This is a genomic window from Paracoccus sp. MC1862, from assembly GCF_016617715.1.
Classification (GTDB): Bacteria; Pseudomonadota; Alphaproteobacteria; order Rhodobacterales; family Rhodobacteraceae; genus Paracoccus.
In genome coordinates this window covers 1-56402 of record NZ_CP067227.1, presented here as the reverse complement: position 1 = coordinate 56402, position 56402 = coordinate 1, and the positions used below count along the sequence as shown (strand labels likewise).

Here is a 56402-nt window from a genome sequence, read left to right as displayed (position 1 = left end):
TTCCGCGTGCTTGAATCCGACAAGGCCTTTTACGAGAACGACACCTTCGGGGGCACCAGCGGCTCGCCGGTCTACACCGGCGAGGATTACCGGATCACCTGCGTCCACACCAACGGGCTGCACGGGTCGGGCAACTGGTCGCGATTCAACGCCTGCACCCGCATCACCCCCCCGCGCCTTGCGACCATCGCGGGCTGGCTTGAGGAGCCGCAGCCATGAAACCCCTGACCATCGCCGCGCTGGCGCTGCTGTTGCCCGCCCCCGCGCAGGCGGACGCGCTGGACCCCACCATCGTCCATGTCGAATGTTCCGAACCCGGCGGCAATGCGCGCCGGGGAACGGGCGTCGTCATCTCGCCGGACGGCATGGTGCTGACGGCGAAGCATGTCGTGCTGGGAACCGCGGCGGGCCTGAGCGATGCCACCACCTGCGCGGGCAGCCTCGGCCATGCGCTGACCCCCAAGAGTCAGATGACCGTCCAAAGCCTCAGCGGCGCCTATGACGCGGCATTGCTGAAATATCCGGGGCTTGCCGGGGCCGAGCATGTGCAGTTCTGCCCGGTCGAGCCGCGCCACAAGCGCGCCCAGGTGATCGCCGCGGGCTTTCCCCTGCGCAGCGCCACCGGCCAGCCCTCCGAGCGCATGGGCATCCTCGCCACCATCGAGCCGGACCCCAAGGGCCTGCTGGAAAGCGACGCCGTCACCACCAGCGGGATGAGCGGCGGCCGCGTCACCCTGGCCGAGAACGGCCGGCTGGTCGGCATCGTCTCGGGCGCCCTGCCCGAGCCGGCGACGGGCTATCCCAGCGCCTATGCCGTCCTTGCGGCCAGCCGCCTCGCGCCCGAGTTCGGGCAGTTCGGCCTGTCCTCGGACCCCGCGCTCTGCGGCCCGCGGGAACGGGTCCTGCCCCCGGCGGGCAACCCCGCCGCGCCATGGGTCGCGGGCGACGCGCCCCTGCCGCTGGGGATGAAGGAAGGCGAGGGCTTCTGCTACCTCGTCCGGGTCTGGGGCAGTTTCGACGACATCGCCGACGCGGTCGAAATCGAGCTGCAGAACGGGGAATACGTGCTGCACGGCAGCGACGCCTCGGACCCCAGCAGCCACGGCGCCGTTGCCCGGTGCGTCCGCTTCTGAGCGGCCGGGCGAGGGGCCTCACCTGCCGGGGGGAAGGCGACGGCGCAGCAGCGGCGAGCCGGAGGGGCGCGCCGACCCGCAGCAGCAGGCCGCGTCACTGCGCCACCTCGACGCGCAGGGCGGTTTCGCCCGCCGCGATGGTGATTCGGCCGCCGCCCGGACCCACGGTGAAGGATATCTCCTCGCCCCGGTCGCCCTTGTCGATCTGCGCCCCGCAGGCGGGGTGAAGCGGCAGGCCGAGGCAGGCTTCCTCCTCCTCTCCTTCGCAGGTCTCGTCGGCGGGGGTCGGGCGGCAGGCGAAGGTCACGCGCGCCGCGCCGCCGTCGCGGTGGCGCAGGGTCAGCAGGCGCAGGTCCTTGCCCGGCGCGGCGGGCACCTCGGCCTCATGGACGGCGCCGGCGGCAAGGGCGAAGGCGGTCTGGCCGCCGAGGCTGCGGACCCGCGGCGCGAAGCCGCCCAGCAGCCGGCCAAGCCCTTCGGTCCAGCGCGGCGGCGCGTCCCCGCCCTGCGGGCGCGGCGCGAAGACCATCAGCGCCACGAACAGCAACCCGAACAGCGCCAGCGTGATCAGGCCCTTGCGCATGATCCGCCATCCCGTGGGGGGCGGTCCGCGGCGGTCACTGCGGCAGCCTTTGCATGATGACGCCGTCCATGAACTTGGGCGCCACCACCATGTCCTGCAGGAAAAGACAGCGCCTGCCGATGCAGGGCTCGCTGCGGTAGAAGACCTGGACGATGCTGCCCGCGGGAAGCTCGGTCGGACCCTCCGGTGCGGTGCGGTGGACCCGCCCGTCCTCGGGACCATCGGTGACCGAGGTCAGGTTCATCCCCAGCCCCAGATCGGCCAGTTGCTGCCGCGCCTGATCCACCGTCAACCCCGCCAGGCGGGGCATCCGCACCACCGGGACGGGGGGCGCGGCGTTCCTGATCTCCTCGATCCGCGCGGCATCCACCCGGACCTCGCCCTGGGCGACCGTCAGGGCCGGCGCGTATTTCACGTCGAATCCCAAGGGGGCCAGCGCCTTCACGGTCGCGGAGGGAAAGCGGGCGTCGGGAAAGCGGCAGATCAGCGAATCGCAGGGACCGTCGGGAATGCGCACCGTCAGCGCCACGAACTCGTCCTCGTCCACGCCGGAACCGGCCGCGGGGCGGGTCGAGATCACCGTCAGGGGCTCGCCCGTGCCCTCGCGCGACAGGGCGAAGGTAACGCCGCGGTCGATGGCCTCGACCACCGCCGAGGCGGCGTTCTCGGCGCGCTGGCCGACAAGGCCCTCGGGGACCGGGGTGGCGGGGGCGCGCATGAACATGAAGGCCCCGACGCCCGCCAGCAGCACCACCATCGCGGCGGCGGCGGCGAAGATCCACCAGGGGATCTTCTTCTTCGGCGCGGGCGCGGCGGGCGGCGCGGCCAGGGTGAAGGCGACCGCAGGTCCCTGCACGAAATCGGCGTCGGGGTCGCTTTCGGCGGCGACCCGCAGGCGGAAGCCGTGGTTGCCCGCGGGCGCGTTCGGGGGCGGGCGCACCGTCACCTCGATGCTCTGGTTGCCGCCGTAGACGAAGTCGCGCTCGATCTTGCCGGGCGAGGTGGCGGGGGCGCCCGCGATCTCGAACCATTCGGGGCGGGCGCCGTCCAGCGGCTCGACGGTGATGCGGCCCACCTGCGCCGATGGCGCCATGTTGCGGACCAGAAACGTGGCCTTGGCGGGCGGCGTCACCCCGCTTGCATCGGGTGCCCCCATCTCAAGGCGCGAAGGCGCTTCGGTGATCTGGAAGGAAGGCATCGGTCAACTCCCTTGGTGCGGGCCGGCGTCGGGGATCGGCGCCAATTCAAAGGTGGTGAAGGCGGGTTTCTCGAACGCGATGATGCGCCGCACGAGGTCCAGCCGGGGCAGGGCGGCGGCCGGGATGCTGACGCGGAAATGGAACGGGCGTCCGGCGCTTTCCTCGATGCCGAAGCCCTGCACGCCGGTCGCGGTTTCAAGGAACCGGCGCAGGGTCGCGGCCGAGCCGCCGCGGCGGCCGAGCGCGGCGGCGGCGGCGGTCAGTTCGCGCAGGTCGCCGGCGGCGGGGCGGTCCTCGCCGGGGTCCGTCTGCAGGTAACGGCCAAGGCCCACCCATGCCGCCAGCACCGGCACCAGCCGGTCGGGCGCGCGGCGGGGATCGGCCAGCAGCGCCGGATCGGCGATCGCCGTTTCCAACGAGCCGTGCAGCGCCGCCATGACATTGAGCAGCCCGTCGAGGACCGAGCCATCTGTCAGCCCGCGGCGGTAGATCTCGGGCAGCAGCAGGGCGATCTCAGCCGGTTGCATCGTCGCCTCCGGGGGGTTCGGCGCCGAACTGCAGCCGGTGGGCGCCCGCGCAGGGCAGCCAGCCGGGCGGCAGCGGCAGGCGGTCGGTGAAGCGGCGGCCCTCGATGCGGGTGAAGGTCAGATCCTCGGGATCGCCCCGCGACAGCCCCTGCGCGGTGCCGGCCAGCAGGGTCCGCCCGCCCGGCCGCAGCGCCACCGCCGCCACCGGCAGAAGCCGCGCCCGGTCGTTGTCGATGGGCAGGCCCGAGGTCAGCCGGGACGCCCGCCACGCGGGCTTGGCGCCGCCCGCATCCAGCATCAGCACGCCCGCGTCGCGCGTGCCCGCCGCGACGCGGCCCCCCGCCACGTCGAAGGCCATGCACGATCCGCCCTTCCAGCCCTCGGGGAAACGCTGCCAGCCCTGCGGGTCCAGCCCGTCCGCGCGCACCGCGATCCGCATCGGCCCGGTCCCGGTCTGCCCGGCCTCGGCCCAGACCGCGGCCCAGAGCCAGAGCTGCCCGCCGTCGCGCGCAAACGCCAGCGCCCGGATGTCGAGGTTCTGCGAGCCGGGAAGCTGCTGGAAGCTGCCGCCCGCGCCGCAGCGGGACGACAGCCACACCCCCCCGCCCGAGCGCGCGGCCAGCGCCACGAAGCCGGTGCCGGCGGCGCTGGTCGCGCTGGCGGCGGCGTAGAATCCGGTGCCGCCCGGCCCGACCTCGACAGCCTGCAGGCCGGGGGTGGCGAGGTCGCGCTGCAGGCAGCCCTCGGCCCCGGCGATCACCAGCCAGCGCCGGCCTTCCCGCGTGGTGACGGCAAGGCCGTGGACGGGTTTCGGCAGAACCTCGAGCTCGGTCCATTCCTCGCCGCAACTGGGCGAACTGCGCAGCTCGGTCTGGCCGTCGGGGCGTTCCAGTGCCAGCGCGAGGAAGCCCGGCAGGTCCGGGTCGGTCGCCAGCGCCCGGGGCCGCAGCCCTTCGCCGCCCGCCACCCGTTCCCAGGCCTGCGCGTCGTCAAGCGAGCGGTAAAGCCCGTCACCCATCAGCGCGTAAAGCGTGCGCGGCTGGTTGGGGTCGGCGACCAGCGCGCCGACCGGGCCTTCCGGCCTGTCGGTGGTCGAAAGGCTGACCCCTTCGGCATAGCGCACGCCCGGCTCGGCCAGGATCGCCTCATAGACTTCCGAAATCCGCAGCGCCTTGCCGGCGGGCCAGCCGCCCAAGGGCGACAGCAGCGCGTTCAGCCGCCGCGTCACCCGCCGTTCCAGCGCCGGGATGTCCTCGGACGGCGAGGCGGCGATCCGGGCCTCGACCGCCACGGGGCGGCACCGGGTCCAGCGCACGGCGACGCGGACCCCGATCGGCCGATGGGCGTCCAGCAGCTTTTCGACCCGCTCGCGCAAAGGTTCCTGCCGGTGGGCGGCCAGCATCTCCTCGGTCACGGCGCCGGTCTCGGGGTCGGGGGACACCTGCGGGACGATGCGGACCTCGACCACGCCGGGGCGGCCGAAGGACCACAGCGCCAGTTCCGCCTCAGCCCCGGCGCGGGCAACGCCGCCCGCGGCCAGCGCGACACGTTCGAAATCGCTGGCGGTGATGGCGGAATCGGGCATCCGCACCGCGTCCGAGCCCCGCGCCACGAAGGCGGCGGGGGTTTCGGCATCCTCGCCGCCCGTGGCCCGCGCGGGGTTGGTGATCGACAGTCCCGGCACCGGCTGGCGAAGCTGGGTCAGGGTGCCGGGCGGCACGTTGCCCGCGCGCCCGCCGCCGACCAGATACCAGGCCCGGATCTCGGCCCCGCGCGGGGGGATGGCGAAGCCGCCGCCGTCGCCCGCGCGGATCACCCCCGACAGCGGCGCGAAGGTGATCCGCCCCGTCGTGCGGTCGGCGACAAAGGCGCGCGGCGGCTGGCCGGGACGGAAGCCGGGCACCTCGTCCCACAGCACGAAGACCCGGCCTTCCAGGCTGATGGTCCGGGCCTCGGGCGGGACCTCGTCGCCGCCCGGCCATTCGACGCCCACCCGCAGGGTCTCGGCCACCGGCAGCGGGCGGGGCACCGGGCCGCGGCGCAGGGTGAAGCTGCGCCCGGCCTCGCCGGTGCCAAGGCCCAGAAGCTCGCCCTCGACCGGCTCGGCCTGGACGGCGGGCACCTCGGCGGCGGTCTCGCCTTCCACGAAGCGCAGGGGGGCGCAGGTGGAAAAGATCACCTTGCCCTCGGGGTCCGAGACCCGCAGCCCTTCGGGCCATTCGGCGGCGGGCAGGTCGTCGCCCGCGCGGGTGGCCTGCAGCCGCGTTTCGGCCGCCGCCGCCGGCAGCGGCAGGACGCCCAGCAGCTTCAGCAGTTCCAGATGCAGCCGCCCCGGCAGGCGGTTCAGCCGGTAAAGCATCGTCTCGGTCAGCCAGGCATAGACCTCGACCAGGGTGATCCCCGGATCGCCGGGGGAATGGTCGGTCCAGTCGGGGCAGCGGGCGCGGATGATCGCCAGCGCCTCCTCCACGAGGTCGGCAAAGCGGCGGCGGTCGATCAGGTCCTCGTCACGCATGAGGTCCCCCCAGATCGAGCGTGAAGCCGAGGCTGCCGTGCTGCACCGTCCGGCGGATGCGGTATTCCAGCCAGATCCGCAGCGCCTCGGGCGCGCCCTGCGGGTCGGGGCCGGCATCCAGCCGCAGGATATCGACCCGCGGCTCCCACCGGCGCAGGGCCTGGCGGACGTAGTGGATCGCAAGCCCGGCGGTGGTGGCGTCGTTCGGGGCGAAGACCAGCCGGTCCAGCGGGCAGCCGTAATCGGGCCGCATCACCCGTTCGCCAGGCACCGTGCCCAGCAGGATCATCAGCGACTGGCTGATGAGGGCCGGGCCGCCGACCATAGCCACGGCCCCGTCCGCGGCAAGGGCCGGGCCGCCCAATGGGTCGAAAAGCCATCCCTGCAAGCCTGCCATCGCGCCCCCTCCCTTCATTCCCGCAGGGTGACGAAATCCTGCCCCGCTGCGCCGGCCGAAAAGGGCACGACGCCGAGCTTGCTCCAGTCCGTCTTTCCGGTGGCGGAAAGCTTCGCCATCGGCTGGCCGTCGATGAAGACGAAGGCGGAATAGGACGCGGCCTCGTCCACCGAGACCGTCTTGAAGCACGGCGGGTTGGCGGGCGTCGCATGGGGGCAGGCCGTGATCGGGCGGTTCATCAGGTCGGGGCGGACCAGCACCGGCACGCCCCCGATCCGCACGAGGTCCTGCGAGGCTTCCAGCCCCACCCGGCCGCCGTGGGCGCAGCGCAGTTCGGCCTTTTCGGTCAGCACCTTCAGCATCGCCTCATTCCCGTTCGAACCGGATTTCCGCCGCCCGGATGGTGATGGTCCGGCGCGGCGCCTCGATCACCAGATCGGCGGCGGCGGCAAGCCGCACGCCCTCCGGTTCCATTTCCAGAAAGCTTCCTCCCGATGTCGCAATCTTCAGCGCGGCCCCGCCGCCGGCGAGGTCGAGGACCTGCCCGCCCCCGGTCCGCAGCACGATCCCGTGCGGCTGGCGCCGCGCCTCGGTGGGCAGCGCCTGCGCACCGAACAGCCCGCCCAGCAGGATGCCGCGGGCCGGGTCGCCTTCGGGAAACAGCACCAGCAGGTCGTCGCCCTTCTGCGGCAGCGCCACCATGCCGCGCCGCCGCCCCGCCCCCGGCGCGAGGCAGGCCATCCAGCCCGCGTCGAGGCCGCCGAAATCCGGCAGCTCGATCCGGCAGCGGCCCATCTTCTCGGGGTCGCTGTCGTCGGTGACCCGGCCCACCGCCACCAGCGGGGTGCGGGCGGGCGCGGGCAGGCGCGGGGCTTCGGTCGAGAACTCGGTGACATAGCCTTCGGTCGCCGACAGCCGGTGCAGGGCGCGGGTGACGACATGGCCGCCCGCAAGCGGGGGCAGCACGCCCTCGATGGTCACGGCGCGGCCAGGCATCAGGCCGGGATCGCCCTCGGCCAAGCCTTGGGCCACTGCGGTTTCGGCGGCGGCGCGGTCCAGCGTGGCCTGCAGCATCGCCTCGGCCTCGGCATCGGTGCCGCCAAGGCGGTTCAGCAGCATCCGCTCGCCCCCGGGCGGGTCGTCGCCCGGATCGTGCAGGTCGATCACCCGGTCCTGCCGTGCCAGCGAGGCGCGGTTGGTGCGCGGCTTCAGCGACAAGGGGTCGCGGCTGTGGATGGTGCCGCCCGGAAGCCACCTGTCGGCGGCCAGCGCCACCTCGCAGGACAGAAGCGACTGCCCCAGCGTCAGGGTCAGCGCCGCCTCGCCGTCGCCCGCCAGCGACAGAAGCAGCAGCATCCCGTCGCGCAGGACCGGGTAAAGGCCGGACCGGGCGGCAAGATCGGCCAGGAAATCAAGATCGGTCTGTTCATGCTGCAGCACCAGCGTCCGTTTCGGCGTGGTTTCCAGACTGCGGCTGCCAAGGCCGAGGTCGGCGGCAAGCTGCGCGGCCACGTCCTCGGCCGAGACATCGGCCAGCGCCCGCAGCGTCTGGCGCCGGGCCAGCCGGATCAGCGGATCGCGCGCCACCACCCGCAGCACGCGCCCCGAGGCCGAGGCTTCCTCGCACAGCCCGGTGATGGCGCCGGCGAAGACGGGGCGGCCGTCGATCGCCGCCGCAAGCGGGCTGCCGGGGCGCAGGCTGTCGGTCCAGTCCGGGTCGGCAAAGACCATTTCCAGCGCCGCGGGCGCGCCGAGCGACTGGCGCAGCAGCGCCTCGGACAGCCGCGCCGCCAGCGCCGCGTCGATCCCGGTCCCCCCCAGGGTCAGTTGCAGGCGCGGGCGGGGGGTGAGCGGGCGGTTCATGGCGCGGGTCCGGCGGGCGGGCCTGCGGTCAGGACGGTGCCCGCATCGATCCGCAGCGGGTCCTCGATCCCGCTGGCCTCGGCGACCTGCGGCCAGTTTTCGGGGTCGCCGGTCAGCCACAGGGCGGCAAGGTAAAGCGGCGTCGCCGGCTGGCCGTCGGGGTCGGCGACCGCCGGGATGGCGTCGGGGAGGGTGTCGGGCGCCCCATCGGGCGGGGCCGCGCCCGCGGGGGGCGGGGGGCCGATGGGGGCGGTCTCGGCCTCGGGGACCTGCCGCAGCTTGAGGCTCATCCACGAGCGGCCGGGCACGCCCCCCGCGCCGAAGCGTTCCAGCCGTTCGGCCAGCGCCAGCACCACCACCGGCAGGTTCCAGGCCGTGCCCCAGATGAAGCGGCAGACCGGCGGGCCGCGCCCGTCCCCCGCCGCCCGGCCGGGTTCCGCCAGCGCCAGCAAGGGCCGGGTCAGGTCGCGCACGTCGGGTTCGGTCAGCCGCGGCGGCTCGGCGCCTTCGGGCGCGGCGGCCGGGCGGGGGTCGAGGCTCTGGGCCAGTTCGGTGTCGAACAGCAACTGCAGGTCCAGTTCCGTGACGCCCCCGCCGGTCGCGATCAGGGGATCGTGGCTGCCGCCCGCGCCGGTCAGGGCGCCGCCCCGACCCGTGCGCTCGCGCAGGCCCGCGCGGCGGGTCAGGGTCAGGCTTTCGGGATTGAGCAGGCAGGACACGCGCTCGCCCGTGTCCTCGATGAGAAAGGTCACGCGCTCCATCCGCGTTTCTCCTGATCGGGCAGCGGCTCGGCCCAGCGGCGCGGCGCCGGGGCCGCGGGCAGGGCGGGGGACGCAGGAAGGGCGGGCCACGGGTGCGGCGCCTCGGGCGCGGGTTCATTGGCGGGTGCGGGGCGGGATGCGGCGGGCGGCAGCGGTAGCGGAGCGGCAGGCCGGGGCTGCGGTTGCGGGAAGGCCGCTTCTGCCGGGGACGCGGCGGGCGGCAGGGGCGGGAAACCTGCCGCCGCCACCGGGGTCAGCGGTGGGAACGGCCAGACGGTTGGGCAGGCGGCTTTCCGTTCGGGCAGAACGAAGGACCGGGGATCGGCCGGATGTTCTCGGTTTGGCGCGGGGATCGGAAAACCGGCCTTTCCGGCGGCCGCGTTGACAAGGGCGAGGCCGGGGTCCTGGCGCTGCAGCGGGTCAGGAGGGCGGGAGCGGTCGGTGGCCGCGTCCCGATGGAACTCGACGCGCGACCACGACGACTTGCGCTCGGGAGGGGGGAGAGACGCGGGCGCCGCGGGGCGGGCAGGCGGTGGATGGGCCAAAGCGGCGTGCGCGGGCCGCGCCGGATGCGGGCCGTGGAACGCGGCCGGTTCCGGCGCAGGCGGCGCGGCATGGTCCCAGATCAGGCGGGGGGGCGGCCGTTTCGCCGGGGGTGGCGCGGCCTGCGGCATGGAAGGTGGCGGCCGGGCGAAGGACAGGCCGCCCCGGAGATCGCGCCCTGCGGGAGTGCTGCGGGGGTCGCTGTGCCAGAGGGAAGGCGGGACCGGGGCGGGACGCCGCGGGGGCGGGGACAGCCGCGCGCCCTGCATCGGGCCGGAGAGTTCCCCGCAGGCCGCCACGGCCGCGATCCAGGCCTCGGGGGCGTCGGGAAAGCGCCCGCGCAGCCGGGCGGCCCGCGCCTCGGCCCCGGTTTCCCGCCGGTCCAGCGCCTGCGCCACCCGCCGCAGAAGCCGCGACAGCCGACGGCGCAGCGGAAGGCGGGGGCGCATGGCTCAGACCCGCTCAAGCTGGTCGAAGGACAGGCGCAGCAGTTCCACCGCGACATCCCGCCCCAGCGCGTCCAGGGGCGCCCCCTGCCATTCGCAGGGCCAGGCGTTGAACAGGTTCCAGCGCAGCGCCTCGGTGGTGCCGTCGCTGTCCAGCATCATCACCGACACGTTGCGCCGCTCGACCCGGCCCTGGATGGTGGCCTGCATCCAGGTCCACAGCTCGGCGTCCCGGATCAGGCCGTAGCGCAGCGTCACCTCGGCGTAATCGACCGGCCCCGGCATGGTCCGCACGATCTGGCCGATGCCGCCCTCGCGGTAGCGGATCGGGTGGACCCGGACGCCGAGGCCGCTGACCTCGGTGAAATGCCCCCGCGCCACGCCCGGAATCTCAAGCCGGAACTGGAAGTTCCGCATCGGATCGGGGCTTTGCGGTCCTTGGGTGGTGTCCATCTCTGGCATGGCGGGTTCCTTCGCGGGTCAGGGCATCTCGGCGCTGGTCTGGCCGATGCGGAAGATCACGAATTCGGCGGGGCGCACCGGGGCCAGTCCGACCTCGATCACCACGCGCCCGGCGGCGATCTCGTCGGGGGTGTTGGTTTCGGCGTCGCACTTGACGAAGAAGGCCTGTTCCGGCGTCGCCCCCTGCAGGGCGCCGTTCCGCCACAAGAGCGTCAGGAACGCCCCCACGTCGCGGCGGATGCTTTTCCACAGCCGCTCGTCATTCGGCTCGAACACCACCCACTGGGTGCCGCGGCGGATGCTTTCCTCGACCATGATGAACAGGCGGCGCACCGGGACATAGCGCCATTCGCTGGCCGAGGGCGCGAGGGTGCGCGCCCCCCAGAGCACGATCCCCCGCCCGGTGAACATGCGGATGACGTTGACCCCGGCCGGGTTCAGCACCGCCTGCTCGGCATCGGTCAGCCGCTGCGACAGCCCCAGCGCCCCGCGCACGACCATGTTCGCCGGCGCCTTGAAGACGCCGCGGCGGGTGTCGTTCAGCGCGAACATCCCCGCGACATGGCCCGAGGGCGCCACCGTGACCAGCTTGCTGGAATCGAAGGGGTCGCGCACCACCAGATGCGGGAAATAAAGCCCGCCATGGCCGCGCTCGCTTTCGCGGGCGCGCTGGCCGCCCGGCTCGCCGTCCGCGTCGCCCGCCGGAAGGCTGGCCACGCGGATCAGCCGCGACAGGTCGGCGGCCTCGGCCGGGCCGTCGAGGATGGCAAAGCAGGTGCCCAGCAGCTCGCAATGGGTCAGCAGCAGGTCCTGGATGGCGGGGTCGGTCTCGCCGGGGGCGGCGACCATCGCGATCTCGTCCACGGCGGACAGCGCCCGCAGCCCCTCCTCGAAGCCGCGGCCGGGACCGGTGTTCACCACCCAGGCCCGCCGCCCGCCGTTGAGGAAGAACCCCGAGACGGCATGCGACAGCGGGGTGGAAACCCCCGCCTGCCCCCCGTAGATCCGCAGGAAGTCGCGCCAGTTGTTGACGGCCAGGGCCTCGCCCGGCCGGGCGCCCGCGTCGGGCGCAAGCCCGAGGAACGCGGCGGTGGTGGTGCCCACCTCCTCGATCGGCCGCGCCCCGGTCGAGACCTCCTCGACGTAGACGCCTGGTGTCAGATATTCGGGCATCTCGGCGATCCTCCCTTGCCCGCTGCGTTACCCGTCCCGGCCCGCGGCGCGCCGCGGCACCTTCTGGCTGCTTCTGAGAATGCGCTCCGTCACCGGCAGCGCGGGGGTGGCGTCCCGCTGCCGCTCGACCGTCAGGACGAGATGCAGGCAGGGTCCGGGCGCGGGACCGTGGCGGGCCTGCGCCTCGGCCGGGGCCAGCAGGCGCAGCGGGCGGTGCCCGGTGCCATCCATGCCCGGAAGCCCGGGCGCCTCCAGCGCGGCAAAGGCCAAGGCGCAGAGCAGCGCGTCGCCCGCGCCCGCATCGGCCATCTGCACGGTCAGCCGGTAGATCAGTTCGATCCTGAGCGTGCCCGCGCCGAAGGCGGCGGCGGGGTCGATGGCGACCAGCGCGAGGCTGACCCCTTCGGGCGGCTTCTCCCCCGTCCCGCGCAGATGGACCTCGGCGCTGCCGGCATGTTGCCGCACCCAGTCGATCAGCGCGTCAACGGGCATCGCGGCGACTCCTCCCCGAAACCGAAGCTCAATGTAAGTTTACCAGATTTCGGCGGTTTTCACACGCCCGGATTGCAGGGAGCGGGCGATTTCCTCAGCCCGCGGTGCTGCGGATCGCCCGCAGGATCGAGCCGAGCGCGCCCACCAGCAGCACCAGCATCCAGACCGTCCCCGCCACCGCCGAGATCAGCGCCGCCAGCACATCGGCGATGGCCGCGACCACGCCGGGAACGAAGCCGATCAGCAGCCCGGTCAGGAAGGTCAGCCCGACCGACAGCCCCAGCAGCACCAGCAGCCCCTTGTTCTTCAGCAGCGCCGGAGTGGCCACCATCAAAAGCGCGATGCCGACCAGCTTGAAGATCATCAGCAGCGCCAGCACCGCCCGCGCCGCGCCCGCCGGAAAGGCGCCCCATGCGGCCAGGTAGACGGCGGTGCCGAAGGGAAAGGCCAGAAGCAGCGAGACCATCAGGACCAGCAGCGTCAGCGCGGCGAAGATCAGCAGCAGCCCGGCAAGGATGCCGAAGACCGACAGGACAAGGGTGACGAAGCCCTGCAGTTTTGCAAGCTGGCCCATGGGCCGGATGATCTCGACCGCCATCAGCGCCAGCGTCCAGCCAAGCGCGAGGTCGATCAGCCCCAGCATGCGGATGCCCCATCCGGGGGCGCTGTCCGTTCCCGCCGGGGCCATGCCGCCCAGCACCGAGCCAAGCGCAAGCTCGCCCAGGATCGCCATCGCGAAGGCGAAAAGCCCCAGGCAGAAGATGCCGATCCTTGTCGCGTCCATCCGGCTGGTCCGACCACAGGCGACCCTTGTGCAAGAATAGACCCGCATGACCCTTCTGCCAAGCGGCTGCCGCGCAGCCTTCGGGGGATGCCTTCCGGCCCGCGGGACCTGCGCGAATTGCGGCAATGCGTTGCGGAAAGGATTCCGTAACAATTCGCGGTTTCCGCAGAAGGCGGCCTTCGGGGAAAGGGGAATGGAAGCAAGCGCAATCGGGCCAGCCCGGCAGCGGTGAATTGCAGAAACCACTGCCCGAAAGGTCCTGTCCATGACCATCTCGGAAGCAGCGTCCGATCCGAGGCAGAGAGTTTCCGGAAGAATCACGCAAGTCCTCCTTGTCGCCTCAAGATTGAACGGCATCGGTCGAATGGACTGCCGGTTGTGCAGGCTGCGTTCCTGCTGCGCCCGGATGTTCCGACCAGACGACAAGCAGTGCAGCGCGCAGCTTCCAGAGGAATCTGGAGATCAAATATTCGTGATAATTGGAACTAAACTGCTATAATCTGCAAGAAAATACAGCCTGAGGCTGTGATCTCAAAATCCTGTGAGCATCCCGTGTCCTTCCCTTGGAAATGCAAGAAAAATCCCTATCCGGATATTCGAGATGCAGGCATTTTACTAGACATAAGTATCTTCAAGGTTGTCCAACCTGCTAACGCGCACGGTTGCATGGTTAATACCGCGCTCGCCTTATGCGAAAGATGACGGCGGGCAGGCCCTGAAAACGCATGTTGCAAAAAAACGGGCATGAATGCTGATGCGCAGATCATATTCGCTGTTTAACCCCGGGGGAGGGGAAAATGGTCTCGCTCGTCAAACACGATCTCGACTTCATCCTGAAGCAGATCAAGATCGCCGAAGCCCATGCCGGCGGCACGCCGCTGAACGAAATCCGCGTGAATGCAAGCGGCAACGTCGTGCAAAGCGGCGGCACCCTGGCGATCAGCCAGCCGCTGTCGCCCTACGGTCTGCGGACGGTGAACGGCAGCTTCAACAACCTGACCGAAAACCGCGACCAGTGGGGCGCGGCCGACCAGCCCTTCACCCGCGTGACCCTGCCCTACTGGCGCGACGAGCAGGACGACCAGATGCCTTTCCCGGGCTACGTCCCCGGAGACAACAACAACTACGGCCAGCCCGGCAACATCGGCGTCGTCGATGCCGACCCGCGCATCATCTCGAACCTCATCGTCGACCAGACGCTGGGCAACCCCGCGGCGATCTATGCCGGGCTGATGCATGCCGGGCTTTCGGGCACCGCGCTCAGGAATGCGCATGACGCGATCCTCGAGGCCTACGCCCCGGTGAAGCAGGCGACCGCCCTGCGCTTCGACGCCACCCTGGCCGCCAATGCGGCCGCCACCGCCCGCGACGCGGCCACCGCCGCAAGCCAGCCCGGCGCGGTCAACCCGGTCACCGGCCAGCCCTATACCGAAGACGAGAAGACGACGCTCAACGATCAGGCAACCGCGGCCGAGGACAACGCGACGGCGATCGACACGGCGGCGGACACGGCCGAGGGCGCAAAGGACGGCGCGATCGCCGCCGCCAAGGCGCTTGCTCTTTCCCACGGCATCGAGATGGACAACAACACCATCCTGCTGCCCAACGTGTCGCCCGACGAGGGCCTGTCCGCGCCCTACAACTCGTGGTTCACGCTGTTCGGCCAGTTCTTCGACCACGGGCTTGACCTTGTGGCCAAGAAGGGCGCGACCATCTACATCCCGCTCAGCCCCGACGATCCGCTTTACGACCACACGCCGGGCGCCCGCACCAACTTCATGGCCGTGACCCGGACCATGGAAGGCGCGAACAACACCACGACGCCCTGGGTGGACCAGAACCAGACCTACGGCTCGACCGCCTCGAAGCAGCTTTTCATGCGCGAATACGAGATGGTCGATGGCAAGCCCGTCTCGACCGGCAAGCTGCTGGAAGGCGAGCGCGGCCTTGCCACCTGGGGCGACGTCAAGAAGCAGGCCGCCGAAAAGCTGGGGATCGAGCTGACCGATGCCGATGTGGGCAACATCCCGATGTTCGCGATGGACCCTTATGGTGAGTTCATCCGCGGGCCGAACGGGTTGCCGCAACTGGTCGTGGGCTTCGGTGCCGACGGCAGGCTTGGCACCGCCGACGACGTGCTGGTCGAGGGCAACCTTGCCAACCCGGTGAACCCGTCCACCGTGGTGAACCCCGTCAACAACGCCGTGGGCGCGATCCGCACCGACCATGCCTTCCTGGACGACATCGCCCATAACGCGGTGCCGGTGGCCAACGCCGGCGGCGTCCTGCAGGCGGACGGCGACGATGCGGTGGGCTACAAGAACGCGAACGGATCGAATGGTCCCACCAATACGCGCGGCCAGAACACCGCCTATGACGACGAACTGCTGGACGCCCATTACATCACCGGCGACGGGCGCGGGAACGAGAACATCGGCCTTTCGGCCGTCCACCACGTCTTTCACGCCGAACACAACAAGCTGGTCGAACAGGTCAAGGCGCTTGCGCTGGAATCGGGCAATCTCAACTTCCTGAACGAATGGCTGCGGGTCGACGTGACCTCGATCCCGACCGATCCCGCCCAGATCGCCGCGCTTCACTGGGACGGCGAGCGGCTGTTCCAGGCGGCCCGCTTCACCAACGAGATGGAATACCAGCACCTCGTCTTCGAGGAATTCGCCCGCAAGGTGCAGCCGGACATCGACGCCTTCGTCTTCAACGCGTCGCTGGACATCGACCCGGCGATCTTTTCCGAATTCGCCCATGTGGTGTACCGCTTCGGCCATTCGATGCTGAACGAAACCGTCGCCCGGATCGACGCCGACGGCAACACGGCCGACATGAAGCTGTTCGATGCCTTCCTGAACCCGCTGGCCTTCGGGGACGTGCATATCGACCACGACGCCGCCACCGGCGCCATCGTGCGCGGCATGACCGCGCAGGTCGGCAACGAGATCGACGAATTCGTGACCCACGTCCTGCGCAACCAGCTTGTCGGCATCCCGCTGGACCTTGCGGCGGTCAACATCGCCCGCGGTCGCGACACCGGGATGCCGTCGCTGAACGAGGCCCGGCGCCAGTTCCAGGAAGTCGCGAACGGCGACACCCAGCTTGACGCCTATGAAAGCTGGACCGACTTCGCCCTGAACCTCAAGAACCCGGCGTCGATCGTCAACTTCATCGCGGCCTACGGCACCCATGGCACGATCACCTCGGCCAGGACGGTGGATGCCAAGCGCGACGCGGCGATGAAGCTGGTGTTCGGCGGCGACGGCGCCCCGGCCGACCGGGAGGCTTTCCTCAACGCGACCGGCGCCTATGCGGGCGGCAAGCTGGGCGGGCTTGAGGACATCGACCTCTGGATCGGCGGCCTGGCCGAGAAGAAGATGGCCTTCGGCGGGATGCTGGGGTCCACCTTCTCGTTCATCTTCGAGCTGCAGCTTGAAAACCTGCAGAACGCCGACCGCTTCTACTACCTGTCGCGGGTCCAAGGCCTGAACCTGCTGAACGAGCTGGAAAACAACTCGCTGGCCAAGATGGTGCTGCGGAACTCGGACCTGGGCGAAAGCGGCTATGCGATCCCCGGCGACGTCTTCTCGACCCCGGACCATGTCCTTTACGTGGACGAGGTCATGCAGGCGAAATTCCACCACACGGACCCGACGCATGACGACGCCTATCTTCAGGCTCTCTCGGCCAAGGTCGAGCGCCGCGATACGAACAACGACGGCAAGACCGACTACCTGCGCGTCAACAGCAACGACCATTTCCTGATCCAGGGCACCAACAATGCCGAGACCATCATTGCCGGCGGCGGCGACGACGCGGTCTGGGGCATGGGCGGCAACGACCGGATCGAGGCCGGATACGGCGTGGACAAGATCCACGGCGGCAAGGGTGACGACATCATCGTCAACTCGGGCACCGACATCGGCGAAGTGGACATGCTGCACGGCGAGGAGGGCAACGACGTCATCCACGGCGGATCGGGCCTGGCGCTGATCTTCGGCAACCAGGGCCAGGACTTCGTGATGACCGGGCCGGACGGCAAGGAGGTCTTCGGCGGCACCGGCAACGACTTCATCATGGGCGGCGAGGGCGGCGACTTCCTGCTGGGCAACGAGGGCGACGACTGGCTGGAAGGCGGCAACGGCTTCGACGTCATCGCGGGCGACAACTCGGAACTGTTCTTCAACTCGTCGATCATCGGCCATGACGTGATGTTCGCGGGCCAGAACGAACAGGATTTCGACGCCGAATCCGGCGACGACATCATGGTGCAGGGCATCAGCGTCATGCGGAACGAAGGCATGTGGGGCTTTGACTGGGCCATCCACAAGGGCAGCACCGTGGCGGCCGACGCCGACCTGCTGCGCCCGATCTTCACCACCGACGAGCAGGACATCCTTCGCAACCGCTATGACGCGGTCGAGGCGCTGTCCGGCTGGACCCGCAACGACGTGATCAAGGGCGACAACCGCGGCGCCGCCGTCGGTGATGGCGAGGCCGGGGGCAACCCGGACCTGGCCGGGGCCGAGGGCACCATGGCACGGCACGAACTGACCCAGGCGGGCGTGGACCGCATCGCCGGGATGCGCGCCCTGCTGGGTGACTGGGCGGCCGCCCCGGCCTCGGGCGACCGCGAGGAGCAGATCGCCTTCGACGACGGCAACATCCTGCTGGGCGGCGGCGGCGGCGACATCATCGAAGGCCGCGGCGGCAACGACGTGATCGACGGCGACAAGTGGCTGAACGTCCGCATCGCGATCGCTGCCGGGAACCAGAGCTACACGGCCGATGGGATGGGCGGAAAGGTCTATCTCGCCAGCGACATGGTGAACGGGGTGCTGAAGGCGGGGGCCGCGGCGCAGTTCGGCGACAAGGCACTGAACGCGCTGATGCTGGACCGGACGCTGAACCCCGGCCAGCTTTCCATCGTCCGCGAGGTCGTGCGGGACGAGGGCGCGGGCAACACCGACACCGCGGTCTACTGGGACGTGCGCGACAACTATACCGCCGCGCGCAACAGTGACGGCTCGATCAGCATCGTCCACAGCGGCTTCGACCAGGCCAACGTGCCCGCAGGCACCAACCTGGTCTCGGACGGCGAGGACAAGCTGTGGAACATCGAGAAGGTCCGCTTCTCGAACGGCAACGGCGGCACGGTGGACGTGGACATCAACCAGTTGCTGAACGTCACCGCCACCGGCGGGCCGACGATCAGCGACACCACGCCCACCGAGACGCGGTCCATCACCGCCAGCCCCGCCGGGATCGTCGATCCGAACGGAGTAGGCACCATCGCCTGGCAGTGGCAGGTCTCGGCCAACAACGGGACGACCTGGACGAACATCGCCGGGGCGACCGCGGCGGCCTTCACCCCGGCGCAAGCGCAGGTGGGCCGGCTTCTGCGGGTGCAGGCGTCCTTCACCGATAACGGCGGCTTCGCCGAAACCGTCTTCTCGGCCGCAACGGGCATCGTCGGCGACAGCATCGTCACCGGCTTCGGCAACATCACCGGGACGGCGGGCGACGACATCCTGACCCATACCGCCGCGCTGTTGTTGACCGCCAACACGCTCGACGGCGGCCTCGGCGCCGACACGATGAGCGGCGGCAACGGCAACGACACCTACATCGTCGACAACGCCGGAGATGTGGTGATCGAGGGCACCGGCGTGCTCTCGGGCACCGACACCGTGCGGACCTCGCTGGCGACCTACACGCTGGCCGCCAATGTCGAGAACCTGACCTATATCGGGAACACGGCCCCCACGACCGCCTTCAACTGGACCGGGAACGGTTCGGCCAACACCATCACGGGCGGCAACGGCGCCAACGTCCTGAACGGGCTGGCCGGCAACGACAACCTCAACGGCGGCGGCGGCAACGACTCGCTGAACGGGGGGGATGGCAATGACGCGCTGACCGGCGGGGCGGGCAACGACGCGCTTGACGGCGGCGCGGGGACGGACCGGGCGATGTTCGGCGGGGCGGCCACGAACTACGGCTTTGCCCTGAACGGGACAAGCGTCGTGGTGACGGCGCTTTCCGGCACCGACGGGACCGATACGCTGTCCAACGTCGAGGAACTCAGCTTCGGCGGCACGGTGATGACCCTGCGGCAGGGCACGACGGCCAACCAGACCCTGAACGGCGCCAACAACGTCGCGGACCTGCTGCTGGGCTTTGCCGGCAACGACGCGCTGAACGGCCTGACGGGCAACGACGTGCTGCTGGGGGATGCCGGCAACGATGTCCTGAACGGCGGCGCCGGACGGGACTTCCTGTCGGGCGGCGCGGGGGCCGACCGCTTCGTGTTCAGCTTCGGGTCCGACAGCGGGCCGGGGGCCGGGACGCGGGACGTGATCCGCGACTTCGAGGTGAACGTGGCGGGTGAGCTGATCGACCTGGCCGGCATCGACGCCCGCACCGGGGGCGGCAACAACGGCGACCAGGCCTTCACCTTCATCAACGGGGGCAACTTCACCAACGGCAATGCCAACGGCGGGCTGCGGGTCTTCCAGCAGAACGGCAACACCATCATCCAGGGCAGCACCGACAACGACACCCAGGCCGAGTTCGAGATCGAGTTGACCGGGCTTCGCACCCTGACGGCGGGCGACTTCGTCCTGTAACGGGACCGTCCCCGGCCGGCAGGCCGCAGCAGAACCGGGCCGCAGGCGTCACCCCCGACGCCTGCGGCCCGGCCTTTTTCGCGGACCCGTCCAGCCGCGGAAAAGCTTTCGTTCCCCCTTGCGCTGGGGCCATGATCCTCCATATACCATCTACATGGATGGCAAGAAGATGAATCAGAAACCTGCAAAGCTGCTCGACAACGAGAAGATCACCATCAACCTGGGCCATGTGGACCTCGGCCGGATCGACCTGCTGGTGCAGGAAGGCTTCTACGGCAACCGCAGCGACTTCATCCGCACGGCCATCCGCAACCAGTTGACCGCCGAGGCGGATGCCGTCAGCCGATCCATCGAGCGCCACACGCTGGAGATGGGCCTGCGCGACGTCACCCGCGCCGAGCTTGAGGCGGCGGTGGCGCGCGGCGAGACGCTGCACATCAAGGTGGTGGGGCTGGCGCGGATCGCGCCCGACATCGACCCGGAACTCGCCCGCGCAGCCATCGGTTCGCTGACCGTGCTGGGCGCGCTGCAGGCCCCGCCTGCGATCAAGGCGGCCCTGAAGGACCGCATCACCTGAGGGCCGAGGCCCGCGAGGAAAACAGAGACATGGACAGCCAATTCGCGACGGCGATGAGCCGGGCGCTTGAACAGACACGCGCCGGCAACCCCGCCGAAGCCACCCGGATCATCCAGGCCGCGCTGGCAGGGGGCGGGGCGCCGCAGGCGGACACCGTGGCGACAGGCGCGGCTGCCGCCATGCCGCGCCAGCCCCTGCCCGGGATCGAGGACGCCGAGGTGGTCGAGGTGCATCCGCCCCGCCAGCCCGCGCCCGGCCTTTCGGGCCTGAGCGGCCTCAAGGCTCCGCACATGCAGCAGGGCGATCTGCAGCGGATGCTGGACAACCTCGGCTGCATGGTGCCGCAAGGGCTGAACGGGCTGCCGCAGGGCCTGCCCGGCATGGCCCGCACGACCGCGCAGCCCCCTGTCCCCGAGGGCGCGCGCTACGAGACACGCAGCTTCGCCTCGGACCACGGGACGCGGGACTACCGGCTGTTCGTGCCCTCGGACCGCGATGGCGGGCCGAAGGGGCTGGTGCTGATGCTGCACGGCTGCACCCAGAACCCGGATGATTTCGCCTGCGGCACCGACATGAACCGCCATGCCGAGCGCAACGGCCTGATCGTCGTCTATCCCCACCAGTCCCGCGCCCATAACGCCCAGGGCTGCTGGAACTGGTTCCGCCCCGAGGACCAGCGCGCCGGCTCGGGCGAGGCGGCGCTGCTGGCGGCAATGGCCCAGGCGGTCGCGGCCGAGTTCGCGGTTCCCGCGGACGCCGTCTTCGCGGCGGGCCTGTCCGCAGGTGGCGCGATGGCCGCCACGCTGGCCGCGACCCATCCGGACGTTTTCGCCGCGGTCGGCATCCATTCCGGCCTGCCCCACGGGATCGCCCATGACATGCCCTCGGCCTTCGGGGCGATGCGCGGGCAGGGCGGGCGGGCGCCGCGCAAGGCCGAAGGCTCGGTCCGCACCATCGTCTTTCACGGGATGGCCGATGCCACGGTCCATCCCTCGAACGCCGAGGCGCTGGTGGCTGCCGCCGGTCCCGCCCTGCGCGGCACCGCGCGGCGCGAGGCGGGCCGGTCCGAGGGCGGGCGCAGCTACAGCCGCGAACTGGTCGAGGCCGCGGACGGCACGCCCCTGGTCGAGTCCTGGCGAATCGAGGGCGCGGGCCACGCCTGGTCGGGCGGCCGGTCCGAAGGCAGCTACACCGACCCTGCAGGCCCCGACGCCTCGGCCGAGATGGTCCGCTTCTTCCTGCAGCTGGGAAAGTGAGCGGGACGGCGGGCTGCACGTCTTGCGTGGACCTGCGGCCCGCGGTCTCCTGCCGGCGGCCGGACGCCCTGCTTGTCCGTCAGGGGCCGTGCCGCGCAGCGCCGGGCTGCGAGCCTTGCAGCCCGCAGGTCCCGTGCCGGTCAGGCATCAGGCGGCCAAGCGCCCCGATTGTCCGTCAGCGGCCGGGCCGTCGAAAGCGGGAAAGGATCTGTTCTCATCGCACCGGGACCGACCTGCCGGGCGCGCCGTCCCGGATGCGGCTTCGGCTGCCCCTGAGAGACTTGCCCTAAGGGTCGCCGCTACCGGGGAACCGGCCTTGAACGCCTCGGCCCGCGCCCGCTGGCCGAGGCACTTGCAAGGCCCGGCATCGGGACCCGAAGGGGGAAAGCGACCGGACCCCGGCCCTGCGGGGCCGGGGCGTCAAACGCAGGGATGGCAGGCCCGCGGCCTGCCGTCAGGGCGGAAGCCCCGGTCTCAGTCCACCTTGATCCCGGTCGCGGCGATGAGGTCCTGCCACTTGGCGACCTCGGCCTCCTGCGTGGCCTGCAGCCCTTCGGGCGTCGCTTCGGCGGCGGTCGCGGGGGTGGTGGCAAGATCGGCGAAGCGTTCGGTCACAAGCGGGTCCTGCAGGGCTTCCTGCAGCGCCGCGACCACGGTGTCGATCACCGGCTGCGGCATCTCGGCGGGACCGTAAAGCCCCAGCCAGACCGTCGTCTCGAAGCCTTCCAGCCCCGACTCGGCCAGCGTGGGCAGGTCGGGCAGCGAGGGCAGCCGCTCGGCGCTGGTCGTGGCATAGGCCTTGACCGCGCCGCTGCGGATATGGCTGATCGTGTTGGTCGCCTGTTCGCAGATCAGGTCGATCTGGCCGCCCAGAAGGTCGGTCAGCGCCGGGCCGGTGCCGCCATAGGGCACCATGATCATCGGCGTCTCAAGCCGGTTTTCCAGCAGCAGCCCGCAGAGATAGGACGGCCCGCCGACGCCCGCGTTGCCGAAGGCCACGTCCTCGCCGTTGGTGCGGATGTAGTCGAGCGCCTCGGCCGCCGTTTCGGGCGGCAGGTCCTTGCGGCCGACCAGCGTCATCGGCGTGTGGCTGACGACGCCGATCGGCTGGAACGCCTCGCGCGAGCCGTAAGCCAGCTTGGTGTAGAACAGGTCGTTCGTGGCCTGGGCCGAGGTGTGCAGCATCAGGGTGTAGCCATCGGCCTCGGCCCGCGCGACCTGGCCCGCGCCAATGGTGCCGCTGGCGCCGCCGATGTTCTCGATGATGATCTGCTGGCCGAGCGCCCGCGACATCGGCTCGGCCACCAGCCGCGCCACGGTGTCGGTCGGCCCACCCGCCGAGTAGGGCACCACGAGGGTCACGTTCCGGGTGGGATAGTTGTCCTGCGCCATCGCCGCCCCGGTGCCCAAGGGCAATGCGGCAAGCGCCAGCGCGAAAGACCAGTGCTGAATCGTCATGTTTCCTCCTCTTGCCTGCCGTCGGGGTGGCAGGCCCACTGTCGGGTTGTTAGCGGGCGCGGCGGCATTGCGCCACTGGGCGACGCCCGCTTGCTCTTGTCTCATTTCCCCCAGGGACGCGCTGAATCTTTGATCCCGGCAAGGGTGGTCAGGCTTCCGCCGGTATCCACGCTTTCCTCATCTGCCGGGCCTTCGAGGCTGCATTTATTCCCCTTCACGCCCCGCGCGTGGAAAGCATCGGCGCGGCCTTTTCCAGCACCAGTTCGCTGCGGGAAAATGCGATGGGGGTGCGCAGGCCGGGGATGCCCTCGGGGGCGATCTTCAGGCCCCGCGCCGCGATCTGCGGTTCCGCCAAGGCATCGGCGACCGAGTTGATGGGACCGGCGGGCACCCCCGCCTCCTCCATCGCGGCAATGATGTCGGCGCGAGGCAGCCGGGCGGTGGCACCGGCGATCAGCGGGGTAAGCGCCTCGCGGTTCGCCACGCGGGCGGGGTTGGTGGCGTAGTCGGGGTTCTCGGCCAGCCCCTCCAGCCCCAGCGCGGCGCAGAGGCCCGCAAACTGCCGGTCGTTGCCGCAGGCGATGATGACATGGCCGTCGGAGGCCGGGAACGCCTGGTAGGGCACGATATTGGGATGCGCGTTCCCCAGACGGCGCGGGGTCACGCCGCCGATCATCTGGTTCATCGCCTGATTGGCAAGCACTGCGACGCCGGTGTCCAGCAAAGACAAGTCCACCCGCTGGCCCTTGCCCGAGCGTTCGCGTTCCGCCAGCGCGGCCTGGATGCCGATGACGCCGTAAAGGCCGGTGAAGATGTCGATCCAGGCGACGCCGACCTTCTGCGGCTCGCCATCCGGTTCGCCGGTCAGGTCCATGATCCCGCACATCCCTTGGATCAGGAAGTCATAGCCCGGCTGGCTCGCCCGCGGCCCGTCCTGCCCGAAGCCCGTGACCGAGGCATAGACAAGGCGCGGGTTCGCGGCGGCAAGGCTCTCGTAGTCGAGGCCGAAACGTTTCAGCCCGCCGACCTTGAAGTTCTCGACCACCACATCGGCCGTGGCGATTAGGTCCTTCAGCCGCTTCAGGTCCTCCGCGTCCCCGAAATCGCAGGTGATCGAGCTCTTGCCCCGATTGGCCGCGTGGAAATAGGCCGCGACCCGCTCCGTTCCCCCCTCCGGGCGCGGCCGGTCAAGGAACGGCGGCCCCCAGCGCCGGGTATCGTCGCCCTCGGGGGCCTCGACCTTGATGACCTCGGCGCCCAGATCGGCCAGGGTCTGGCCGATCCATGGCCCGGCAAGGATGCGCGCCAGTTCGATGACGCGCAGCCCGGCAAGCGGCGCGCTCACGCGAAGGCCTGCAGCCCGGTGATGGCGCGGCCCAGGATCAGGGCGTGGACGTCATGCGTCCCCTCGTAGGTGTTCACCGTTTCCAGGTTCTGGGAATGGCGCATGACCTGGTATTCTTCCGAGATGCCGTTGCCGCCGTGCATGTCGCGGGCGATGCGCGCGATCTCCAGCGCCTTGCCGCAGTTGTTGCGCTTGACGATGGAAATCATCTCGGGCGCGGCCTCGGCCGCATCCAGCAGCCGGCCCACCTGAAGGCTCGCCTGCAGGCCCAAGGCGATCTCGGTCATCATGTTCGCCAGCTTGAGCTGGTAGATCTGCGTGTTGGCCAAGGGCCGGTTGAACTGCTTGCGGTCCAGACCGTATTGGCGGGCGGCGTGGAAGCAGAACTCGGCCGCGCCCATGACGCCCCAGCTGATGCCGTAGCGGGCGCGGTTGAGGCAGCCGAAGGGACCCTTCAGCCCCTCGATGTTGGGCAGCAGCGCGTCCTCGCCGACCTCGACCCCGTCCATGACGATCTCGCCGGTGATCGAGGCGCGCAGGGACAGCTTGCCCTCGATCTTCGGCGCGGAAAGCCCCTTGGTGCCCTTGTCCAGCACGAAGCCGCGGATCTTGCCGCCGTGGGCCTCGGACTTGGCCCAGACCACGAAGACATCGGCGATGGGCGAGTTCGAGATCCAGGTCTTGGCGCCGTTCAGCACATAGCCCGCATCGGTCTTCTTCGCGGTGGTCTTCATGCCGCCGGGGTCCGACCCCGCGTCCGGCTCGGTCAGGCCGAAGCAGCCGATGAACTCGCCCGAGGCCAGCTTCGGCAGGTATTTCCGCCGCTGCTCCTCGGACCCATAGGCGTAGATCGGATACATCACGAGGCTGGACTGCACCGACATCATCGACCGATAGCCCGAATCCACCCGCTCGACCTCGCGCGCGACCAGCCCGTAGCTGACATAGGAGGCCCCCAGCCCGCCGTATTCCTCGGGCACCGTCACGCCCAGAAGGCCCATCTCGCCCATCTCGCGGAAGATGGCGGGATCGGTTGCCTCCTCGCGGTAGGCGGCGATCACGCGGGGGGCCAGCTTGCCCTGCGCATAGGCGCGGGCGCTGTCGCGCATCATCCGCTCGTCCTCGGACAACTGACCCTCCAGCCGGAAGGGGTCTTCCCAGTCAAAGCGGCCAAGGTCGGGGGCGTCCTTCGGGGAAAGCGCGGGCATGTGATACCTCCATTCATTGGCGGCATGACTAGCATGGCGCGGCGACAGTCTGTAGCGATGATTACTTCTCAACCCATGAGTTTCAATCATGATCGGGACGCGCTACCAGTATACTCCCAGTATCCCCGAGCTGCGCGCCTTCGTGCTTTGCGCCCGGCTGGGGACGGTCTCGCGGGCGGCGGATGCCCTGAACCTGACGCAAAGTGCGGTCAGCCGGTCCATCCGCGGGCTCGAGGACCGGCTGGGCGTGGCCCTGTTTCAACGCATCCGCCAGCGGATGGTGCTGTCGGACGCAGGAAGGGCGATGCTGCGCGACGCGGAAGGCATCCTGAACGACCTCGACCGGACGGCGCAGATGGTCATGGCCTTCGGCGGAAACCGGCAGGTCCTGCGGCTGGCGGTGTTGCCGACCTTTGCCGCGACCTGGCTGATCCCGCGCCTCGGCGGCTTTGCCGCGCGCCACCCCGGCATCTCGCTGGACCTGACCTCGGCGCTGGGGCCGGTCGATTTCGAGGACAGCCCCTTTGACGCCGCCATCCAGCGGGCGGAACTGGCGCGGCCGGGAACGCGGGCGGTGCCGATCCTGCCCGAAACCCTGATCGTCGTGGCGGCCCCCGGCCTGCGGGTTCCCGCGGACCTGTCGGGCGTGCCCCTGATCCAGCAGGCGACGCGGCCGCATCTGTGGCTGGACTGGATGGCGGCGGCGGGGCTGAAGGCCGAGGCCGTCCGCGGCCCGCGTTTCGCCCATTTCGAGATGGTGATCGCGGCGGCCCGCGCGGGCCTTGGCGCGGCGCTGCTGCCCGACATCTTCGCCCAGCCCGACCTGGAACGCGGGACGCTGGCGCAGGTCAGCCCGATGTCCCTTGTCGGCCCCTCGCCCTATGCCCTGATCCACCCGGACCGCCCGCCGCAGGGCACCCTTGCGCTGTTCGCGCAATGGCTGGAAACCCGCCCCGGCATTGTCCCGCCCGCGGCGTCGTGACGGCATGAAGATGCGAGACCGGTTCACCGGGCCGGTCCACTGCCTGCCGGTGCATGGCGCCCGCTGCCCGCAGGCGCGACCGCGCGGCAGTGATCGCGGCAACGGCGATGCGGGCGGGGGAAAGTCCCTTCTTCACCAGCATCTCGGCCGCATCCTGATGGAACGAACCGAGGGCGTTGCCGCCGGAGAGGCAGAGCCGGTGATCGCGCGCTTCAGACGCCGCTGCATCGTCGTGCCCTTTGTCTCACTTTGAAAAAATCAGTGGCCTGTGAAGTTTATTGTCCCCCCGGGCGCCGGTCAGGAACCGTGATCCGGGAAGCGGGCTTCCCTGCCAGACCGGGGCAGCGCGGGCCTTCAAGCCAGTTGCCGGCAACCGCTCGCGACAGGAAGAAACGAAAGATGAGTTCTGATTCTGCCCGACCGATGACGATTCGTGCGGAGCGAACTTGACCCGAGGGCACGGGAAGACTGGCCCACGAACCGGCTGGAGGGCTTCGCCGACCGGCTGATGCAGGAACGGCCGGGGCTGCAGGACCGGGCTGCTGCTTCGGCGCGCCGGGCGGCTTCCTGCGCCGGCTTCGGGACGGCGCCTGGCTCGGCCATGTGGCGGGGGCATGCTGCACGAGGGCCTCGGCTTCGACTGGTGCGGCATGGCCGCGGTCCTGAATGTGCAGGAGGACCACATCGGCCTGAAGGGCATCGACAGCATCGAGGACCTCGCCCGCCTCAAGTCCATCGTCACCGAATCCGTCCACCGCAATGGCGCGGGCATCCTGAACCCCGACGATCCGCTGACCGCCGCCATGCGCCGTCATGCCGGGGATCGGATCGTGTTATTCTCGCTGAAGGGCGGCAAGGACATGCCCGCCTTCCCGCGCGAGCATGTGGCAGGGGCGGCATGGCGGTGGTGCGCGATGGCGCCGTGCCGGTCCTGCGCCGCCACGGCGAAAGCCGGCGGCTGAGGTGGACGGCCGACATCCCGGCCACCATGGACAGGATGGCCGGGTTCAACGTCCAGAACGCCATGGCGGCGGCCATGGCCATTGCCCATGGGGTGGAACCCGGGGCGGTGGCGCGGGCGCTCTTTACCTTCACCACCTCGTTCGAGCAGTGCCCGGGCCGGTTGAACATCCACGACAGCCACGGCTTCCGCGTGATCCTCGATCACGCGCACAACCCGGCCGGGCTGGCGGCGCTCGGCAAGGTCGTGACCGGGCTCACGCCCCGCCATCCGCGTTCCATCGGCATGATCAACATTCCCGGCGACCGCCGGGACGGGAACATGCTGGCCCGGGACGCGGCCGGGGCGGGCTTTCCGCCCGAGCGGACGCACCGCGTGTCCGACGAGGACCCGGCGGCTGGCGAGGACTGAAGGCCCATGCGATCCACCGGAACCGGACATTCCGCAGAAGAGGTCGAAGCAATCAGGAGCAGTCCGATATGGGCGATCATCGTGCATGGCGGCGCCGGAGAGATCGAGCCGGAGAAGGCGGAGGCCAACCGCTCGGGCTGCCTGCGGGCGCTTGCCGCCGGGCAGGCCGTGCCGGAAGGCGACGGAGGCGGTCGAGGCCGCGATCCGGGTGCTGGAGGACGACCCCACCTTCAACCCCGGCCATGGCAGCGACCTGAACGACGCCGGAGAGGTCGAGATATGCGCGGCTGGATCAGCACCTTGCCCTTGGGCTTGCGCCACCAGACCGCCATCAGCCGCGACCGCAAGAGGAGAGCTGTCGTTTATGCGCCCCTGCAGTCCGGCCCCATGTGCCTGTATGGGACCGCTGCGCCGGATGGCTCCGCTGTGTCCAGGGGGCGTCCGCGCCGCCGGATCGGACGGCTGCGTCAGGCCCGCTCAGAAGTCCCAATAATCCGTGCGGGTCTGATGGAAGCTTTCGTCCCTTCCGTTCACCTCGCCGTTCAGCACCACCTCGTCCACGTAAAGGTTGCGGTCGCGGTCCGCCGAACCCTCGTAGCGGTCGTTGAGGAAGGTGATCGCCACCCGGTCCGAGCCGTCGAGGCCGAAGTCGCCGCGGAAGACGAAGCTGTCCCACTCGCCTGCAGCCCGGTCGGCCGTGACCGTTGTCGAGGCGGAAACCACCCTGCCGTTCACGCTGAGTGCGAATGCCGGATCGCCCTTGAAGCTGTCGCCGCTGACCTTGACGACAAGGGTATCCTCGCCCCTTGGCCCCTCGGGCGGGGCTGCGGCCGCGCCGTTGGCCACCAGCCGGAAGTTGTCCAAAAGCGCGCCATGGCCATCGCCGGCCTGCGAGGCAACCTCGCGGATGGTCAGCCGGTCGGTCCCGGACTGGCCCGTCACGGTGGCGGTGAAGCTGCCCCAGTCCTTGCCGGGCTTGGCGACCGCCACCACCCTGTCGTTCCAGACCACCTCGACGTCCTGGGTCCAGACAGCCCGGTCGGGCCGCGCCCGCAGGTCGAAGCCGAGGCTGTAGGACCGGCCCGCGGTGGCCTCGATGTCCTGAAAGAAGCCATCGCGCCCGCCCGCGAAGTCGAGTTCAAGGAAATTGACGCCCTCCGTGGCCCGGACGCCCTTGTGGTTGTTCCAGACCTCGATCCGGCCCCCTGTCAGCGCCGTCCAGCCCTGCAGCGACTGGAACGCGCCATGCTGGTCCGACCCCACGCCGGCCGTCTCGAACGAGCCGTTCACCAGCAGGTTTCCACTGGCCGGGGGCGGCGGCAGCGGAGGTTCCGGCAGGGCCTCCACCTGGCCCGTCGCCACCAGGCTTTCGAACCATGCCCGGGCCATGCTGGCGTATCCCGCCGCATTCATGTGGACGCCGTCCGGCGACAGGCCGGCCGTGGTCACGCCGCTGTCCACCAGGGTCACGCCGAGCGCCCCGTATCCCTCGGCCACCATGCGTTCCAGCCCCTCGTTGAAGGCGCGGATGGTGTCGTTGTTGGTCCGGCCCGGATCGCCGTCCGCCGCCCAGATGTCGCCGCGGACCGGCGCCAGCGTCATCAACTGGACCATCGGGCTTGCCCCCGATCCCACGATCTGGTCCAGCAGGACCCGCATCTCGGCCAGCATCGTCCCGGCACTGTCGCCAAGCCGGACGTCGTTGGTGCCCAGGTGGATCAGGACAACATCGTCCGGGGTCATGCCGGCCTGCTCGATGAGGAACCGGACGGCTGTTCCTGACCCCGAGTCGATGGTGTGGCTGTAGCTTCCGTCCCGGTCGCGGATCGCCTCGTTGACCGGGCGGGTGAACCAGTCGATCATCTTGCCCGGATAGCCATTGTGGTCGGCGTCGCCGATGCGGCCGTCGCGATCCAGCCCCACCAGGTCGAAACCCAGCTTGCCGCCGCGCAGCATGTCCTGCAGGGGGCCGCGATAACCCCCGGGGGAGGAAAGATTTTCATACATGCCGTAGGTGTTGGAATCCCCGAAGGGCATGATCCTGGTCATCGTTCGCATCCTCCCGAAGTTCATTCCGAAAGCATCGGCGATATCCTGCCAACCCCATAGCAGAATTCCGCCGGGCAGGAGCGTGCCGCAGGAATGCAACAAGCGGGAGACGGACTGCCCGGCGATCGCCAGCGGAACCGGGCTGAAGAACCTGGATGAGATGGCCATCGCTGCCGCTCTCACCGCCTTTGTCGCGCGGCGTGCAGGCTTGTCCCGGGGCGGGCGCTGCTGCCTGACGCCGGCGAAACACCTTGTTGTCCCGGCGCTTACCGGAGATTCGGTGTGGACAGGGATTGCCGATGAGATCGGGGTTGCCGTTCAAGGCATCCGGTGATTGCGTTCGGGCAACTGCCAGGGCCAATGTCGTGGACGGGGTGATCCGGTGCCAAAGGCAGCAACCCGTCAGGCAGGGTGCGACCCGCTCTTTCCGGCAGCACCTTTCACGGTGCGTTGCGTAACATTTGATCGGTTCCGCTGTCACGGGATTGCGACTATGCGGGCCGGGACGGAGGCCGCGCCAAACATCGAGAAAACAATCTCTTGGCGCTGGTGCTGCTTGTATGCTTGGTTGCCCGGTCGGAACGAAGGCTTTTCAATGGTTCAGAAATCACCCTGCGGGAGGCCGGGCCGGACATCGTCCGGGCCAGGAGCGTCCTGCGTCCTTTTCACCAGAGGCTGAGCACCGGCCTGTCTCGGCGCCCATAGCCGGTTTCGGATATCAACACCCTTCCCCTGCCTTCGTATCGCCCGCGCAGGACGGCGTGCAGGACATGTCCCACAAAGAGCAGATCGGATGAAACAAGATAACAGCATCCAGAACTCCGGCTTCCTTTCGGGCGGCGGCGAGCTTGGCGAACGCATCCGCGCGCTCGACTGGGCGGGAACGCCCCTCGGCCCCATCGCGGGCTGGCCGCAGACGCTGCGGCTGGCGCTGTCGATCTGCCTGCATTCCAGCTTTCCGACCGCGATCTACTGGGGGCCCGATTTCCGCCTTCTTTACAACGACGCCTGGTCGCCGGTCCCGGGCGAGCGTCACCCGGCCGCCCTGGGCCGGCCCGCGGCCGAGGTCTGGTCCGACATCTGGGACGTGGTGGGGCCGCAGCTTGCGCGGGTGATGGAAACGGGCGAGGGCTTTTCGACCTTCGACCAGATGCTGCCGATGGTCCGGCATGGGGTCCGGCGGGAAACCTACTGGAACTACAGCTTCACGCCGATCCGGGACGAGGACGGCGCCGTGGTGGGCGTCTTCAACCAGGGCCATGAAACCACCGCCGCCATCATGGCGCACCGCGACGCCCATGCCGAGATCGACCGGCTCGGGCGTCTCTTTGCCCAGGCCCCGACCGTCGCCGGCATCCTGCGCGGCCCCGACCATGTGATCGAGGTCGTCAACCCGGCCTTCAAGGAAATGGTTGGCCGGACAGACATCGAGGGGATGACGGTCGCCGAGGCGCTGCCCGAGCTGGTGCCGCAGGGCTTCCTGACCCTGCTGGACCGCGTTCTGGCGACGGGCGAGCCCCATGTCGGCCGCGCGGTCCCGATCACCTTCCGCGGGCTGTCGGGCGAGGGGCCGCAGGAACGCGTCGTCGATTTCGTCTACCAGCCCCTCGGCGGTCCGGGCGGGCTGGTGCAGGGCGTCTTTGTCCAGGTCACGGACGTGACCCATGCCGTCCGCGCCGAGGCCGCCCTGCGCGAAAGCGAGGCGCGCTACGCGGCGATCGTGAATTCCATCGACCAGATGATCTGGTCGGCCCTGCCCGACGGCAGCCACGATTACTTCAACCACCGCTGGTATGACTTCACCGGCGCGGCGCCGGGGACCACCGACGGCGCGGGCTGGAAGGAGATGTTCCACCCCGAGGACCAGGAACGCGCCCAAGCGGCCTGGATGCACTGCGTCGCGACGGGCGAGCCTTACCATATCGAATACCGGCTGCGGCACCGCTCGGGCCGCTATCGCTGGGTGGTGGGGCGGGCGCTCTGCATCCGCGACGCCGAGGGGCGGATCACCCGCTGGTTCGGCACCTGCACCGACATCCACGACCTCAAGGAGGCCGAGGCCAAGCGCCGGCTTCTTCTGCGCGAGATGGACCACCGGGTGAAGAACCTGTTCGCGGTCGCGCTGGGGATGGTGTCGATGACGGCGCGCGGCGCGGCGTCGGTCCCGGCGATGGCCGAGGCGCTGCGGGGCCGGCTGGGGGCGCTGGCCAAGGCCCATGACCTCATCCGTTCCGCCGTCGGGGGCGAAACGGGCAAGGGCCAGATCACCCCGCTGCACGAGTTGATCGAAAAGATCGCCCGCCCGCATCTCGGCACGGATGGCGGGGACCGGATATCCTTCGACGGCCCCGAGGTCATCCTGGGGGAAAGCGCCTCCGTGGGGATGGCGCTGATCTTCCATGAACTTGCGACCAATGCCGCCAAATACGGCGCGCTGGCCACGGCCGAGGGCCGCATCACCGTCACCTGGTCGGCCTCGGCGGAGGAACTGGCCCTGGTCTGGAAGGAAGAGGTCGGCGGCGCGGGGATCACGCCGCCGGACACCCAGGGTTTCGGCAGCCAGCTTGCCCATGCCACCGCCACGGACCAGTTCGGCGGCGCGATCAGCTTCGACTGGCAGCCGGGCGGCCTTGTCATCGACCTGAGGGCGCGGCTGGATCACCTGCAACAATGACGGCCGGCCCGGCGGCGGACAGCCGCCGGTCCTGTTCCGCTTCATCCACGTCCTGCGATGCGGCTGTCCGGCATGGGCACGGACACCGTTGACGAGGCTGAAGGCGGCTTCAGGAAGCACTGCCTTGGGATGGATTCCGCAGGCCCGCGTCAGCGCCTTGCACACCGCGACAGGCGCCAGGCTGCCGCCCGCCTCCGGCCTTTGATCGCCGGTTCGCGAGCCATGACGCTTTCAGGATCGGCCAGCGCATCATCCTGACCGATGCGTTTGCATCCCTTGGAACGATCCCTGATGCGGGCACGCAGGCAGTTGCCCGAGGGCCGCCTGAACGGCCTGATGGCGGCAGGCCGGACGTGTTCCCAAAGAACAAAGGGGCGCAAGCCGCCGTGGGCAGAGGCCCGATCTTCCCGAGGCTCGGCCGGACATGATCCCGCTCTGTTCCGGGCGGGCAAGGCGGGAAGCGCCCCTGCCGCTACGCCCTGCCCTTCAGCAGCCTGTCGATCCCCGACATCGCCGCATCCAGTTCCGACATGATGCGGTCCAGCCGGTCCTCGTCGAACTGTTCGCGCAGCCGGGACGGATGCTTCCCCCTTTCCCCGAGCCGCTCGGGCGCCCCGTGCGGCCTGCGGACGCCGGGCAGGGGCGTCATGCGCGCGGCCAGCGAGGGAAGCGCCCAGAAGCGCGCCGCGCGCCGGGCCATGAGGTTCACGAGGCAGCCCGCCTCGACAAGCTCACCGATCAGGGCAAGCGCCGTCCGGCGGGTCACGCCCAGGCGGTCCACCACCATCGCCGAGTTGATGACGGGCTGCAGCTTCAGGAACTCCACCAGGTCGGCCCGCCGCGAGCGGCCATGCGCGGTGGCGGCCATGGACTGCAGCCGCGCCAGTTCGTGGCGCAGGCTGCCGAGGTGGCCGAGATCATGCGACAGGCTGCGGGACGCGGCCTCAAGGAAGGCGGGCAGGCCCGAAAGCGGCGACCATTGGCGAAAGCCGTTGCGGGTCAGCGCCACCGAGGGCGCAAGGACCCAGCCTGCCTCGGCCGGCATCAGCAGCGCCTGCGCCCCGGCGTCCTCGGGCTGGGGGCGGGGCGCTTGCGGCGACAGCCCGCGCAGGTGGCGCGCGGCGCCCTCGACGGCCATGAAGACCAGCCGCTCGGCCGCCGGGCTTTCGCGGCGCGAGCGCAGGGCGTAATCCGCCGCCGCCCGCCAGCCCGCGAGGATCGGCACCTGCCCCCAGGCCCGCCCCGCCTCGGCCACAAGCGCCAGCTCGGCATCCTCCAGCCGGTTCGCGGCTTCCCCGGCCCGGCCGACGGGTGCCGCCGCGGCCTCGATCCGGCGGAGCGTCTCGGCCGGCGCGGCGAAGGGATCGCCCGGCCGCCGGGCGACCGAGAGGATCTTCAGCGCCATGCCGGTCGCCCGCGCGTCCTCGGCGACGGCGATGGCGCCGGTCAGGCGCAGCACCATCCCCGGGGTCGTGATCCTGTCCCCCTCCAGCCCGACCGAGGCTGCGGCTTCAAGCAGGCTCGCCTCGGTGCGCCACAGCCGGGCCAGCGCGGGATCGGCCAGAAGGATGCCTTCGAGCCGCCCGGCGAGGCTCTCGGCCTGGAGGATGAGGGGGACGCTATCCAGCTGTAATTATGAACTTTTCAGGTATCTTGTTTCACATAGCACGGGTTGTCTCTACTTGCAGGGGCGTTTTTTGTCCACGCCACTACAACCGACCCGATGCGGGCCTTGCCGAGACCGGTCCTGTCACCCGCCAGCCGGAAAGATCATGCGAAATCCCCTGCCCTGCCGTGATCCTCGCTGCCGCAAGGCGAGGATGCGCGGCAAGTGATCCGCCTTGAACACGCCTGCAAACGGCCGTTTCCTCGTGCCTTGTCGATTTGCAAACCTCGTCCGGAACTGGCCGTCTGCAGGCATGAAATCCCCGTTCACCCCGCAACAGGGCAGTTCCGGCGCTTCTTCCGGCCAGGCTCTGCGTCACCGCGGCTCACGCGGGCGAGAGGCGCCCCACGTCGTTCTTCGTCCCCATGAGCGGACGGACCCCGGCCTTCGCGGCAGGGGGCATCCCCCCGCACTTCCCGGAACCACCGCGGATGTGCCATATGCCGGACGATCGCACCGCCGATCATCCCTTGCCGAAGGCCACCATGAAGCCATGACAGCAGCGGCGCGCAGGGCAGGACCGGAACGGACAACCCCGGCCGGGCCTGCGGGTGGCGACGCCCGGCGGCCTCCCTCATGCTGATCAGCTATGCTCGGGTTGTCTAATCGCGGATAGCGGGTCAAGCGCCCTTTGCGACATCTCCGTCCAGATCGTCGGCGGCCAGTTCATCACCAAGCAGGTCCCGACCGGGCCGTTTCAGCGCGCCGCTGGCGTGGAGGTAGTGATAGAGGGTCGAGGGCCTGATCCCGCCCAGTTCGGCGCAGATCGACGAAATCGACCGCGCGCGATCGGCCGTGAGGTGCCGGGCGTAGCGCAGCTTGTCGGCCGTCATGACCCGCGGCCGCCCGCCCTTGCGCCCGCGGGCACGCGCCGCAGCAAGGCCCTCCCTGACCCTTTGACGGATGACGTTGCGCTCCATTTCGGCGAAAGCTGCCTGGATCTGCAGGAACGCGCGCCCCTGCGGCGTGGTGGTGTCCATCGGCGAGTTGATGGCCCGGAACGCCACCTCGCGCGCGGCCAAGGCGTCAATGAGCTGCACCAGCTCGCCGGCGAGCCGGCCCAAGCGGTCGAGATCGAGCACGACAAGCACGTCGCCTGCGCGCAGCCAGTCGAGACAGGCCTTCAGTCCGGGCCGGCCCTCCGCGCCTGTCGCCCCCGAGGCCCGGTCCTCGAACACCCGCTCGCAGCCTGCGGCGGCCAGGGCGTCCAGCTGCCGGTCCATGATCTGGCCCCCTTCCGTGGTGGAAATGCGGGCGTAACCCACCAGTGCCATGATCCGATCCTTCCTGCCCCTTCCGGCTCACGACAAAGCCTCGCAGGTGACTGCTTGTCGCATGCAGATTTCTGCGGGATTGTCGTGACGGGGACAAGACCAGACGGCGCCCAACGCCGCCCGGCATGCCGCCTTGCGACAATCAGGTGTTTGTCGCAAGGCCGGTCGTGGGATCCACGCATGTCGCCGCGAGCGCGCTGGCCGGGGTCGGGGTTGTCTCCGCGGTCGGCACGGAAACGACCGCCGCACGATGGTGTCCGAACGAGGCCCCGCAAGGTTAGCGAGCGCAGTTCCCCATCTCGAGGACTGCCGCGGGCATAGCGCGGTGGCCTGGTCGCGTCCCGGCGGACGCTCCGCCGCGAGCGGCGGATTTCTGCGGTCGTGTCTTCTCCCGCTATTTGGAACGATAAACCTGTGCGCCTTAGGTGGCTGCGTTGCCCGCCTCGAAGGGGCGTCCGCTGCGCCACATCGCGTGCAGCACCACGACCAGCTTGCGCGCCACGGCCACGTTGGCGCGCTTGAAGCCGATGCGCTCCCGCAGCGCAGTGCCCCAGCGTCGGATCGCACTGTCGGCTTTGCACCGTGTCAGGATGTGCGCGGCCGCCTCGTAGAGGTAGGAGCGCAGGAGCTTGTCCCCGTGCCGCGAGATGCGCCCCTGCATGTCGATGGTACCGGACTGGTAGCGTCGCGGCGTGAGCCCGATCCAAGCGGCGGCCGTTCGGCCCGAACGGAACGCCTCCGGGTCGCCGATGGCCGCCACGAAGCCCAGGGCCGTCAGGTGGCCCACCCCGGGCGCCGTCATCAGGAGGCGGCAACGCGGGTCGGCCCGAACGGCGGCGCGGATTGCCCGGTCGTGCTGGACGACTTGGGCCCGCACGGCCTGCCACGCCTCCAGCATGGGCATGACGATTGGCACAAGGTCGGGGCGGTTCGCGAGGTGCTCGCGCACGCGGCGGTCGAAGGCCCGCGCGCCGCCGTTGCCCGGTCCGGCCGCCAGCATCAGCCCGAAGGTCCGCAGCGCACCGCGCAAGGCGTTCGCGATGTCGATCTGCGCCCGCAGGAGCGCGCGCCGCGCGTGAATCAGCGTCCGCAGCCGCACGTCGTCCCATCCCTTGAGGCGAACCTCGCGGTAAAGGCCTGCGCGCGAGCCAGGTGCGCGAGCCCACGGGCGTCGTTGGCGTCGGTCTTGTTCATCGTGACCGACAGCGCCGCGTGCGCCTGCCGGGCGTCCATGCAGACCACCGGCAGGCCTCGGTCGCGCAGCTCGTGGCCCAACCAGGTCGACAAGCAGCAGGTCTCGAGGCCGACCTTGACGAGGTCGCTCGCGAACGGCGCGAGCGCCTCGGCCAGAGCCTCGGGATGGGTCAGTGACTTGCCCCGCCACAGGCAGGTCCCCGTCTCGTCGACGACGTGGACTTGCGTGCTCGCCTTTGACACGTCCAGGGCAGCGTAAACCGGCATGGCGTCCTCCATGGTACTAGGCCAGGATCACAGCATGCTCCATCCGATCAGGCAGTGGGCGCCGCGATTACGCCATGTCTCGACGGACGAGCAGACCACAGCCCCACAGGTCGCGGAACTGCAGGCCGCCGGCTGCACCGACATCCGGTCCGAGACCGGCTCGGGCGCCTCGCACGCGCGCGCGGTCCTTGCCCGGCTGGTGCGCGGGATCGCCCCCGGCGACACGCTGGTCGTCGTCCGCATCGACCGCCTCGCGCGCTCGCTGTCGCACCTGCTCGAGGTGATCGAGGCGGTCGAGGCGCGGGGCGCGCATTTCCGCTCGCTGCACGATCCGATCGACACGGCCAGCCCGCAGGGCAAGTTCACCCTGCAGGTCCTGGGCGCGGCGGCGGAACTGGAACGGGCGCTGATCCGCGAGCGGACCATGGCGGGGCTGGCCTCGGCCCGCGCCGCCGGGCGGGTGGGCGGGAACCCCGGCCTGAAGCGCGGCGACCCCGCGGCGCGGCGCAAGGTCGCCCGCGCCCGCGACGAGGGCTATCTTGCGAAGCTGGAGGCGAGCGCCGGGGAATGGGTCCCGCTGGTGCGCCGCCACCGCCCCGACATGCCGTGGCGCGACCTTGCCCGCATCATCAACGCCCGCCGCCCCGCGGGCACGCCGCCCTGGACCGCCGAGCGGCTGCGCCGCGCCGTGTCCCGCTTTGTGCGCGAAGGGCTGCTGCCGGAAACGGTCCTCGCGCGGGCGCGCCCGGCCTCGGGGGACGACCGGCTGCTTGCGGTCGTGGCCGCCATCAAGGGGGCGGACCCGCGGATCACCCTGCAGGCGATCTGCGGGCGGCTGGAGGAGATGCGCGAGCGCACCCCGCGCGGGCGGACCGACTGGCAGCCCTCCAGCGTGAAGATGCTGGTCGACCGGGCAAGGGAAAGGGGCCTGCTGGGCCGCGAGTGACCCCGGCGGGACGGCCTTCGCCTGCGGTTCCCCGCGCCCTGCCCTCCGGTCCTGTCATCCGGCGCCGGAACCGGGCAAGCCTGCCTGCGGATGGACGACAGGCAGGCGGCAGGGACCTGCGACGGTTTCTCGAACTTTCCCTTTTCCGGCTTCACCCGGGGCGGTCAGCCGCCTGCGCCGCGATCAGGGGACTGCCGGGCCAGCAGGCCGCCCACGAGGCCGGGCAGCCGCGACCAGTCGCCGAAAGCCGCATCCGCCGCCGTCTCGTCCAGCGACGGACCGGCATAGCCGCCGGTGTAAAGGATCACCGGCATTCCCGCCGCGCGGGCCGCGCCGATGTCGGCGGCGCTGTCGCCGACCATCACCGCCGGCCCGCCGCCAAGGCGCGCCAGCACCTCGCGCAGGGGCGCGGGGTCGGGCTTGCAGCCAAAGGCGCTGTCGCCCCCCAGCACCGCCCCGAAGCAGGCGCCCAGGCCCAGGCCGTCCAGCAGCGCCTCGGTCAGCCCCTGCGGCTTGTTGGTGCAGACCCCCAGCCGGAAGCCCCGCGCCGCCAGCGCGGCAAGCGCCCCGGTCACGCCGGGATAGGGCCGGGTTTCCACGCAGATGCCTTCGCCGTAGCAGCGCATGTAGCCGTCGTGCCAGTCGTCGAAGCCGTCGCCGGGGACGCCCGCTGCCTCCATCACCCGGCGCACCAGCACGGGGACCCCGTGGCCGACGAAGCCGCGCAGGCGGTCCACCGGCAGGGGGTCGTGGCCGCGCTCGGCCAGCACCCGGTTCATCGCCATGTGCATGTCGGGCACGCTGTCCACCAGCGTGCCGTCAAGGTCGAAGATCACCGCCGTCATGCCGCCCGCCCCCTGCACGCCGCTACCAGTTCATCACCCTGGACAGTTCTGCCGAGGTCTTCAGAAGCTCGGGCAGGAACACGTCCCGCAGGTCCGCCGTCGAATGCCGGGCCGTCGAGGTCGAGGCGTTCAGCGCCGCCATCGTCCGCCCGAGATCGTTGACGATCGGCACCGCGACCGAGCGGATGCCGATCTCAAGCTCCTGGTCGAGGATCGCATGACCCTGCGCCCTGATCCGCGCGATCTCGTCCAGGAAGGCCGCGCGGTCCACGATGGTGTGGGGGGTCAGCTTCTGCAGCGGGAAGCGGTCGAGCCAGATCCCCAGTTGCTCGTCCGACAGGCTGGCCAGCAGCACCCGCCCGACCGAGGTCGAGGCCGCCGGCAGCCGGGTGCCGTTGACGATCCGCGAGGAATAGATGCGCCGCACCTCGACCCGGCAGACATAGACCACCGATTCAAGGTCCAGGATCGCCACCGAGGCCGATTCGTCGATCACCTGCGTCAGCGCGTGCAGCAGCGCCACGGCCTGGTCGCCCAGGCCGATGGGGGTCTGGAAGCCCTGCGACAGCCGCAAGAGCCGCGGCGTCAGCCAGAACTGCTTTCCGTCCGAATCGACGTAGTTCATGTCCTTCAGCGTCAGCAGCAGCCGCCGTGCGGTGCCGCGCGTCAGGTTCGTCAGCTTCGCCACCTCGGTCAGCGTCATGCGTCCGCGCTGGATGTCGTTGCCCGGCAGGGTGAAGGATTCCAGCACCCGCAGCCCCCGCGCCAGCGCCTCGACAAAGTCGGTGGAACGGCCCGTGCCGGCGACGGCGGCCTCGTCGATCTTGTTCATGTTCACGGTAGCCGGGAAAAAGGTTGGCGGTCTTGCGAAGAGGCTGCAGGTTAGCTGCGGCATTCCATCGCCACAAGTCCGGTATGCGAACAACTGTCTTCTTGACAGACGCGTGAGCATAGCCCAATATTGGACAAAAGTTCGCATACTGGACTTTTGGGCGCGGGGAGGCGTCGGGGATGATAGACAAGACCGTTACCTCTGTGGCCGAGGCGCTTTCGGGCATCACCGACGGCATGACGCTGCTGCTTGGCGGCTTCGGCGCGGTGGGCCAGGCGACCCACCTGATCGAGGGGGTGCTGGAAACCGGCGTCAGGGACCTCGTGGTGGTGGCCAACAACGCCGGCTACGGACAGGTCGGGCTGGCCCGGCTGCTGAAGGAAGGCCGCATCCGCAAGCTGATCTGCAGCTATCCCCGGATCGTCGGCTCGACCATCTTCGAGGAAGTCTACAAGGCCGGCAGGCTGGAACTGGAACTGGTGCCGCAGGGCACGCTGGCCGAACGGATGCGGGCGGCGGGCGCGGGGATCCCCGCCTTCTACACCCCCACCGGGGCCGGCACGAAACTGGCCGCGGGGAAAGAGGTGCGCGAGTTCGGCGGCCGCCAGCACGTCCTTGAACAGGCGCTTCCCGGCGACGTGGCGCTGGTCGAGGCCTGGCAGGCCGACCGCTGGGGCAACCTGACCTACAAGGACGCCAGCCGCAACTTCAACCCGGTCTGCGCCATGGCGGCGGGGCTGACGATCGCGCAGGCCCAGCATCTGGAACCGCTGGGAACGCTGGACCCCGAGGTGATCGTCACCCCCGGCATCTTCGTCAACCGCGTCGTGCATATCGAATACGGGGCCCCCCGGCTCTGACACCGGTCATCGAGAGGTCATCATGGACAGCACAAGCTGGAAGCCGCGTTCCCGCCGCGAGATCGCGGCCCGGATCGCGCAGGACATCCCCGAGGGCTGGTATGTCAACCTGGGCATCGGCGTGCCGACGCTGGTCGCCGACGAGGTGCCCGAGGACCGCGAGGTGGTCTTCCATTCGGAGAACGGCATCCTCGGCATCGGTCCCGCCCCGGACGAGGGTGACGTCAACCCCTGGCTGATCAACGCGGGCAAGCAGTACATCACCCTGCAGCCCGGCGGGTCCTATTTCCACCACGCCGACAGCTTCGCCATCATCCGCGGCGGGCATCTGGACCTGTGTGTTCTGGGGGCCTACCAGGTCGCCGCGAATGGCGACATCGCCAACTGGGCGACCTCGGAAAACGACACCGCGCCCGCGGTGGGCGGGGCGATGGACTTGGCGGTGGGCGCGCGCCGGGTGTGGGTGGCGATGAACCACGTCACCAAGGACGGCGCCCCGCGGCTGGTCGAAAGCTGCGCCTATCCGCTGACCGCCCCCGGCGCGGTCGGGCGCATCTACACCGACCTGGCCGTGATCGACGTGACCCCCCGCGGCTTCGAGCTTGTCGAGATGGTGCCCGGCATCACCCATGACCAGTTGCAGGACATGACCGGCGCCGAGTTGCGCCCGGCCCGCGTGACGGCCGCTTGAAGGAGGCAAGGATGAACGATCTGGACGCCAGGCTGCGCGCGGTCGAGGACCGGCAGGCCATTTCCGAACTGCGCGCGCATTACTGCCATGTGCTGGATGCCCGCGACTGGGACGCGCTGGCCACGCTGTTCACCGCCGACGGCGAGTTCCAGGGCCTCGCCCATGTGACCGGCCGCGACGCCATCCACCGCTTCTTCAGCACCACGGTGGACCGGCTGGCCGAAGGGTTCTGGCATTTCTGCACCAACGCCACCGTTCAACTGGACGGCGACACCGCCACCGGCCGCATCTCGATGCAGTATCTGTCGGTCAAGAAGGGCGTCTCCTACGTCTCGGCCGGGCATTACGACGACGAGTTGCGGCGCGAGAACGGGCTCTGGCGCTTCCGCAAGCGGCAGATCACCTTCTACTACCACGCCCCCCTGTCGGAAGGCTTCGTGGGCCGCCCGCAATACATCACCCCCGAGGGCCTGCCGCTGCCGCCGCGCGCCTGATTGCAAAAGGAAGCCGCCAGATGATCCAGTCCCGCACCATCGGCCGCGCCCGCGTGACGCGCGTCGTCGAATACGCAGCCCCGACCCATGACCCGGCCTTCCTGTTCCCCTCGCTGCCGCAGGCGGAACTGGACGCGGCGGCCGACTGGCTGGCGCCGCATCACTACATCCCCGCGATGAACCGGCTGATCGTCACCATCCAGATCTGGGTGGTCGAGCTGGACGGCAAGGTGATCCTGATCGACACCGGCGTCGGCAACGACAAGCCCCGCGCCGCGGCCCGGATGAACCGGCTGAACAACCGCGTGCTGGAATGGCTGGAAGCCGCCGGCGCCGGGCGCGAGCGCGTCACCCATGTGATCCAGACCCACATGCACATGGACCACACCGGCTGGAACACGGTGCTGGTGGACGGCGAATGGGTGCCGACCTTCCCCAATGCCCGCTACCTGATGCCCGAAACCGACTTCCGCCACTATGAGGTCGCGCTGAAGCAGGCCCGCGACGCGGTGATGGACGACAGCTGGGACGACAGCGTGGTGCCGGTGGTCGATGCCGGGCTGGTCGATTTCATCGCCGACGACGCCGGCGAGATCCTCGGCTGCCTCACGGTGGAACCCGTGCCCGGCCACACGCCGGGGATGCTGAGCTTCCGCCTGAAATCCGACGGCGAGGAAGGGCTGTTCACCGCCGACGTGTTCCATTCGCCGCTGCAGATCGCCCATCCCGACCTCAACACCGCCTATTGCGCCCTGCCCGAGGTCGCCCGCGAGACCCGCGCCCGGGTTCTGGCCGAGGCCGCCGACAAGGGCACCCTGATCATGCCGATGCATTTCGGCCCGCCCTGCTGCGGCTATGTCCGCCGCCAGGGCGACGGCTATGTCTTCGAGGGCGCCGACTGGCCGGACCTGTCGCTGCCGCAACGCTGACCCCAAGGAAAGGACCGCCCCCCCATGACGACCCCCATGCGACGAGCCGCCATCGTCATGCCGCTGCGCACCCCCGTGGGCGCCTTTGGCGGCACCCTGCGCCCGCTGACGGCGGAAAAGCTGGGGGCCCATGTCGCCAGGGCCGTGGTCGAACGCAGCGGGCTTGACCCGGAACGTATCGACGACGTGGTCTTCGCCCAGTCCTATGCCAATTCCGAGGCGCCCTGCATCGGCCGCTGGGTCGCGCTGGAAGCCGATTTCCCCGTGGGGGTGCCGGGGATGCAGCTTGACCGGCGCTGCGGCGGCGGCCTTCAGGCGCTGGCGAGTGCGGCGATGATGGTGCAGACCGGGGCCTGCGACGTGGTCATGGCGGGCGGCGTCGAATCGATGTCGAACATCGAATATTACGCCACCGACGTGCGCTGGGGCGCCCGCGCCGGCAACATCCATCTGTACGACCGGCTGGACCGGGGCCGCGAACGCTCGCAGCCCGAACGCCGCTTCGGCAAGATTTCCGGCATGATCGAGACCGCCGAGAACCTCGCCCGCGACTACAACATCACCCGCGAGGAGGCCGACGCCTATGCCGCCCGCAGCCAGCAGCGCGCCGAGGCCGCCTGGGCGAACGGCGTCTTCGCCGACGAGGTCGTGCCGGTCGCCGTCCCCCAGCGGAAAGGGGCGGATGTGGTCCTTGACCGCGACGAGGGCGTGCGTCCCGGCGTGACGGCTGAATCGCTGTCGGGCCTGCGCACGATCATGAAGGGCGGCACCGTCACCGCCGGGAACGCGGCCCAGCAGAACGACGCCGCGAGCGCCTGTCTGGTGGTGGCCGAGGACAAGCTGGCCGAGCTTGGCCTGCAGCCCCTCGCCTGGTTCCACAGTTGGGCCGTGGCGGGCTGCGAGCCGGCGACCATGGGCATCGGCCCGGTGCCCGCCGTGCAGAAGCTGCTTGCCCGCAACGGGTTGTCCCTTGACGACATGGACCTCGTGGAACTGAACGAGGCCTTTGCCGTGCAGGTGCTGTCGGTGCTGAAGGGCTGGGGCTGGAACGACCCCGACCGGCTGAACGTCCACGGCTCGGGCATCTCGCTGGGCCATCCGGTCGGCGCGACGGGGATGCGGATCGCCACCACGCTGGTTCGTGAACTCGGCCGCCGGGGCGGGCGCTACGGGCTGGAAACCATGTGCATCGGCGGCGGCCAGGGCATGGCCGCGGTGTTCGAACGGGCCGAGGAATGAGCGGCCGCGCCGCCCTGTCCGTCGCTGCCGGCGATCTGGACTGGCGCGGCCTTCTGCCCGCGGGCGGCATGGTGGCCTGGGGCCAGGCCTCGGCCGAGCCGCTGTGCCTGACCGAAAGCCTGATGGCGGCACGCCACCGGGTCGGCGGCTTCCGCGCCGGGATCGGGATTTCCCTGTCCGGGTCGGTTGCGCCCGAACACGCCGATTGCGTCAGCTTCGTGTCCTACACCGGGGCCGGGAACAACCGGCGGCTGGCGCGGGCGGGGGCGCTCGACATCCTGCCGCTGACCTACGGGCAGTTCGCCGATGCGCTGTCGCCGGTGGACCTGCTGCTGCTGCACCTGCCCCCCGCCGGGCCGGACGGCAGCCATTCCATGGGCCTCGTGTCGGAATACATCGCCGACCTGATCCCCCGCGCGGCCATGGTCGTGGCCGAGGTGAACGACCGCCTGCCGCAGACCTTCGGCAGCCGGCGGGTGCGCCCCGACGAGATCGACGTGATCGTCCATTCCTCGCGCGACCCCCTTGCCATGCCCGAAGCCGCGGCCGGGGCAACCGCCCAGGCCATCGCCGCCCGCGTGGCCGGGCTGATCGAGGACGGCGCGACCCTGCAGCTCGGCATCGGCCAGTTGCCCGAGGCGATCCTTGCGGCGCTGGGGGGCCACCGCGACCTCGGCATCCATTCCGGCACCATCGGCGACGGCGTGGCCCGGCTGGCCGCAGGGGGCGCGCTTACCAATGCGCGCAAGTCCATCGACCCCGGCCTGACCGTCACCGGCGCGATCATGGGCGGCCCGGAAGCCTGGGCCTGGGCCGATGGCAACGACGCCCTGCGGCTGGCGCCCACCTCCTACACCCATGATCCGGCTGTGCTTGCGCGGATCGAGCGCTTCGCCGCGATCAACTCGGCGATCGAGGTGGACCTGACCGGCCAGATCAACGCCGAGATCGCGGGCGGCACCTATGTCGGCGCGGTGGGGGCTGCGGGGGATTTCCTGCGCGCCGCCGCGCGGTCCCACGGCGGGCTTCCCGTCATCGCCCTGCCGGCCAGCGTGCCGAAGACCGGGCAGTCGCGCATCGTCGCCCGCCTGTCCGGCCCGGTGTCCACCGCCCGCGCCGATGCGGGCATCATCGTGACCGAACATGGCGTGGCTGACCTGCGCGGCCGCACCTTGCGCGACCGCCGCCGCCTGATGCTGGGGATCGCGCCCCCCGAACACCGCGCCTCGCTTGAGGCCGACAACCCATGAACCCCGCTGCTGCACCCGAAGGAGGACAGATGCCCACGCTTCACTGGTCGCCCCGCTCGCCCTATGTCCGCAAGGCCATGGTCGCCATCCATGAAAAGGGCCTTGCGGACAAGGTGCAGACCGTCCGCACCGCCGCCGACCCCATGGTCCCGCATGAAGGGCTGATGGAAACCAACCCCCTCAGCAAGATCCCCACACTGGAACGCGAGGGGCTGCCCCCGATCTGGGACAGCCGGGTGATCTGCGAATGGGCCGACGCGACCGGGACCACCGGGCCGCAGCTGTTCCCCGCCGACCCCGAGGCGCGGCTGGCCGCGCTGCGCGACGAGGCGACCGGCTCGGGGCTGATGGACATCGCCCTGCCTTGGCTGGTGGAAACCCGGATGCGGCCCGAACCCCAGCGCAGCGACCAGCAGATCGCAGCCTGGCGGCGCAAGACCCTCAGCACCCTCGACTGGCTGGAGGCGAATATCGACGCCATCGCCGCGCGGGATTTCGACGTGGGCCACATCGCCATCGGGGTGGCGCTCTGCTATCTCGATTTCCGCTTCTCGGCCGAGAACTGGCCCGAGGGCCGGCCCAGGCTCGCCGCCTGGCACGCGGGCTTCCGCGACCGCCCCTCGGTCCGGGCGACCGAGTTCCGCGACGATCCCCGCCCCGCGGCCTGACAAGGCCCCGACCCGCGCACCGGCCCTGCATGGGCCTTCCCTGAACGCATTGACCGGACCCCAAGCCATGAAGCACACGACCTCGGACCAGTATCAGGACATCCGCGACGCGGTGCGCGCCCTTTGCGCGCAGTTCCCCGATGAATACCACCGCCGCATCGACGACGAGCGCGCCTACCCTGCGGAATTCGTGGACGCGCTGACCGAGGCCGGCTGGATGGCCGCCCTGATCCCGGAAGAATACGGCGGCTCGGGCCTCGGCCTTGCCGAAGCCTCGGTCATCATGGAGGAGATCAACCGTTCGGGCGGCAACTCGGGCGCCTGCCACGGGCAGATGTACAACATGAACACCCTTGTCCGCCACGGGTCCGAGGAACAGCGCCAGAAATACCTGCCGAAGATCGCCAGCGGTGAATTGCGCCTGCAGTCCATGGCCGTGACCGAGCCGACCACCGGCACCGACACCACGCAACTCAAGACCACCGCCGTGAAGAAGGGCGACAAGTATGTCATCAACGGCCAGAAGGTCTGGATCAGCCGGGTCCAGCATTCCGACCTGATGATCCTGCTGGCGCGCACCACGCCCCTGTCCGAGGTGAAGAAGAAATCCGAAGGGCTGTCGATCTTCCTCGTCGACGTCAAGGAGGCGGTTGCCAATGGCATGGTCGTCAACCCCATCGCCAACATGGTCAACCACGAAACCAACGAGCTGTTCTTCGACAACCTCGAGATCCCGGCCGAAAACCTGATCGGCGAGGAAGGCCGCGGCTTCAAGTATATCCTGACCGGCCTGAACGCCGAACGCACCCTGATCGCCGCCGAATGCATCGGCGACGGCTACTGGTTCATCGACCGGGTGACGAAATACGCCAACGAGCGCGTCGTCTTCGGCCGCCCCATCGGCCAGAACCAGGGCGTCCAGTTCCCCATCGCCGAAAGCTTCATCGAGGTCGAGGCCGCGAACCTCATGCGCTGGGAAGCCTGCCGGCTTTACGACGCCCACCAGGACAGCGGCGCCCAGGCCAACATGGCCAAGTATCTGGCGGCGAAAGCAAGCTGGGAGGCCGCCAACGCCTGCATCCAGTTCCACGGCGGCTTCGGCTTTGCCGCCGAATACGACGTGGAACGCAAGTTCCGGGAAACCCGGCTGTATCAGGTCGCGCCGATCTCGACCAACCTGATCCTGTCCTATGTGGGCGAGCATATCCTCGGCCTGCCGCGCAGCTTCTGAAGGGGGCGGGTATGCAACTGGACATCGACCACCTGCGCGGCTGGATCGGGCGCGAGGAAAGCGCCAGCGAGCTGATGACCCCGGTCCTCGCGCAGCGGTTCAACGCGATGCTGGACCGCGAGGGCGACACCGCACCGGGCGCGGACGCGCCGCGCATGGTGCATTACTGCCTGTGCCAGCCCGCCGCCCCCACCGCCGAATTGGGCGAGGACGGCCACCCGTCCCGCGGCGGCTTCCTGCCGCCGGTACCCCTGCCGCGGCGGATGCGCGCCGGCTCGACGATGGAGTTCACCGGCGAGATCCGCATCGGCGAAACCGTCTCGCGCGTCTCGCGCATCCTCGACGTCAGCGCCAAGGAGGGCCGCTCGGGCCTGCTGTGCTTCGTCACGCTGGAAGACAGCTACGCCAGCGACGGCCGCCCGGTGCTGACCGAACGGACCGACATCGTTTATCGCGGCCCGGCCGGCGAGGAAAAGGCGAAAGCCGCGCCCCCGCCCGCCCCGGCGGGCGCCCATGTGCGGACCGTCACGCCCACGCCGCCCTTGCTGTTCCGCTATTCGGCCGTGACCTTCATCGGCCACCGCATCCATTACGACCTGCCCTATGCGCGCGAGGTCGAGGGCTATCCCGGCCTGATCGTCCACGGCCCGCTGCAGGGGACGATGCTGGTCCATATGGCGCAGGACCTGCGTGGCGCGTTGCCCGCGCGGGTGACTGTCCGGGCCATGTCGCCGATCTTCGACACCGCCGATTTCACCCTGAACGCCACCGACGACGGCGAGGGCATGAAGCTGTGGACCGCCAGCGCGAACGGCCCGGTCGGGATGGAGGCCCGCGTCCAATGGTAGGCGTCGCGCAGGCCCGCACCGCGCTGTTCGTGCCCGCCGACCGCCCGGACCGCTTCGCCAAGGCCGCGGCTTCGGGCGCCGACGCGGTGATCCTCGATCTCGAGGACGCCGTCGCACCCTCGGGCAAGGAGGCCGCGCGGGCGCTGATCTCGGCCGATTTCACCGACCGGCCGGTGCTGGTCCGCATCAATGCCGCGGGCACGCCATGGCACGAGGCGGACCTTGCCGCGCTGGCGGGGGGGCGCTTTTCCGGGGCGATCCTGCCCAAGGCCGAGGATGCCGAAACCACATCGGCGGTGGCCCGAAGGCTGGGCGACGTGCCGCTGGTCGCGCTGGTGGAATCCGCCAAGGGCATCGCCAATGCCCGCGCCATCGCGGCGGCGGGGCCGGTGCGGCTGGCCTTCGGCTCGGTCGATTACTGCGCCGACCTCGGCTGCGCGCATGACCGCGAGGTGCTGCTGCCCGCCCGGTCCGAACTTGTGCTGGCCTCGCGGCTGGCCGGGATCGCCCCGCCCCTTGACGGGGTGACGGTGCAACTGGGGGACGGCGCGGTGGCCCATGGTGACGCCGCCCACGCGCGGGCCCTGGGGATGACCGGCAAGCTCTGCATCCATCCCGCCCAGATCGCCGCCGTCGCCCGCGCCTTCCTGCCCTCCGAGGCCGAGGTGGAATGGGCGCGCCGGGTGCTGGCCTCGGGCGACGGCGCCGTGGCCGTGGACGGCGCCATGGTCGATGAGCCGGTGCGCATCCGCGCAAGGGGCATCCTGTCGGCGCTGTCCTGACGCCCTCGACTCCGGCCCCCGCAAATGAAACGCGCCGCGGCACATGGCCGCGGCGCGTTTTTCCGTTCGTGACGGGCGGTGTCCCCGTCAGGTGGCGGGCGCCCGTTGCGCCCCGTCCGGCAGGTCCAGGCTGATCGCAGTCAGGTCGCGCCCCTTGGTTTCGGGCAGCAGCAGCAGCGCCAGGCAGGCCAGCGCATAGGCCACGAAGCAGAAGACCGCGATGGCCGGCGCCAGCCCCATCGGGACGGCCAGCAGCCCGACGCCGGTGATGCAGAAGGCCGCGGCGGTCTTGCCGAGGTTGTAGGAAAAGCCCATGCAGGTCGTGCGCACCTCGGTCGGGAACAGTTCCGACAGGAACGGCCCGATCGCCGCGAACATCCCGATCACGCCGGCACCGACGAAGAAGCTGAGGATATGCGACAGCGCAGGCGTCAGCGGCACCAGCATGTAGGTCACCGTCAGGATCCACGAGGCCACCGACATGAACAGCAGCGTGGCCTTGCGCCCCCAGCGGTCCGACAGGTAGGCGGTCAGCACGAAGCCGCAGAAGGTGCCGGTCGCCATCACGAAGATCGTCAGAAGCTGCGAGCCTTTCTGCAGCCCGCGTTCCACCAGCAGCGTCGGCAGCCAGATCAGCACGACATAGGACGAGGCCTGCATCCCGAAGACCAGCAGCGCGCCCAGGGTCGTGAACTTGATGTATTGCGGCTTGAAGACGGTCGCGAAGGACGCCTTGTCATGCGGCCGCTCGGCCGCCTTCTTGTAGGCGGTGGATTCGTCCAGGCCCCGCCGGACCCAGAAGATCAGCGCCGCCGGGATCGCGCTGAGCCAGAAGGTCATGCGCCAGGCCAGGTCAGGCTCGAAGATCGCGAGAATGGTGATCGCGGTGATCGCCGAGCCCAGCCAGCCCAGCGAAAAGGCCGACTGCACGAAGCCCATGGCCTTGCCGCGGTGCTTGGGGTTGATGACCTCGCCGATGAGCGCCGCGCCGACGGCCCATTCGCCGCCGAAGCCGAAGCCCTGCATCACCCGCGCGGCCATCAGTTGCCAGTAGTTCTGGGCGAAGCCCGCGACGATGCCCCATGCGGTGAACCAGATCACCGTGAAGACCAGCACCCGGACCCGGCCGATGCGGTCGCTGATGATGCCCGCGATCCAGCCGCCCGCGGCCGCCGACAGCAGCGCCGCGTGCCGATCATCCCGACCTCGGCCTTGGTCAGCGCCCACAGCCCCATCAGGGTCGGCAAAAGGAAGCTGAAGATCTGGACGTCGTAAGAATCCAGCGCCCAACCGCTGTAGCAAGCCCAGAAGGTCTTGCGCTCTTTCGGCGTCCCTTCTTGATACCACCTGAACATTGTTCGACCCCTCCCGGTCATTCTGCTGTCAGACGTTCACAGCCCTTGCGCAGCCATCGCGGTTGCGGGCCATCCCGACCCGGAGGCGGCCTCGCGCCGCCGCCGGGAACATCACCTTGCCGGCGCCGCCTGGCGCGGGTTGGCAAGGGCCGTGCGCGTTGCACCGGAATGACCGGGGCAAACCCCCGCCGGCGCCGCATTCCATCCGGCATGATCGCTGTTGCCGCAGGCGGGCCTGGCGGCCGCGCGGGCCGCAGCCGTCATCCTGATGTCGAACATGGCTGACTCCTCCCCAAGGATGTCGCCCTTTCACCGCTTCTCCACCACCATGATAAATGTCCTTATGGTGGACAAGTGTTCGCATATCGTAACAGTTCGGCCGTTTCCCGGTCAAGCGCAAAGATTCCCCGCCCTGCCCTTTCCCGCCGGTCCGGTCCGGCAATAGGATGCCGCCCATGTGCCGAGGCAGACGGAGGAGCGACGATGCGCTGGGTCGAGGTCAACGGAAAGCTGCTGCGCCACCGCCACCGTCCGGGGCGGGGGCCGTGCCTGATCCTGCTGCACGAGATGGGCGGCTCGATCGAAAGCTGGGACCTGGTGCTGCCGCATCTTGCGCCGGACCAGGCCTGCCTGATCCCCGAGATGCGGGGGATGGGGATGTCGGAACGGGTCCGGGGCGATTTCGCCATGACGGACCTTGCGGCCGACCTGTTCCACCTGATCACCCACCTGGGGATCGAGGGGCCGGTGGTCCTGTCCGGCTGCGCCGTCGGCGGCGCGGTGGCGCTGCAATTCGCGCTGGATCATCCCGACCGGGCGGCGGGGGTGGTCCCGCTGGACCCGGCCCTCGACACCCGGCCCGAAAACGTGGCCGCCGTCCGGGCGCTGGCCGACCGGATGGAAACCGAGGGCCTGCGCGCGGTCGAGCCGCTGCTGCTGGACCGCACCTATCCGCAGCCCTACCGCGACGCCGACCCCGACCATTTCGCCGCGGTGCGCGGCCGCTGGATGGCCAACGATCCGGGGTCCTTCGCGGCCTACCTGCGGATGCTCAGCCGCACCGACCTGTTCCCGCGTCTGGGCGAGGTCGCCTGCCCGGTGATCCTCGGCTCGGGCGAGGATGACGTGCTGCGGCCGCCCGAATATGTGGCACGGGTCGCGCAGGCCATCCCGGGGGCCGAGGTGGTCAGCCTCAGGGCCGGCCATCACCTGCCCGACCACGCCCCCGAGGGGGTCGCGGGCATCCTGAACGAGATGCTCCGCCGCGTCGGGGACGGCGCCCCCCCGGCATCGTGACTTCGGCCCGCCAATAGGTCGCCCCGCCCCCGGTGCGACCCTTGGCGGCATAAGGAGACCCGCGCCCACGGGCGCAGGAAAGCCCCTGCGGGTGCCAGCGGTCTCGACCGTGGAGGCTCCACACACTCACCGGCCCCGGTGCGTCCCGCTTGCCTTCGCGGCGCCTTCGGGACAGGAACCTCGCATGGCGACATGGGCAGGGGGTTCCGCCCTGATCTTTCCGGAGAGCAACGATTGTCCTTCATGACCGGGGCGGTGACGCCGCCGAGGATGGCCACGCTGGTGGCGCTGGCGGGGATCGCCGCGCTGTCCATGAACGTGTTCCTGCCGTCGCTGCCCGGCATGGCGCGGCATTTCGGCGTCGAATACGGGGTGATGCAACTGTCCGTCTCGGCCTATCTCGGGGCCTCGGCGGTGGTGCAGCTGCTGGTCGGGCCGATCAGCGACCGCTGGGGGCGCCGGCCGGTGATGCTGGGGGCGCTGGTGATCTTCCTTGCCGCCACGGCCGGGACGCTGCTGGCCCCGAACGCGGGCTGGTTCCTCGCCATGCGGATGGTCCAGGCGGTGGTGACGACGGGCCTCGTGCTGTCGCGGGCGGTGGTGCGCGACATGGTGGCGGGGGCGGCGGCGGCCAGCCGGATCGGCTATGTCACCATGGGCATGGCGGTGGTGCCGATGCTGGCCCCCATCGCGGGCGGGGCGCTGGAACAGCTCTGGGGCTGGAAGGCCAGCTTCACCGCGATGTTCGTCCTCGGGCTGGCCGTGCTGCTGCTGGCCTGGGCCGACATGGGGGAAACCGCGCGGGGCGGGTTGTCGCTGCGCGCCCAGTTGCGGGCCTATCCGGTGCTGGCGCGGTCGGGGCGGTTCTGGGGCTATGCGATGGCCGCGACGCTGGCCTCGGGGGCCTTCTTCGCCTATCTGGGCGGCGCGCCCTTCGTGGGCGAGACGGTGTTCCGGCTGACCCCGGCCGAGGTCGGCTACTGGTTCGCCGCGCCCTCGATCGGCTATCTCCTGGGCAACTATGCCTCGGGGCGCTGGTCGATGCAGTGGGGCATGGACCGGATGATCCTCTGGGGCGCGGTGGTGACGGTGGCGGCGGTGGGGGGCGCGCTGGCCGCGAACCTCGCGCAACTGCACCATCCGCTGGCCTTCTTCGGCGCGGTGGCGGTCATGGGGCTGGGCAACGGCATGGTCATGCCCAATGCCAATGCCGGGATGATGAGCGTGCGGCCCGATCTTGCCGGCACCGCCAGCGGCCTCGGGGGCGCGCTCGCGGTCGCGGGGGGCGCGGCGCTGGCGGCGCTGGCGGGTTATTTCCTTGTGCCGGGCGCCGGGGCGACGCCGCTGCTGGTCATCATGCTGCTGTCCGCGCTGGGGTCGCTTTGCGCCGTGCTGGGGGTGTGGGCCGCGCGGTAAGTCCCTGCGCGCGGGCCGGTTCAGCCAAGGATCGCCACGCCCTCGGCCTCTGCCGCCCGCATGAGCGCCCGGTCCAGCGTCGCCAGCGCCGCGCCGTGGCGCAGGGCGGTTTCCAGATACAGCGCGTCATAGGCCGTCAGCCCGTGGCGGCGGGCAAGGTCGATCACCACCGCCCCCTCGGGCGCGGCGTCCAGCGTGATCGCCAGCGCGTCGAATGTGCCCAGCAACTGTTCGACCATGCCCGCGGGCAGACGGCCCCGGCGCTCGCTGACCAGCAGGATGTTGCGCAGTTCCACCCACAGCAGCCAGGGCGCCAGCACCGCGTCATGGCTGACCAGCGCCGGGCCGAGGTCCAGCCCGCTTTCATCCGGCATCGCCCAGCCGATCAGCGCCGAGGCATCGACGACCAGGCTCACCGCCGGCCTTCGTCGCGGGCCGACAGGATCCCGGCGGGGTCCAGCGCGATGCCGCGAGCGGCGAGCTTTTCCCGCAGCGCGCCCATCCGGGCGACGGCGGCGGCGCGGTCGCTGCCCTGCCCCGCCGGCACCAGCCGCGCCACCGGAGCGCCGCGGCGGGTGATCAGCACCGACTCGCCCGCCTCGGCGGCGGCGAGCAGTTCCGACAGGTGGGTCTTGGCCTCGAAGGCGCCGATCTCGCGCATGGGATTCCCTCTGACTGGTTGGCAGTCTAGTCTGTTGCGGGAAGCTGTCAATGCTTGAAGTGTGAAAGCGGCTGACGCCCTGCCCCTTGCCGGCGGCATCTTCCCCGCGGGGAAGATCAGGCTTTCCCCGCCCTTGCAATCCGCGATGGTTCCTGCGGGAAAGGCTACTGCGCCATGTCACTGGAGCAGCCATCTTCCCCGCGGGGAAGATCGGCCCTGATCCTTCTGCGGCCGGCAATCTTCCCCGCGGGGAAGGTCAGGATACTGTGCCGTTGGGGCCACCTTCCCCGCGGGGAAGATCACCACCCTTCGGATGCTGGAACGATAACCTTCCCCGTGGGGAAGATCGGCGTGCTGTGCTGTTAGACGACCACCTTCCCCGCGGGGAAGATCATCCCCTCCCTATCCATTGCCTGCAATCTTCCCTGCGCGAGAGGTCAGGCTGACCGGTAGCCGCGAGGCGACCTTCCCCGCGGGGAAGGTCACTGCGCCCCGATGCTGGTGCGCCCCGATGCTGGAACGATGACCTTCCCCGCGGGGAAGATCAGTCCAGCCGCCCCAGCATCTCGGCCACGGCGGCCTCCAGCTTGCGGCGGTCGATGGTGGAAAAGTCGCGGGGCAGACGGATTTCAAGCCGCCCGTTGGTGGCGGTGCAGCGGGCGCTGCCCTGCGGGCGGGCGATCTGGAAGCTGGTGCGCGCCCTGCCCGCCGGCACCGGCACCTGCGAAGGGCGCGGCTTCGCACCCGTATCCTCTGTCCCGTCCCCCTGCCCCGCGTGGCGGCGCAGCACCTCAAGCTCGTCCCGGACCGAGCGCGTGTCCCAACCCGCAAGCTCGGCCCGGATCATGGCCACCAGCCCCGGCACCTCCTCCAGCCGCTGCGCCAGCGCGAGGCCGAGGGCGCGCGGGATCTCGTGGGGGTAAAGCAGCACGCCTTCCAGCCGCTCGACCACCGGGATGAAGGCGCGGATATAGCTGCGCTTCTGGTAGCCCGCCGACTTGAACAGCACCGCCACGGCCTTTTCGGGATCGGTCTCGCCGGTCTCGGGGTCCATGGCGTAATGCAGCGCCATCTGCGCCATTTCGGCAAAGGACAGGTCCTTGCGGACGAGGTTCTCGTCCACCATCCGGCGGTACAGCGACTCCAGTGCGTCGCCCCGCGCCACGATGCCGGCCGGGATGCGGCCCCAGCGCTCGGCGTCGCCGGTTTCCTCCAGAAGCTGGCGATAGGCCGCCAGCCGGCGCCAGCCCTGGATCAGCTCGTAGCGCCCGTCCTCGCCCGGCTCGACCCGGATCGGGTTCGACAGCCCGATGTCGCGGATCGAGGCCACCAGTTCCCCCAGTTCCGGGTCCGGCGCCGGGGTGCGGTCGCGGATCAGCTTGCGGGTATCCACGGCGTCCAGCGGGACCAGGTCCACGATCAGGCCGGCGCGCTTCAGCCGGACGTGTTCCTGCGCCAGCGCGTCGTTCTCGGCCCGGATGCCGGCCTCGATCCGGGCGCGGTCGCGCTGCGATTCCGCCGTCTCGACAATGGCGGTCGCCATCGGGCCGCGGCGCTGGTCGGCCTTCCCCGCGGGGAAGGTTTCAAGGGCCGCGTCCGGGGGGGCGGCCACGTCGTCCTTCGGCAGGTCGATGTCGAACATCCGGCGCTTGCGGCTCATGCCCGATCCTCCAGCTTGTCCCAGGCCTGCAGCGCGTAGCCCCGGAATTCCTCGTAGGCGCGGTCGAATGTGGCGCGGGCGCGGCGCCAGGTGCCGCGGGTCATCTCGCGGTAGTCGATCTCGTAGACCGAGGACAGGAACCGGCCCGACTGTTCCACGGCGCGGGTCAGCTCGATCGGATGCTCGGCCATCCGCTCGCCGAAGACTTGGCGGAAGGCCCCCAGCATCGCCTGGTGCAATTCGTTGGACGGCTCATAGCGCGTCATCAGGAAGCGGACATCGGCGAAGGCCTTGGGCAGCGCGATCTTCCCCGCGGGGAAGTTCTCGAAGCCGTGCGACAGGTCGCCGAGCGCCTCGGCAAGCTGGCCGATGAAGCTGGTGGTGGAATCGTATTCCCAGTAGCCGGGGCCGGAGGGGATGTAGAGCATGTCGGCCGCGAAGACCGCGTTCATCGACTGGTAGCCGATGGCGGGCGGGCAGTCGAAGAAGATCAGGTCATAGGCATCGTCCGGCAGGCTGTCGAGAAAGCGCGAGACGGCGGCGAAGAAGGTCCATTCCGGGTTCAGGTGCCGATACTGGGCGCTGGCGAATTCGACGAATGCGGCGTTGGCGCAACTGGGGATGATGTCGATGGTGGACCAGGAGGTGGGCCGGATGAAATCCGCCGGTCGCAGGGCGCCGAGGCCCATGTCGCGGATCGAGGCCGGCAGCCTGCGCCGGGGCAGGGCGGTGCCCGACTCGGCCCCCTGGGCCGCGGCGTTCATGCGGTCGGTCTCGCGTTCGAGGTCGCGGGCCATGATCCCCCAGACGGTGTGATCCTCGTCCACGTTGTTCAGGCCCATGGAATGCGACAGCGTCGCCTGCGGGTCGAAGTCCACCGCCAGCACCCGGTAGCCGTCCAGCGCCGCGGCATGGGCGAGATGCAGGGCGACCGTGCTTTTCCCGGCGCCGCCCTTGAAATTGGCGATGGCCGCGCGCAGCGCCCGCTTGCCCGCCGGGCGCGGCGGCATCAGCGACTTGCGGTTGATGCGGATGCGGCGGCGCAGCTCGTTGATCTCGTCGAGGCTGAACCAGCGCTGGCGGCCGTCGTCCAGAACTTCCCCGAGGGGAAGGTTCGGCTCGTCGGCAAGCTTGCCGCGGAAGGTGGACTGGTTGATGCGGAAGATCAGCTCGGCGACCTCCCAGCTGGAAAACCGGCGCAGGGTCTTTTCGTCGGCCGGGCTGAAGGTCTGGCGCCGGATCCAGCCCTGCATCCGCAGCGACTGCCGTTGAAGCCGCGCGAGGTCTTCGTGCGAATACATCTTTTCCCCATTTTGCAGGACGCTGTTTTTCATGAATTCTGTTTTTACGCGGAATTCGTATTCGGGGCAAAGTCATTTTCTGCTGATTCACGGAAAGCCGGCGTCTGGCGCCCATCCTGCCACAGCCCGCGCCGCGTTGCGCCGAATCGGGGACGGGCGTCCGGGCTGTTGCCGGATCTGGCAGGGGGCGGAAGAACCCTGGGAATTGGGGGACATCCCTGGTCCCGCCGCAAGGGATTAGGGGACATCTGCGGCGGAAT

The 56402-nt window shown here is 70.0% G+C and carries 51 protein-coding genes and 1 pseudogene (1 of these 52 running past the window's edge); 25 read left to right on the top strand and 27 right to left on the bottom strand.

Annotation, left to right across the window (positions count from 1 at the left end; translation table 11 throughout):
• Both JGR78_RS17155 and JGR78_RS17150 read left to right on the top strand, forming a co-directional pair.
• Nucleotides 1–219, top strand: the 3' end of a protein-coding gene (locus JGR78_RS17155) for a trypsin-like serine protease (RefSeq protein ID WP_182804540.1). It extends 1668 nt beyond the left edge of the window; the window shows 219 of its 1887 coding nt (coding positions 1669–1887); the start codon falls outside the window, past its left edge; its stop codon occupies nt 217–219.
• Nucleotides 216–1133 carry a serine protease gene (locus JGR78_RS17150; RefSeq protein ID WP_182792911.1) on the top strand — a complete coding sequence of 306 codons (918 nt, stop codon included), beginning with the start codon at nt 216–218 and terminating at the stop codon, nt 1131–1133. The genes JGR78_RS17155 and JGR78_RS17150 overlap by 4 nt, the downstream gene beginning before the upstream one ends.
• 94 nt (nt 1134–1227) lie before the next feature.
• Here the strand turns inward: JGR78_RS17150 and JGR78_RS17145 are convergent, their stop codons facing one another.
• The 13 genes from JGR78_RS17145 to JGR78_RS17085 form a co-directional block, all read right to left on the bottom strand.
• A complete protein-coding gene (locus JGR78_RS17145) occupies nt 1228–1716 on the bottom strand; it encodes a hypothetical protein (protein WP_182792912.1) in 489 nt (162 codons plus the stop codon).
• A 34-nt stretch (nt 1717–1750) separates the two neighbouring features.
• A complete protein-coding gene (locus JGR78_RS17140; protein ID WP_182804542.1) occupies nt 1751–2914 on the bottom strand; it encodes a PASTA domain-containing protein in 1164 nt (387 codons plus the stop codon).
• Nucleotides 2915–2917: 3 nt separating this feature from the next.
• Nucleotides 2918–3442 (bottom strand): phage tail protein, encoded by a 525-nt coding sequence (locus JGR78_RS17135; protein ID WP_182804544.1) that lies wholly within the window; start codon nt 3440–3442, stop codon nt 2918–2920.
• Nucleotides 3429–5957 carry a baseplate J/gp47 family protein gene (locus JGR78_RS18520; RefSeq protein ID WP_182792915.1) on the bottom strand — a complete coding sequence of 843 codons (2529 nt, stop codon included), beginning with the start codon at nt 5955–5957 and terminating at the stop codon, nt 3429–3431. The genes JGR78_RS17135 and JGR78_RS18520 overlap by 14 nt, the downstream gene beginning before the upstream one ends.
• Nucleotides 5950–6354 carry a GPW/gp25 family protein gene (locus JGR78_RS17125; RefSeq protein WP_182792916.1) on the bottom strand — a complete coding sequence of 135 codons (405 nt, stop codon included), beginning with the start codon at nt 6352–6354 and terminating at the stop codon, nt 5950–5952. Before JGR78_RS17125 ends, JGR78_RS18520 begins: the two co-directional genes overlap by 8 nt.
• 14 nt (nt 6355–6368) lie before the next feature.
• Nucleotides 6369–6716, bottom strand: a complete 348-nt coding sequence (locus tag JGR78_RS17120; protein ID WP_182792917.1) for a hypothetical protein — start codon at nt 6714–6716, stop codon at nt 6369–6371.
• Between the two features lie 4 nt (nt 6717–6720).
• Nucleotides 6721–8217: a phage baseplate assembly protein V gene (locus tag JGR78_RS17115; protein ID WP_182792918.1), complete on the bottom strand. Its 1497-nt coding sequence runs from the start codon at nt 8215–8217 to the stop codon at nt 6721–6723.
• On the bottom strand, nt 8214–8978 hold the full coding sequence (locus JGR78_RS17110; RefSeq protein WP_182804546.1) for a hypothetical protein: 765 nt from the start codon (nt 8976–8978) through the stop codon (nt 8214–8216). The genes JGR78_RS17115 and JGR78_RS17110 overlap by 4 nt, the downstream gene beginning before the upstream one ends.
• A complete protein-coding gene (locus JGR78_RS17105; protein WP_182804548.1) occupies nt 8966–9970 on the bottom strand; it encodes a hypothetical protein in 1005 nt (334 codons plus the stop codon). The genes JGR78_RS17110 and JGR78_RS17105 overlap by 13 nt, the downstream gene beginning before the upstream one ends.
• A 3-nt stretch (nt 9971–9973) precedes the next feature.
• Entirely contained in the window at nt 9974–10429 is a 456-nt protein-coding gene (locus JGR78_RS17100) for a phage tail protein (protein ID WP_182804550.1), read from the bottom strand.
• Between the two features lie 18 nt (nt 10430–10447).
• On the bottom strand, nt 10448–11602 hold the full coding sequence (locus JGR78_RS17095; protein ID WP_182804552.1) for a phage tail sheath family protein: 1155 nt from the start codon (nt 11600–11602) through the stop codon (nt 10448–10450).
• 27 nt (nt 11603–11629) lie between these two features.
• Entirely contained in the window at nt 11630–12094 is a 465-nt protein-coding gene (locus tag JGR78_RS17090) for a hypothetical protein (RefSeq protein ID WP_182804554.1), read from the bottom strand.
• A gap of 94 nt (nt 12095–12188) precedes the next feature.
• Nucleotides 12189–12878 (bottom strand): hypothetical protein, encoded by a 690-nt coding sequence (locus tag JGR78_RS17085; RefSeq protein WP_182792924.1) that lies wholly within the window; start codon nt 12876–12878, stop codon nt 12189–12191.
• 797 nt (nt 12879–13675) lie between these two features.
• Between JGR78_RS17085 and JGR78_RS17080 the strand changes: the two genes are divergently transcribed.
• The 3 genes from JGR78_RS17080 to JGR78_RS17070 all read left to right on the top strand — a co-directional run bounded on the left by JGR78_RS17080 (nt 13676) and on the right by JGR78_RS17070 (nt 21349).
• A complete protein-coding gene (locus tag JGR78_RS17080) occupies nt 13676–19516 on the top strand; it encodes a peroxidase family protein (RefSeq protein ID WP_182804557.1) in 5841 nt (1946 codons plus the stop codon).
• Between the two features lie 169 nt (nt 19517–19685).
• The gene (locus JGR78_RS17075) at nt 19686–20093 is read left to right on the top strand and encodes a CopG family transcriptional regulator (protein ID WP_182792870.1); all 408 of its coding nucleotides are present in this window, start codon (nt 19686–19688) and stop codon (nt 20091–20093) included.
• A 29-nt stretch (nt 20094–20122) separates the two neighbouring features.
• On the top strand, nt 20123–21349 hold the full coding sequence (locus tag JGR78_RS17070; protein WP_182804559.1) for a PHB depolymerase family esterase: 1227 nt from the start codon (nt 20123–20125) through the stop codon (nt 21347–21349).
• 474 nt (nt 21350–21823) lie between these two features.
• On the opposite strand, the gene JGR78_RS17065 is transcribed toward JGR78_RS17070, so the two are convergent.
• The 3 genes from JGR78_RS17065 to JGR78_RS17055 all read right to left on the bottom strand — a co-directional run bounded on the left by JGR78_RS17065 (nt 21824) and on the right by JGR78_RS17055 (nt 25360).
• Entirely contained in the window at nt 21824–22807 is a 984-nt protein-coding gene (locus tag JGR78_RS17065; protein WP_182804561.1) for a tripartite tricarboxylate transporter substrate-binding protein, read from the bottom strand.
• Nucleotides 22808–23021: 214 nt separating this feature from the next.
• On the bottom strand, nt 23022–24152 hold the full coding sequence (locus JGR78_RS17060) for a CaiB/BaiF CoA-transferase family protein (protein WP_182804563.1): 1131 nt from the start codon (nt 24150–24152) through the stop codon (nt 23022–23024).
• Entirely contained in the window at nt 24149–25360 is a 1212-nt protein-coding gene (locus JGR78_RS17055; RefSeq protein ID WP_182804566.1) for an acyl-CoA dehydrogenase, read from the bottom strand. Before JGR78_RS17055 ends, JGR78_RS17060 begins: the two co-directional genes overlap by 4 nt.
• An 88-nt stretch (nt 25361–25448) precedes the next feature.
• Between JGR78_RS17055 and JGR78_RS17050 the strand changes: the two genes are divergently transcribed.
• From JGR78_RS17050 to JGR78_RS18665, 5 genes are all read left to right on the top strand, one after another.
• Entirely contained in the window at nt 25449–26342 is an 894-nt protein-coding gene (locus tag JGR78_RS17050) for a LysR substrate-binding domain-containing protein (protein ID WP_182792875.1), read from the top strand.
• A 10-nt stretch (nt 26343–26352) separates the two neighbouring features.
• Nucleotides 26353–26595, top strand: coding sequence for a hypothetical protein (locus JGR78_RS17045; protein ID WP_182792876.1), 243 nt, complete (start codon nt 26353–26355; stop codon nt 26593–26595).
• Between the two features lie 361 nt (nt 26596–26956).
• Nucleotides 26957–27304, top strand: coding sequence for a Mur ligase family protein (locus tag JGR78_RS17040; protein ID WP_182804570.1), 348 nt, complete (start codon nt 26957–26959; stop codon nt 27302–27304).
• On the top strand, nt 27241–27714 hold the full coding sequence (locus JGR78_RS17035; RefSeq protein ID WP_182804572.1) for a hypothetical protein: 474 nt from the start codon (nt 27241–27243) through the stop codon (nt 27712–27714). The genes JGR78_RS17040 and JGR78_RS17035 overlap by 64 nt, the downstream gene beginning before the upstream one ends.
• A gap of 85 nt (nt 27715–27799) precedes the next feature.
• Complete coding sequence (locus tag JGR78_RS18665; RefSeq protein ID WP_370576538.1) at nt 27800–28207, top strand: isoaspartyl peptidase/L-asparaginase; 408 nt, start codon at nt 27800–27802, stop codon at nt 28205–28207.
• On the opposite strand, the gene JGR78_RS17025 is transcribed toward JGR78_RS18665, so the two are convergent.
• Nucleotides 28192–29763 carry a carbohydrate-binding domain-containing protein gene (locus tag JGR78_RS17025; protein ID WP_182804574.1) on the bottom strand — a complete coding sequence of 524 codons (1572 nt, stop codon included), beginning with the start codon at nt 29761–29763 and terminating at the stop codon, nt 28192–28194. The genes JGR78_RS18665 and JGR78_RS17025 overlap by 16 nt on opposite strands.
• On the opposite strand from JGR78_RS17025, the gene JGR78_RS17020 reads away from it, so the two are divergent.
• Nucleotides 29750–30097 (top strand): hypothetical protein, encoded by a 348-nt coding sequence (locus tag JGR78_RS17020; RefSeq protein WP_182804577.1) that lies wholly within the window; start codon nt 29750–29752, stop codon nt 30095–30097. The genes JGR78_RS17025 and JGR78_RS17020 overlap by 14 nt on opposite strands.
• Nucleotides 30098–30556: 459 nt before the next feature.
• Nucleotides 30557–32437, top strand: coding sequence for a PAS domain-containing protein (locus JGR78_RS17015; RefSeq protein ID WP_182804579.1), 1881 nt, complete (start codon nt 30557–30559; stop codon nt 32435–32437).
• A 472-nt stretch (nt 32438–32909) separates the two neighbouring features.
• Here the strand turns inward: JGR78_RS17015 and JGR78_RS17010 are convergent, their stop codons facing one another.
• The 3 genes and pseudogenes from JGR78_RS17010 to JGR78_RS17000 all read right to left on the bottom strand — a co-directional run bounded on the left by JGR78_RS17010 (nt 32910) and on the right by JGR78_RS17000 (nt 36850).
• Complete coding sequence (locus JGR78_RS17010; protein WP_182792883.1) at nt 32910–33899, bottom strand: hypothetical protein; 990 nt, start codon at nt 33897–33899, stop codon at nt 32910–32912.
• 824 nt (nt 33900–34723) lie between these two features.
• The gene (locus JGR78_RS17005; protein WP_182804581.1) at nt 34724–35377 is read right to left on the bottom strand and encodes a recombinase family protein; all 654 of its coding nucleotides are present in this window, start codon (nt 35375–35377) and stop codon (nt 34724–34726) included.
• Between the two features lie 421 nt (nt 35378–35798).
• Nucleotides 35799–36850 (bottom strand): annotated as a pseudogene (locus tag JGR78_RS17000) (IS110 family transposase).
• Between the two features lie 22 nt (nt 36851–36872).
• Here JGR78_RS17000 and JGR78_RS16995 point away from each other — a divergent pair.
• Complete coding sequence (locus JGR78_RS16995; RefSeq protein WP_182804583.1) at nt 36873–37784, top strand: recombinase family protein; 912 nt, start codon at nt 36873–36875, stop codon at nt 37782–37784.
• Between the two features lie 164 nt (nt 37785–37948).
• On the opposite strand, the gene gph is transcribed toward JGR78_RS16995, so the two are convergent.
• On the bottom strand, nt 37949–38629 hold the full coding sequence (gene gph / locus JGR78_RS16990; RefSeq protein WP_182804585.1) for a phosphoglycolate phosphatase: 681 nt from the start codon (nt 38627–38629) through the stop codon (nt 37949–37951).
• A gap of 22 nt (nt 38630–38651) precedes the next feature.
• Nucleotides 38652–39461, bottom strand: a complete 810-nt coding sequence (locus JGR78_RS16985; RefSeq protein ID WP_182804587.1) for an IclR family transcriptional regulator C-terminal domain-containing protein — start codon at nt 39459–39461, stop codon at nt 38652–38654.
• A 179-nt stretch (nt 39462–39640) separates the two neighbouring features.
• On the opposite strand from JGR78_RS16985, the gene JGR78_RS16980 reads away from it, so the two are divergent.
• The 10 genes from JGR78_RS16980 (at nt 39641) to JGR78_RS16935 (ending at nt 48453) form a co-directional block, all read left to right on the top strand.
• Nucleotides 39641–40321: a 3-oxoacid CoA-transferase subunit A gene (locus JGR78_RS16980; protein ID WP_182792888.1), complete on the top strand. Its 681-nt coding sequence runs from the start codon at nt 39641–39643 to the stop codon at nt 40319–40321.
• A 22-nt stretch (nt 40322–40343) separates the two neighbouring features.
• Nucleotides 40344–41012 carry a 3-oxoacid CoA-transferase subunit B gene (locus JGR78_RS16975; protein WP_182804589.1) on the top strand — a complete coding sequence of 223 codons (669 nt, stop codon included), beginning with the start codon at nt 40344–40346 and terminating at the stop codon, nt 41010–41012.
• 11 nt (nt 41013–41023) lie between these two features.
• Entirely contained in the window at nt 41024–41506 is a 483-nt protein-coding gene (locus tag JGR78_RS16970) for a nuclear transport factor 2 family protein (RefSeq protein WP_182804592.1), read from the top strand.
• A gap of 20 nt (nt 41507–41526) precedes the next feature.
• Nucleotides 41527–42435 carry an MBL fold metallo-hydrolase gene (locus tag JGR78_RS16965; protein ID WP_182804594.1) on the top strand — a complete coding sequence of 303 codons (909 nt, stop codon included), beginning with the start codon at nt 41527–41529 and terminating at the stop codon, nt 42433–42435.
• A gap of 36 nt (nt 42436–42471) precedes the next feature.
• Nucleotides 42472–43674, top strand: a complete 1203-nt coding sequence (locus JGR78_RS16960; protein WP_182804602.1) for an acetyl-CoA C-acetyltransferase — start codon at nt 42472–42474, stop codon at nt 43672–43674.
• Complete coding sequence (locus tag JGR78_RS16955; RefSeq protein WP_182804596.1) at nt 43671–44924, top strand: acetyl-CoA hydrolase/transferase family protein; 1254 nt, start codon at nt 43671–43673, stop codon at nt 44922–44924. Before JGR78_RS16960 ends, JGR78_RS16955 begins: the two co-directional genes overlap by 4 nt.
• A gap of 29 nt (nt 44925–44953) precedes the next feature.
• The gene (locus tag JGR78_RS16950) at nt 44954–45592 is read left to right on the top strand and encodes a glutathione S-transferase family protein (RefSeq protein WP_182792893.1); all 639 of its coding nucleotides are present in this window, start codon (nt 44954–44956) and stop codon (nt 45590–45592) included.
• A 67-nt stretch (nt 45593–45659) separates the two neighbouring features.
• Nucleotides 45660–46823 (top strand): acyl-CoA dehydrogenase family protein, encoded by a 1164-nt coding sequence (locus JGR78_RS16945; protein ID WP_182792894.1) that lies wholly within the window; start codon nt 45660–45662, stop codon nt 46821–46823.
• 11 nt (nt 46824–46834) lie between these two features.
• Nucleotides 46835–47671 (top strand): MaoC family dehydratase N-terminal domain-containing protein, encoded by an 837-nt coding sequence (locus JGR78_RS16940; RefSeq protein WP_182804528.1) that lies wholly within the window; start codon nt 46835–46837, stop codon nt 47669–47671.
• Entirely contained in the window at nt 47665–48453 is a 789-nt protein-coding gene (locus JGR78_RS16935) for a CoA ester lyase (RefSeq protein WP_182792896.1), read from the top strand. The genes JGR78_RS16940 and JGR78_RS16935 overlap by 7 nt, the downstream gene beginning before the upstream one ends.
• Before the next feature lie 87 nt (nt 48454–48540).
• Here the strand turns inward: JGR78_RS16935 and JGR78_RS16930 are convergent, their stop codons facing one another.
• Nucleotides 48541–49680: an MFS transporter gene (locus JGR78_RS16930; protein ID WP_234450986.1), complete on the bottom strand. Its 1140-nt coding sequence runs from the start codon at nt 49678–49680 to the stop codon at nt 48541–48543.
• A 611-nt stretch (nt 49681–50291) separates the two neighbouring features.
• Here JGR78_RS16930 and JGR78_RS16925 point away from each other — a divergent pair.
• Nucleotides 50292–51104, top strand: coding sequence for an alpha/beta fold hydrolase (locus JGR78_RS16925; protein WP_182792898.1), 813 nt, complete (start codon nt 50292–50294; stop codon nt 51102–51104).
• A gap of 243 nt (nt 51105–51347) precedes the next feature.
• Nucleotides 51348–52520, top strand: coding sequence for a multidrug effflux MFS transporter (locus JGR78_RS16920; RefSeq protein WP_182792899.1), 1173 nt, complete (start codon nt 51348–51350; stop codon nt 52518–52520).
• Nucleotides 52521–52540: 20 nt separating this feature from the next.
• Here JGR78_RS16920 and JGR78_RS16915 read toward each other — a convergent pair whose 3' ends face one another.
• The 4 genes from JGR78_RS16915 to JGR78_RS16900 form a co-directional block, all read right to left on the bottom strand.
• Complete coding sequence (locus JGR78_RS16915; protein WP_182792900.1) at nt 52541–52936, bottom strand: type II toxin-antitoxin system VapC family toxin; 396 nt, start codon at nt 52934–52936, stop codon at nt 52541–52543.
• On the bottom strand, nt 52933–53181 hold the full coding sequence (locus JGR78_RS16910) for a type II toxin-antitoxin system Phd/YefM family antitoxin (protein ID WP_182792901.1): 249 nt from the start codon (nt 53179–53181) through the stop codon (nt 52933–52935). Before JGR78_RS16910 ends, JGR78_RS16915 begins: the two co-directional genes overlap by 4 nt.
• A gap of 544 nt (nt 53182–53725) precedes the next feature.
• Nucleotides 53726–54841, bottom strand: a complete 1116-nt coding sequence (locus tag JGR78_RS16905) for a ParB N-terminal domain-containing protein (protein ID WP_182792902.1) — start codon at nt 54839–54841, stop codon at nt 53726–53728.
• Complete coding sequence (locus JGR78_RS16900; protein WP_182792903.1) at nt 54838–56142, bottom strand: AAA family ATPase; 1305 nt, start codon at nt 56140–56142, stop codon at nt 54838–54840. The genes JGR78_RS16905 and JGR78_RS16900 overlap by 4 nt, the downstream gene beginning before the upstream one ends.
• Nucleotides 56143–56402 lie beyond the last annotated feature (260 nt).

Coding starts and splice junctions, on each gene's coding strand:
- JGR78_RS17150 (WP_182792911.1), top strand. CDS start 216: ATGAAACCCCTGACCATCGCCGCGCTGGCGCTGCTGTTGCCCGCCCCC.
- JGR78_RS17145 (WP_182792912.1), bottom strand. CDS start 1,716: ATGCGCAAGGGCCTGATCACGCTGGCGCTGTTCGGGTTGCTGTTCGTG.
- JGR78_RS17140 (WP_182804542.1), bottom strand. CDS start 2,914: ATGCCTTCCTTCCAGATCACCGAAGCGCCTTCGCGCCTTGAGATGGGG.
- JGR78_RS17135 (WP_182804544.1), bottom strand. CDS start 3,442: ATGCAACCGGCTGAGATCGCCCTGCTGCTGCCCGAGATCTACCGCCGC.
- JGR78_RS18520 (WP_182792915.1), bottom strand. CDS start 5,957: ATGCGTGACGAGGACCTGATCGACCGCCGCCGCTTTGCCGACCTCGTG.
- JGR78_RS17125 (WP_182792916.1), bottom strand. CDS start 6,354: ATGGCAGGCTTGCAGGGATGGCTTTTCGACCCATTGGGCGGCCCGGCC.
- JGR78_RS17120 (WP_182792917.1), bottom strand. CDS start 6,716: ATGCTGAAGGTGCTGACCGAAAAGGCCGAACTGCGCTGCGCCCACGGC.
- JGR78_RS17115 (WP_182792918.1), bottom strand. CDS start 8,217: ATGAACCGCCCGCTCACCCCCCGCCCGCGCCTGCAACTGACCCTGGGG.
- JGR78_RS17110 (WP_182804546.1), bottom strand. CDS start 8,978: ATGGAGCGCGTGACCTTTCTCATCGAGGACACGGGCGAGCGCGTGTCC.
- JGR78_RS17105 (WP_182804548.1), bottom strand. CDS start 9,970: ATGCGCCCCCGCCTTCCGCTGCGCCGTCGGCTGTCGCGGCTTCTGCGG.
- JGR78_RS17100 (WP_182804550.1), bottom strand. CDS start 10,429: ATGCCAGAGATGGACACCACCCAAGGACCGCAAAGCCCCGATCCGATG.
- JGR78_RS17095 (WP_182804552.1), bottom strand. CDS start 11,602: ATGCCCGAATATCTGACACCAGGCGTCTACGTCGAGGAGGTCTCGACC.
- JGR78_RS17090 (WP_182804554.1), bottom strand. CDS start 12,094: ATGCCCGTTGACGCGCTGATCGACTGGGTGCGGCAACATGCCGGCAGC.
- JGR78_RS17085 (WP_182792924.1), bottom strand. CDS start 12,878: ATGGACGCGACAAGGATCGGCATCTTCTGCCTGGGGCTTTTCGCCTTC.
- JGR78_RS17080 (WP_182804557.1), top strand. CDS start 13,676: ATGGTCTCGCTCGTCAAACACGATCTCGACTTCATCCTGAAGCAGATC.
- JGR78_RS17075 (WP_182792870.1), top strand. CDS start 19,686: ATGAATCAGAAACCTGCAAAGCTGCTCGACAACGAGAAGATCACCATC.
- JGR78_RS17070 (WP_182804559.1), top strand. CDS start 20,123: ATGGACAGCCAATTCGCGACGGCGATGAGCCGGGCGCTTGAACAGACA.
- JGR78_RS17065 (WP_182804561.1), bottom strand. CDS start 22,807: ATGACGATTCAGCACTGGTCTTTCGCGCTGGCGCTTGCCGCATTGCCC.
- JGR78_RS17055 (WP_182804566.1), bottom strand. CDS start 25,360: ATGCCCGCGCTTTCCCCGAAGGACGCCCCCGACCTTGGCCGCTTTGAC.
- JGR78_RS17050 (WP_182792875.1), top strand. CDS start 25,449: ATGATCGGGACGCGCTACCAGTATACTCCCAGTATCCCCGAGCTGCGC.
- JGR78_RS17045 (WP_182792876.1), top strand. CDS start 26,353: ATGCGAGACCGGTTCACCGGGCCGGTCCACTGCCTGCCGGTGCATGGC.
- JGR78_RS17040 (WP_182804570.1), top strand. CDS start 26,957: ATGCTGCACGAGGGCCTCGGCTTCGACTGGTGCGGCATGGCCGCGGTC.
- JGR78_RS17035 (WP_182804572.1), top strand. CDS start 27,241: ATGGCGGTGGTGCGCGATGGCGCCGTGCCGGTCCTGCGCCGCCACGGC.
- JGR78_RS18665 (WP_370576538.1), top strand. CDS start 27,800: ATGGCGGCGCCGGAGAGATCGAGCCGGAGAAGGCGGAGGCCAACCGCT.
- JGR78_RS17020 (WP_182804577.1), top strand. CDS start 29,750: ATGATCCTGGTCATCGTTCGCATCCTCCCGAAGTTCATTCCGAAAGCA.
- JGR78_RS17025 (WP_182804574.1), bottom strand. CDS start 29,763: ATGACCAGGATCATGCCCTTCGGGGATTCCAACACCTACGGCATGTAT.
- JGR78_RS17015 (WP_182804579.1), top strand. CDS start 30,557: ATGAAACAAGATAACAGCATCCAGAACTCCGGCTTCCTTTCGGGCGGC.
- JGR78_RS17010 (WP_182792883.1), bottom strand. CDS start 33,899: ATGGTGCTGCGCCTGACCGGCGCCATCGCCGTCGCCGAGGACGCGCGG.
- JGR78_RS17005 (WP_182804581.1), bottom strand. CDS start 35,377: ATGGCACTGGTGGGTTACGCCCGCATTTCCACCACGGAAGGGGGCCAG.
- JGR78_RS16995 (WP_182804583.1), top strand. CDS start 36,873: ATGCTCCATCCGATCAGGCAGTGGGCGCCGCGATTACGCCATGTCTCG.
- gph (WP_182804585.1), bottom strand. CDS start 38,629: ATGACGGCGGTGATCTTCGACCTTGACGGCACGCTGGTGGACAGCGTG.
- JGR78_RS16985 (WP_182804587.1), bottom strand. CDS start 39,461: ATGAACAAGATCGACGAGGCCGCCGTCGCCGGCACGGGCCGTTCCACC.
- JGR78_RS16980 (WP_182792888.1), top strand. CDS start 39,641: ATGATAGACAAGACCGTTACCTCTGTGGCCGAGGCGCTTTCGGGCATC.
- JGR78_RS16975 (WP_182804589.1), top strand. CDS start 40,344: ATGGACAGCACAAGCTGGAAGCCGCGTTCCCGCCGCGAGATCGCGGCC.
- JGR78_RS16970 (WP_182804592.1), top strand. CDS start 41,024: ATGAACGATCTGGACGCCAGGCTGCGCGCGGTCGAGGACCGGCAGGCC.
- JGR78_RS16965 (WP_182804594.1), top strand. CDS start 41,527: ATGATCCAGTCCCGCACCATCGGCCGCGCCCGCGTGACGCGCGTCGTC.
- JGR78_RS16960 (WP_182804602.1), top strand. CDS start 42,472: ATGCGACGAGCCGCCATCGTCATGCCGCTGCGCACCCCCGTGGGCGCC.
- JGR78_RS16955 (WP_182804596.1), top strand. CDS start 43,671: ATGAGCGGCCGCGCCGCCCTGTCCGTCGCTGCCGGCGATCTGGACTGG.
- JGR78_RS16950 (WP_182792893.1), top strand. CDS start 44,954: ATGCCCACGCTTCACTGGTCGCCCCGCTCGCCCTATGTCCGCAAGGCC.
- JGR78_RS16945 (WP_182792894.1), top strand. CDS start 45,660: ATGAAGCACACGACCTCGGACCAGTATCAGGACATCCGCGACGCGGTG.
- JGR78_RS16940 (WP_182804528.1), top strand. CDS start 46,835: ATGCAACTGGACATCGACCACCTGCGCGGCTGGATCGGGCGCGAGGAA.
- JGR78_RS16935 (WP_182792896.1), top strand. CDS start 47,665: ATGGTAGGCGTCGCGCAGGCCCGCACCGCGCTGTTCGTGCCCGCCGAC.
- JGR78_RS16925 (WP_182792898.1), top strand. CDS start 50,292: ATGCGCTGGGTCGAGGTCAACGGAAAGCTGCTGCGCCACCGCCACCGT.
- JGR78_RS16920 (WP_182792899.1), top strand. CDS start 51,348: ATGACCGGGGCGGTGACGCCGCCGAGGATGGCCACGCTGGTGGCGCTG.
- JGR78_RS16910 (WP_182792901.1), bottom strand. CDS start 53,181: ATGCGCGAGATCGGCGCCTTCGAGGCCAAGACCCACCTGTCGGAACTG.
- JGR78_RS16905 (WP_182792902.1), bottom strand. CDS start 54,841: ATGAGCCGCAAGCGCCGGATGTTCGACATCGACCTGCCGAAGGACGAC.
- JGR78_RS16900 (WP_182792903.1), bottom strand. CDS start 56,142: ATGTATTCGCACGAAGACCTCGCGCGGCTTCAACGGCAGTCGCTGCGG.